Source organism: Streptomyces sp. NPDC002588, assembly GCF_040295925.1.
Classification (GTDB): domain Bacteria; phylum Actinomycetota; class Actinomycetes; order Streptomycetales; family Streptomycetaceae; genus Streptomyces.
The window spans coordinates 171757-227840 of record NZ_JBEOWF010000002.1 but is presented as its reverse complement, the minus strand read 5'-3'; the positions used below and the strand labels follow the sequence as shown (position 1 = coordinate 227840).

General features: G+C 72.3%; 52 protein-coding genes and 2 pseudogenes (2 of these 54 only partly in view). 23 read left to right on the top strand and 31 right to left on the bottom strand.

The genetic code is table 11. The features are described 5' to 3' along the window. The 3 genes in view from ABT057_RS03705 to ABT057_RS03695 are tightly spaced (at most 59 nt apart) and all read right to left on the bottom strand, a layout consistent with a single transcriptional unit that may run on beyond the window. On the bottom strand, nucleotides 1-819 hold the 5' portion of the coding sequence (locus ABT057_RS03705; protein WP_352340779.1) for an SDR family NAD(P)-dependent oxidoreductase. Its footprint begins 174 nt before the window's first position; only the first 819 of its 993 coding nucleotides appear in the window; it begins with the start codon at nucleotides 817-819; its stop codon lies beyond the left edge, outside the window. A gap of 59 nt (nucleotides 820-878) precedes the next feature. Beyond that, nucleotides 879-1535, bottom strand: a complete 657-nt coding sequence (locus tag ABT057_RS03700; protein WP_352340778.1) for an HAD family hydrolase — start codon at nucleotides 1533-1535, stop codon at nucleotides 879-881. Nucleotides 1536-1571: 36 nt separating this feature from the next. Continuing rightward, nucleotides 1572-2585 carry a PHP domain-containing protein gene (locus tag ABT057_RS03695; RefSeq protein ID WP_352340777.1) on the bottom strand — a complete coding sequence of 338 codons (1014 nt, stop codon included), beginning with the start codon at nucleotides 2583-2585 and terminating at the stop codon, nucleotides 1572-1574. A gap of 104 nt (nucleotides 2586-2689) precedes the next feature. Here ABT057_RS03695 and ABT057_RS03690 point away from each other — a divergent pair, with 104 nt between their 5' ends. After that, nucleotides 2690-2926 (top strand): hypothetical protein, encoded by a 237-nt coding sequence (locus ABT057_RS03690; RefSeq protein WP_352340776.1) that lies wholly within the window; start codon nucleotides 2690-2692, stop codon nucleotides 2924-2926. Here ABT057_RS03690 and ABT057_RS03685 read toward each other — a convergent pair. Further along, nucleotides 2923-3573, bottom strand: coding sequence for a VanZ family protein (locus ABT057_RS03685; RefSeq protein ID WP_352340775.1), 651 nt, complete (start codon nucleotides 3571-3573; stop codon nucleotides 2923-2925). The two genes, ABT057_RS03690 and ABT057_RS03685, sit on opposite strands and share 4 nt — an antisense overlap. 70 nt (nucleotides 3574-3643) lie before the next feature. Next, entirely contained in the window at nucleotides 3644-4306 is a 663-nt protein-coding gene (locus tag ABT057_RS03680) for a DUF4230 domain-containing protein (protein WP_352340774.1), read from the bottom strand. A gap of 252 nt (nucleotides 4307-4558) precedes the next feature. On the opposite strand from ABT057_RS03680, the gene ABT057_RS03675 reads away from it, so the two are divergent. Together ABT057_RS03675 and tuf are read left to right on the top strand one after the other, a co-directional pair. Then, nucleotides 4559-5512 carry a ribose-phosphate diphosphokinase gene (locus ABT057_RS03675; RefSeq protein ID WP_352340773.1) on the top strand — a complete coding sequence of 318 codons (954 nt, stop codon included), beginning with the start codon at nucleotides 4559-4561 and terminating at the stop codon, nucleotides 5510-5512. Between the two features lie 55 nt (nucleotides 5513-5567). Beyond that, nucleotides 5568-6761: an elongation factor Tu gene (gene tuf, locus ABT057_RS03670; protein WP_352340772.1), complete on the top strand. Its 1194-nt coding sequence runs from the start codon at nucleotides 5568-5570 to the stop codon at nucleotides 6759-6761. 54 nt (nucleotides 6762-6815) lie between these two features. Here tuf and ABT057_RS03665 read toward each other — a convergent pair whose 3' ends face one another. Beyond that, nucleotides 6816-7196 (bottom strand): anti-sigma factor antagonist, encoded by a 381-nt coding sequence (locus tag ABT057_RS03665; RefSeq protein WP_352340771.1) that lies wholly within the window; start codon nucleotides 7194-7196, stop codon nucleotides 6816-6818. Between the two features lie 225 nt (nucleotides 7197-7421). Continuing rightward, entirely contained in the window at nucleotides 7422-7898 is a 477-nt protein-coding gene (locus ABT057_RS03660; RefSeq protein ID WP_502973765.1) for a MarR family winged helix-turn-helix transcriptional regulator, read from the bottom strand. 104 nt (nucleotides 7899-8002) lie between these two features. Between ABT057_RS03660 and ABT057_RS03655 the strand changes: the two genes are divergently transcribed. The 3 genes from ABT057_RS03655 to ABT057_RS03645 all read left to right on the top strand — a co-directional run bounded on the left by ABT057_RS03655 (nucleotide 8003) and on the right by ABT057_RS03645 (nucleotide 11630). Further along, on the top strand, nucleotides 8003-9457 hold the full coding sequence (locus tag ABT057_RS03655) for an aldehyde dehydrogenase family protein (protein WP_352340770.1): 1455 nt from the start codon (nucleotides 8003-8005) through the stop codon (nucleotides 9455-9457). Between the two features lie 30 nt (nucleotides 9458-9487). Next, nucleotides 9488-10594, top strand: a complete 1107-nt coding sequence (locus ABT057_RS03650) for an NAD(P)-dependent alcohol dehydrogenase (RefSeq protein ID WP_352340769.1) — start codon at nucleotides 9488-9490, stop codon at nucleotides 10592-10594. A 184-nt stretch (nucleotides 10595-10778) separates the two neighbouring features. Further along, nucleotides 10779-11630, top strand: coding sequence for a hypothetical protein (locus ABT057_RS03645; protein WP_352340768.1), 852 nt, complete (start codon nucleotides 10779-10781; stop codon nucleotides 11628-11630). Nucleotides 11631-11633: 3 nt separating this feature from the next. On the opposite strand, the gene ABT057_RS03640 is transcribed toward ABT057_RS03645, so the two are convergent. Next, nucleotides 11634-12197, bottom strand: a complete 564-nt coding sequence (locus ABT057_RS03640; RefSeq protein ID WP_352340767.1) for a TetR/AcrR family transcriptional regulator — start codon at nucleotides 12195-12197, stop codon at nucleotides 11634-11636. Beyond that, complete coding sequence (locus ABT057_RS03635) at nucleotides 12194-12556, bottom strand: DUF1304 domain-containing protein (protein WP_352340974.1); 363 nt, start codon at nucleotides 12554-12556, stop codon at nucleotides 12194-12196. The genes ABT057_RS03640 and ABT057_RS03635 overlap by 4 nt, the downstream gene beginning before the upstream one ends. A 158-nt stretch (nucleotides 12557-12714) precedes the next feature. Between ABT057_RS03635 and ABT057_RS03630 the strand changes: the two genes are divergently transcribed. After that, nucleotides 12715-13107, top strand: a complete 393-nt coding sequence (locus ABT057_RS03630) for a VOC family protein (RefSeq protein ID WP_352340766.1) — start codon at nucleotides 12715-12717, stop codon at nucleotides 13105-13107. Nucleotides 13108-13143: 36 nt separating this feature from the next. Here the strand turns inward: ABT057_RS03630 and ABT057_RS03625 are convergent, their stop codons facing one another. Together ABT057_RS03625 and ABT057_RS03620 are read right to left on the bottom strand one after the other, a co-directional pair. Continuing rightward, on the bottom strand, nucleotides 13144-13449 hold the full coding sequence (locus ABT057_RS03625) for a DUF4235 domain-containing protein (RefSeq protein WP_352340765.1): 306 nt from the start codon (nucleotides 13447-13449) through the stop codon (nucleotides 13144-13146). Between the two features lie 37 nt (nucleotides 13450-13486). Then, nucleotides 13487-14500, bottom strand: a complete 1014-nt coding sequence (locus ABT057_RS03620; RefSeq protein ID WP_352340764.1) for a glutathione S-transferase family protein — start codon at nucleotides 14498-14500, stop codon at nucleotides 13487-13489. Between the two features lie 163 nt (nucleotides 14501-14663). Here ABT057_RS03620 and ABT057_RS03615 point away from each other — a divergent pair, with 163 nt between their 5' ends. Next, on the top strand, nucleotides 14664-15683 hold the full coding sequence (locus ABT057_RS03615; protein ID WP_502973764.1) for a cation diffusion facilitator family transporter: 1020 nt from the start codon (nucleotides 14664-14666) through the stop codon (nucleotides 15681-15683). Between the two features lie 95 nt (nucleotides 15684-15778). Here ABT057_RS03615 and ABT057_RS03610 read toward each other — a convergent pair whose 3' ends face one another. Together ABT057_RS03610 and ABT057_RS03605 are read right to left on the bottom strand one after the other, a co-directional pair. After that, on the bottom strand, nucleotides 15779-16225 hold the full coding sequence (locus tag ABT057_RS03610) for a nitroreductase family deazaflavin-dependent oxidoreductase (protein WP_352340763.1): 447 nt from the start codon (nucleotides 16223-16225) through the stop codon (nucleotides 15779-15781). A gap of 147 nt (nucleotides 16226-16372) precedes the next feature. Beyond that, on the bottom strand, nucleotides 16373-16996 hold the full coding sequence (locus tag ABT057_RS03605) for a LysE family transporter (protein ID WP_352340762.1): 624 nt from the start codon (nucleotides 16994-16996) through the stop codon (nucleotides 16373-16375). A gap of 336 nt (nucleotides 16997-17332) precedes the next feature. On the opposite strand from ABT057_RS03605, the gene ABT057_RS03600 reads away from it, so the two are divergent. Both ABT057_RS03600 and ABT057_RS03595 read left to right on the top strand, forming a co-directional pair. Then, nucleotides 17333-18550, top strand: coding sequence for a cytochrome P450 (locus tag ABT057_RS03600; RefSeq protein ID WP_352340761.1), 1218 nt, complete (start codon nucleotides 17333-17335; stop codon nucleotides 18548-18550). Nucleotides 18551-18561: 11 nt separating this feature from the next. Further along, nucleotides 18562-18798, top strand: coding sequence for a ferredoxin (locus tag ABT057_RS03595; protein ID WP_352340760.1), 237 nt, complete (start codon nucleotides 18562-18564; stop codon nucleotides 18796-18798). A gap of 18 nt (nucleotides 18799-18816) precedes the next feature. Here the strand turns inward: ABT057_RS03595 and ABT057_RS03590 are convergent. From ABT057_RS03590 to ABT057_RS03580, 3 genes and pseudogenes are all read right to left on the bottom strand, one after another. Further along, nucleotides 18817-18948: pseudogene (locus ABT057_RS03590) on the bottom strand (IS481 family transposase); the annotation flags it as partial. After that, nucleotides 18946-19080 (bottom strand): annotated as a pseudogene (locus tag ABT057_RS03585) (serine hydrolase); the annotation flags it as partial. The pseudogenes ABT057_RS03585 and ABT057_RS03590, both read right to left, overlap by 3 nt. Nucleotides 19081-19173: 93 nt before the next feature. Beyond that, nucleotides 19174-19719, bottom strand: a complete 546-nt coding sequence (locus tag ABT057_RS03580) for a TetR/AcrR family transcriptional regulator (RefSeq protein ID WP_352340759.1) — start codon at nucleotides 19717-19719, stop codon at nucleotides 19174-19176. Nucleotides 19720-19824: 105 nt separating this feature from the next. Here ABT057_RS03580 and ABT057_RS03575 point away from each other — a divergent pair, with 105 nt between their 5' ends. The 4 genes from ABT057_RS03575 to ABT057_RS03560 all read left to right on the top strand — a co-directional run bounded on the left by ABT057_RS03575 (nucleotide 19825) and on the right by ABT057_RS03560 (nucleotide 24252). Beyond that, nucleotides 19825-20286 (top strand): nuclear transport factor 2 family protein, encoded by a 462-nt coding sequence (locus tag ABT057_RS03575; RefSeq protein ID WP_352340758.1) that lies wholly within the window; start codon nucleotides 19825-19827, stop codon nucleotides 20284-20286. A gap of 9 nt (nucleotides 20287-20295) precedes the next feature. Further along, nucleotides 20296-20802 (top strand): flavoprotein, encoded by a 507-nt coding sequence (locus ABT057_RS03570; RefSeq protein ID WP_352340757.1) that lies wholly within the window; start codon nucleotides 20296-20298, stop codon nucleotides 20800-20802. A 93-nt stretch (nucleotides 20803-20895) separates the two neighbouring features. Further along, entirely contained in the window at nucleotides 20896-21864 is a 969-nt protein-coding gene (locus ABT057_RS03565; protein ID WP_352340756.1) for an aldo/keto reductase, read from the top strand. Between the two features lie 471 nt (nucleotides 21865-22335). Then, nucleotides 22336-24252: a ricin-type beta-trefoil lectin domain protein gene (locus ABT057_RS03560; RefSeq protein WP_352340755.1), complete on the top strand. Its 1917-nt coding sequence runs from the start codon at nucleotides 22336-22338 to the stop codon at nucleotides 24250-24252. A 29-nt stretch (nucleotides 24253-24281) separates the two neighbouring features. On the opposite strand, the gene ABT057_RS03555 is transcribed toward ABT057_RS03560, so the two are convergent. Then, nucleotides 24282-25595 (bottom strand): SLC13 family permease, encoded by a 1314-nt coding sequence (locus tag ABT057_RS03555; protein ID WP_352340754.1) that lies wholly within the window; start codon nucleotides 25593-25595, stop codon nucleotides 24282-24284. A 62-nt stretch (nucleotides 25596-25657) separates the two neighbouring features. Continuing rightward, on the bottom strand, nucleotides 25658-28015 hold the full coding sequence (locus ABT057_RS03550) for a SpoIIE family protein phosphatase (protein ID WP_352340753.1): 2358 nt from the start codon (nucleotides 28013-28015) through the stop codon (nucleotides 25658-25660). A gap of 311 nt (nucleotides 28016-28326) precedes the next feature. On the opposite strand from ABT057_RS03550, the gene ABT057_RS03545 reads away from it, so the two are divergent. From ABT057_RS03545 to ABT057_RS03525, 5 genes are all read left to right on the top strand, one after another. After that, nucleotides 28327-31410: a glycoside hydrolase family 2 TIM barrel-domain containing protein gene (locus ABT057_RS03545; RefSeq protein WP_352340752.1), complete on the top strand. Its 3084-nt coding sequence runs from the start codon at nucleotides 28327-28329 to the stop codon at nucleotides 31408-31410. A 122-nt stretch (nucleotides 31411-31532) separates the two neighbouring features. After that, entirely contained in the window at nucleotides 31533-33779 is a 2247-nt protein-coding gene (locus ABT057_RS03540) for a glycoside hydrolase family 9 protein (RefSeq protein ID WP_352340751.1), read from the top strand. A 79-nt stretch (nucleotides 33780-33858) separates the two neighbouring features. Beyond that, nucleotides 33859-34104, top strand: coding sequence for a hypothetical protein (locus ABT057_RS03535; RefSeq protein ID WP_352340750.1), 246 nt, complete (start codon nucleotides 33859-33861; stop codon nucleotides 34102-34104). 3 nt (nucleotides 34105-34107) lie between these two features. Further along, the gene (locus tag ABT057_RS03530) at nucleotides 34108-34485 is read left to right on the top strand and encodes a hypothetical protein (protein ID WP_055631619.1); all 378 of its coding nucleotides are present in this window, start codon (nucleotides 34108-34110) and stop codon (nucleotides 34483-34485) included. Between the two features lie 408 nt (nucleotides 34486-34893). Beyond that, a complete protein-coding gene (locus tag ABT057_RS03525; protein ID WP_352340749.1) occupies nucleotides 34894-36519 on the top strand; it encodes an RICIN domain-containing protein in 1626 nt (541 codons plus the stop codon). A gap of 6 nt (nucleotides 36520-36525) precedes the next feature. Here the strand turns inward: ABT057_RS03525 and ABT057_RS03520 are convergent, their stop codons facing one another. Next, nucleotides 36526-37695 (bottom strand): lactate 2-monooxygenase, encoded by a 1170-nt coding sequence (locus ABT057_RS03520; protein WP_352340748.1) that lies wholly within the window; start codon nucleotides 37693-37695, stop codon nucleotides 36526-36528. Nucleotides 37696-37759: 64 nt separating this feature from the next. After that, on the bottom strand, nucleotides 37760-38287 hold the full coding sequence (gene abmR / locus ABT057_RS03515) for an ATP-binding transcription factor AbmR (protein WP_352340747.1): 528 nt from the start codon (nucleotides 38285-38287) through the stop codon (nucleotides 37760-37762). Nucleotides 38288-38606: 319 nt separating this feature from the next. On the opposite strand from abmR, the gene ABT057_RS03510 reads away from it, so the two are divergent. Further along, nucleotides 38607-39050, top strand: a complete 444-nt coding sequence (locus tag ABT057_RS03510) for a subtilase-type protease inhibitor (RefSeq protein WP_352340746.1) — start codon at nucleotides 38607-38609, stop codon at nucleotides 39048-39050. Nucleotides 39051-39205: 155 nt separating this feature from the next. Here the strand turns inward: ABT057_RS03510 and ABT057_RS03505 are convergent, their stop codons facing one another. The 6 genes from ABT057_RS03505 to ABT057_RS03480 form a co-directional block, all read right to left on the bottom strand. Further along, nucleotides 39206-39568, bottom strand: a complete 363-nt coding sequence (locus ABT057_RS03505) for an STAS domain-containing protein (RefSeq protein WP_352340745.1) — start codon at nucleotides 39566-39568, stop codon at nucleotides 39206-39208. Between the two features lie 91 nt (nucleotides 39569-39659). After that, nucleotides 39660-39914: a CDGSH iron-sulfur domain-containing protein gene (locus ABT057_RS03500; RefSeq protein ID WP_352340744.1), complete on the bottom strand. Its 255-nt coding sequence runs from the start codon at nucleotides 39912-39914 to the stop codon at nucleotides 39660-39662. Further along, nucleotides 39895-40563, bottom strand: coding sequence for a HemK2/MTQ2 family protein methyltransferase (locus ABT057_RS03495; protein ID WP_352340972.1), 669 nt, complete (start codon nucleotides 40561-40563; stop codon nucleotides 39895-39897). The genes ABT057_RS03500 and ABT057_RS03495 overlap by 20 nt, the downstream gene beginning before the upstream one ends. A gap of 12 nt (nucleotides 40564-40575) precedes the next feature. Next, entirely contained in the window at nucleotides 40576-41607 is a 1032-nt protein-coding gene (locus ABT057_RS03490; RefSeq protein ID WP_352340743.1) for an iron-containing redox enzyme family protein, read from the bottom strand. 49 nt (nucleotides 41608-41656) lie between these two features. Continuing rightward, the gene (locus ABT057_RS03485; protein WP_352340742.1) at nucleotides 41657-41830 is read right to left on the bottom strand and encodes a hypothetical protein; all 174 of its coding nucleotides are present in this window, start codon (nucleotides 41828-41830) and stop codon (nucleotides 41657-41659) included. Nucleotides 41831-42027: 197 nt separating this feature from the next. Beyond that, nucleotides 42028-43530: an MFS transporter gene (locus tag ABT057_RS03480; protein WP_352340741.1), complete on the bottom strand. Its 1503-nt coding sequence runs from the start codon at nucleotides 43528-43530 to the stop codon at nucleotides 42028-42030. A 188-nt stretch (nucleotides 43531-43718) separates the two neighbouring features. Between ABT057_RS03480 and ABT057_RS03475 the strand changes: the two genes are divergently transcribed. Continuing rightward, nucleotides 43719-44231, top strand: coding sequence for an SRPBCC family protein (locus ABT057_RS03475; protein ID WP_352340740.1), 513 nt, complete (start codon nucleotides 43719-43721; stop codon nucleotides 44229-44231). A gap of 4 nt (nucleotides 44232-44235) precedes the next feature. Here ABT057_RS03475 and ABT057_RS03470 read toward each other — a convergent pair whose 3' ends face one another. The 4 genes from ABT057_RS03470 to ABT057_RS03455 form a co-directional block, all read right to left on the bottom strand. Further along, on the bottom strand, nucleotides 44236-47088 hold the full coding sequence (locus tag ABT057_RS03470; protein ID WP_352340739.1) for an NHLP bacteriocin export ABC transporter permease/ATPase subunit: 2853 nt from the start codon (nucleotides 47086-47088) through the stop codon (nucleotides 44236-44238). A gap of 1 nt (nucleotide 47089) precedes the next feature. Then, entirely contained in the window at nucleotides 47090-49312 is a 2223-nt protein-coding gene (locus ABT057_RS03465; protein WP_352340738.1) for an NHLP family bacteriocin export ABC transporter peptidase/permease/ATPase subunit, read from the bottom strand. Beyond that, nucleotides 49309-50115 carry an HlyD family efflux transporter periplasmic adaptor subunit gene (locus ABT057_RS03460; RefSeq protein ID WP_352340737.1) on the bottom strand — a complete coding sequence of 269 codons (807 nt, stop codon included), beginning with the start codon at nucleotides 50113-50115 and terminating at the stop codon, nucleotides 49309-49311. Before ABT057_RS03460 ends, ABT057_RS03465 begins: the two co-directional genes overlap by 4 nt. An 86-nt stretch (nucleotides 50116-50201) precedes the next feature. Further along, nucleotides 50202-50417 carry a type A2 lantipeptide gene (locus tag ABT057_RS03455; protein ID WP_352340736.1) on the bottom strand — a complete coding sequence of 72 codons (216 nt, stop codon included), beginning with the start codon at nucleotides 50415-50417 and terminating at the stop codon, nucleotides 50202-50204. 755 nt (nucleotides 50418-51172) lie between these two features. On the opposite strand from ABT057_RS03455, the gene ABT057_RS03450 reads away from it, so the two are divergent. After that, nucleotides 51173-52720 carry a S1 family peptidase gene (locus ABT057_RS03450; protein ID WP_352340735.1) on the top strand — a complete coding sequence of 516 codons (1548 nt, stop codon included), beginning with the start codon at nucleotides 51173-51175 and terminating at the stop codon, nucleotides 52718-52720. An 87-nt stretch (nucleotides 52721-52807) separates the two neighbouring features. On the opposite strand, the gene ABT057_RS03445 is transcribed toward ABT057_RS03450, so the two are convergent. After that, entirely contained in the window at nucleotides 52808-54955 is a 2148-nt protein-coding gene (locus tag ABT057_RS03445; RefSeq protein ID WP_352340971.1) for a SpoIIE family protein phosphatase, read from the bottom strand. Nucleotides 54956-55202: 247 nt separating this feature from the next. On the opposite strand from ABT057_RS03445, the gene ABT057_RS03440 reads away from it, so the two are divergent. After that, nucleotides 55203-56084, top strand: the 5' end (the start) of a protein-coding gene (locus tag ABT057_RS03440; protein WP_502973762.1) for a SpoIIE family protein phosphatase. Its footprint extends 1566 nt past the window's final position; 882 of the gene's 2448 nt are visible here — the first part of the coding sequence; its start codon is at nucleotides 55203-55205; its stop codon lies beyond the right edge, outside the window.

Sequence of the window (56084 nt, the reverse complement as noted above, 5' to 3'; positions counted from 1 at the left end):
CTGCGGGGAGGTCGCCGCCCACACCTGGGTGGCCGCGCCCTGCTCCGGGGTCTTGAGGCCCGGCTGCGGGATCGGGACGCCGTCCTCGTCGATCCAGCCGCTCGCGATCATCTCCTCCTTCGGCAGATGCCGCTGGAGGGGCGTGAGGATGCCGCCCGGGTGGAGCGCGAAGGCCCGTACACCGCGGTCCCGGGCGAGGGCGTCCAGGTGCACCGCGAACAGCACGTTCGCCGTCTTCGCCTGGCCGTACGCCTGCCACTTGTCGTAGCTCCGCCGCCAGTGCACGTCGTCCCAGCGGATGCCGGAGAAGTGGTGGCCGCGCGAGGACACGGACACCACCCGCGCCCCGCCGGGCTCGATCGCCGGCCACAGCCGGTTGACGAGGGCGAAGTGGCCGAGGTGGTTCGTGGCGAACTGCGCCTCCCAGCCGGGCCCGACCCGCGTCTCGGGGCAGGCCATGATCCCGGCGTTGTCGATGACGAGGTCGACCGTCCGGCCGGTGGCGAGGAACCGGTCGGCGAAGCCGCGCACGCTCTCCAGGTCGCCGAGGTCCAGCGCGTCCACCTCGACTCCGACCAGGCCCTCCAGCGCCTTCAGCGCCGTGTCGGGGCGGCGGGCGGGGACGACGACCCGGGCGCCGGCCCCGACGAGCGCGCGGGTCGTCTCCAGGCCGATCCCGGAGTAGCCGCCCGTGACGATCGCCAGCTTCCCGGTCAGGTCGATGCCCCGCAGGACGTCGTCGGCGGTGCTCGTGGCGCCGAAGCCCGAGCCGATCTTGTGCTGTGCGGTGCGGCTGTTGCTCATGTCCGGATTGCTCATGTGGGGAACGCTACGGATTGGAGTGCGCTCGAAGTCAAGTGCCGCCCCGTACCGGAGGCTCAGGCGAGCGGGCTCTTCGCCAGCGACGCCAGCAGATCGGCCGGATCGTCGTAGACCGCCTCCGCGCCCGCCTCCACCAGGTCGGCGCGCGGGATGCCGCCGCACAGCAGGCCCACGCAGCGCACCCCGGCCCGGCGGCCCGCCCGCATGTCCCACACGGTGTCGCCGACGAACACGGCCTGTCCGGCGGGCACCCCGGCCAGGCCGAGAGCGTGCTCCACGGGTTCGGGGGCCGGCTTGCCCTCCGTCACGTCGTCCGCGCTCGCCGTCGCCTCGATGGCGTCGTCGGCGTCGAGGGCGCGGCGCAGCGCCGCCAGTTCGGACCCGCTCGCCGAGGTGGCGAGCACGACCCGCCAGCCCTCGCCGTGCAGGTGCTTCAGCAGCCGGCCGGCGTCCCGCAGCGCGGGCAGCCGGTCGAAGTACTGCCCGTAGAGCGCCTTGTGCGCGGCGCTGAGCGCGGCGTCCTCCTCCGGGTCGCGGTCCTCGCCCAGCAGATGGGCGATCAGATCGCCGGAACCGAGCCCGACGGCCCGGTGCACGGCATGCGTCGGCACCCGGTGACCCGCCTGTCGGAAGGCCTCCCACCAGGTGATCACATGCAGGTGGTTGGTGTCGACGAGGGTGCCGTCGACGTCGAACACGGCGGCGCGTTCCATCAGGGGTGTCCTCTCTCTCGCCGCACGGGTACCACCTCACGCGCCGGTCCACGCCAGCAGCCGGTCCATCGGCCAGGTGTTGACCACCCGCTCCGCCGGCACCCCGCACTCCTCGGCCCGCGCGCAGCCGAGGACCTGCCAGTCCAGCTGACCGGGGGCGTGCGCGTCGGTGTCGACGGAGAACAGCACACCCGCCCCGACGGCCTGCCGCAGCAGCCGTCGCGGCGGGTCGAGCCGTTCGGGCCTGCTGTTGATCTCGACGGCCGTTCCGGCCTCGGCGCACGCCGCGAACACCTCGTCCGCGTCGAACTCCGACTCCGGCCGCCCCCGCCCCTGGACGAGCCGTCCGGTGCAGTGCCCGAGGACGTCCGCGTGCGGATCGCGCACGGCCCGCACCATGCGCCGGGTCATCGCGCGGGCCTCCATGCGCAGCTTGGAGTGCACGGAGACGACCACCAGATCGAGCCGGTCGAGCAGCTCGGGCTCCTGGTCGAGGGACCCGTCCTCGAGGATGTCGCACTCGATCCCGGTCAGCAGCCGGAACGGCGCCCAGGACGCGTTCAGCTCCTCGACCACCTCCAGTTGGCGGCGCAGCCGCTCCGGCGACAGCCCGCGGGCCACCGTCAGCCGCGGGGAGTGGTCGGTCAGTACGGCCCACTCGTGGCCGAGGGCGGCCGCGGCCCGGCCCATCTCCTCGATCGGGCTGCCGCCGTCGGACCAGTCCGAGTGCAGATGGCAGTCACCGCGCAGCAGCGCCCGCAGCTCGGTGCCGGCCCCGTCGGTGAGCGGCCGCCCCTCCGCCCCCTCCTCGAGTCTCCGCAGGTAGGACGGCACCTCACCGGCAACCGCGGCATGCACCACCTCGGCCGTTCTCGGCCCCACCCCCTTGAGCGACTCCAGCGTCCCCGCCCGGGCCCGCTCCTCGGCCTCCCCCTCGGGCAGCGCCGCCACCACCCGGGCCGCCGTACGGAACGCCTTCACGCGATAGGCGGGCGCCAGGGACCGCTCCAGCAGGAACGCGATCCGGTCCAGGGCCTCGACGGGATCCATCGCCACCTCCTGCGTCCAGGGTTCCCCAGCCGCCCGCGTCCCGCACGGCGGCTGGGCGCGACGCAGCCCGCGCCCAGCCGCCACTCGCGCTCTACGCTCTATACATGACCGAAGTCGCGAGCCCCTACATCTCCCATCCACGGATCATGGTGCTCGGGGTGCAGCCGGGTACGCCCCCGTTCCGGATCGTGGAGATCGACGGCGAAGTGGTCGGTGAGGCGCATGCCGTCACCGACGTCCTGGAGACGGCAGCCGCGTTCGGCATCACCGTCCACGACCTCGACGACCCCGACGCGGTGCGATGGGTGGGCGGCGACCGGTACACCTGGAAGCCGCGCTAGCGGGCGGCGCCGCGGGAGCGCCTGGGGGCGTGTACCGCGCGGCTCACGCGGCGCCCGAGCAGCAGGTAGCCGATGAGCGCGCCGGTGGTGTTGAGGATGACGTCGTCGATGTCGAAGGCACGCCCGGTCACCAGCGCCCCCTGGGCGAACTCCACCAGCAGCATCACGGCCGCGGTCAGCAGCAGTACCCGCAGCAGCCCGCGGGTGGCGGGCGCGACCACCGGCACCAGGATGCCGAACGGCACCCCGAGCAGCAGGTTTCCGCCGATCTGCTTGACCGCGTCCCGCAGCGCGGGCTGATCCAGATAGGCGCGCAGCGACCGCCCCGGATGCAGGTTGGAGTGCACCAGCGCCTGCGAGGCGGGCGACGGCTCCAGCGTGAGCCGGGCCAGCACCACCGCGAACGCCACCATGAAGGCGAACGCGGACAGCATGGCCAGCAGGCGCAGCGGGAAGGGGAGCGGGCGGGCGGCGGGCTGATCCGGCTTCGCCCGCCCGGCCTTCTGGGACGCCTTCTTCTCGGGCGCCTTCTTCTGTTGCGCCCGCTCCGCCTTCTGTGCCTTCTCGCCCTTGGCCGGCGCGGGTTCCTTGCCCCTGCCCGTGCGCAGGCGGAACACGGTACGTGGACGTGAGACTGCTCCGGCCATGCGGTCCTCCAGTCTTCAACCTACCTGCTTGGTAAGGCGGTTACCCCGGTACGGCCGGAGGATGCGGGCCTCAGGTGCCGTAGGACACGGTCACCTCCTTGAAACCGAGGGAGTGCAGCAGCCCCTCCAGCATGTCGGTGGTGTTCTTCTCCGCGCGGGCGGTGAGTTCGCTGTCCTTCGCCGCCTCGCCGATGTGCTTGACCGCGAGCTTCTGCACGGCCTGCTCGCTGTTGGGGTTGTCCGAGAACAGGTCGCCCAGCCGGTCGAGCAGTCCGCGCTGCTTGGAGACGGCGTAGGAGCGGTCGGGATCGAGAGCCGGGGTGCCGAGCGCGGCATGGGGGAGCCTGAGGGTGGCCGTGGTGCGGTCGTCGTCGACCGTCACGTCCTTGTCGGCGACCTTGCCGAGGTCGACATAGGCGTCCACGGTGCCCGCCCCGACGTACAGCGTGCGGGTGCCGCGGATCGCGTCCGGGAGGAACTTCGCGTCCTTCTCCAGGTCCACGACGACCTGGAAGTTGCCGGACGCGGCGTCGTAGCGGCTCATGTCCTGGATGGACTTGAGCAGGGCGGGGCCCGTACGGTCCTGTGTCTCGGTGCCGAAGAAGTCGCGCAGCCCCGGCAGCAGACTCAGCCGGATCCCGGCGAACATCACGACGAGCACGACCACGACGGCGGTGAGCACCTTCGCCCACCCGGGCATACGTCGGTTCAGGCGCTTGACGGGAGTCGTCATGTCGACGGCCCTCCTTCCTACCTGACCGGATTCCCGCCAATCTCCCCGGCAGACCGCGCTGTTGACGACCTGTGACAGAACAGCGGCCCCGGAGTCACTCTTCTTTCGCCCGTACCAGCCCGTGGTCGAAGGCGGTGCGGCTACGCCGTCCGGCTTCCTTGACTCCTGAGGCCGCAACGCAGTGGGTGGGCCAAAGGGACGCGGTCCGTAGCATGAGAGCCCCGCCCGGACATGGTCAGCGAGGAGCCGATCGTGCGAGACATCTCCGTGTTCAGCGGCAGCGCCCATCCCGAGCTCGCCGCCGAGGTCTGCGCCCACCTCGGGGTCCCCCTGAGCCCGACCCGGGTCAGCCGGTTCGCCAACGACTGCCTGGAGGTCCAGCTCCAGGCGAACTGCCGGGAACGGGACGTCTTCCTGGTCCAGCCCCTGGTCAAGCCCGTTCAGGAGCATCTGGTCGAACTGCTGCTGATGTGCGACGCGGCCCGCGGCGCGTCCGCGGGCCGGATCACCGTCGTCATGCCGCACTACTCCTACGCCCGCTCCGACAAGAAGGACGCGCCCCGCATCTCCCTGGGCGGACGCCTGGTCGCCGACCTGATGGCGGCGGCCGGCGTGCACCGCGTCCTCGCCATGACCCTGCACTCGCCCCAGGTGCACGGGTTCTTCTCGATGCCCGTGGACCATCTGCACGCCCTCCGCGAGCTCTCCGCCCACTTCCGCCGCTACGACCTCACCTCCACCACCGTCGTCTCGCCCGATCTCGGCAACGCCAAGGAGGCCGCCGCCTTCGCCCGTATGATCGGCGCCCAGGTGGCGGCCGGCGCCAAACAGCGCTATGCCGACGACCGGGTCAGCATCAACACGGTGATCGGCGAGGTCTCCGGGCGGGACGTGATCGTCCTGGACGACGAGATCGCCAAGGGCAGCACCGTCCTCGAACTCCTTGATCGGCTGCGGGAGTTGGCGCCACGCTCGATACGGGTGGCGTGCACCCACGGCCTGTTCGCAGCCGGCGCGCTGAAACGGCTCAGCGAGCAGCCGGACGTCCTCGAGATCGTCTGCACCAACACCGTGCCGGTGCCCGCCGAGGAGCACACCGACAAGCTGCGGATCCTGTCCATCGCCCCCGCCCTCGCCGAGGCCGTGCGACGCATTCACAACGGTGAGTCCGTCAGCGCCCTGTTCGACGCCGCGCGCAGCGAATAGACAGGGAGGAGGGAAAAGCGCACGTCGTCACCCATGTGACCAGGGAGGGCTCGCAGTGGCGAAGGCGAAGTTCGAGCGGACCAAACCACACGTCAACATCGGCACCATCGGGCACATCGACCATGGCAAGACGACCCTCACGGCAGCCATCACCAAGGTGCTGCACGACAGGTTCCCCCAGCTCAACCCCTTCACCCCGTTCGACCAGATCGACAAGGCGCCCGAGGAACGGCAGCGCGGCATCACCATCTCCATCGCCCATGTGGAGTACCAGACGGAGCGCCGGCACTACGCGCACGTGGACTGCCCCGGCCACGCCGACTACATCAAGAACATGATCACCGGCGCGGCCCAGATGGACGGGGCGATCCTGGTCGTCGCCGGCACCGACGGGCCGATGCCGCAGACCAAGGAACACGTGCTGCTCGCCCGGCAGGTCGGAGTGCCGTACATCGTGGTCGCGCTGAACAAGACCGACATGGTCGACGACGAGGAGATCCTCGAGCTGGTCGAGCTGGAGGTGCGGGAGCTGCTCACCGAGTACGAGTTCCCCGGCGACGAGGTCCCCGTGGTGCGGGTCTCCGCGCTCCGGGCCCTGGAGGGCGACCCGCGGTGGACGCAGTCGGTGCTGGACCTGCTGGACGCGGTCGACGAGGCGGTGCCGGAACCGGAGCGGGACGTCGACCGGCCGTTCCTGATGCCGATCGAGGACGTCTTCACCATCACCGGGCGCGGGACCGTCGTCACCGGCCGCATCGAGCGCGGCACGCTCCGGGTGAACAGCGAGGTCGAGATCATCGGTATCCACGAGCAGAAGACGAAGACCACCGTCACGGGCGTGGAGATGTTCCGCAAACTGCTCGACGAGGGCCGGGCCGGGGAGAACGTCGGGCTGCTGCTGCGGGGGATCAAGCGGGAGGAGGTGGAGCGCGGCCAGGTGGTGATCAAGCCGGGCTCGGTCACCCCGCACACCCGGTTCGAGGCGCGGGCCTATGTCCTGTCCAAGGACGAGGGCGGCCGGCACACGCCGTTCTTCCAGAACTACCGACCGCAGTTCTACTTCCGTACGACGGACGTGACGGGTGTGGTGACCCTGCCGCGGGGCACCGAGATGGTCATGCCGGGTGACAACACCACGATGCTGGTGGAGCTGATCCAGCCGATCGCGATGGAGGAGGGGCTGAAGTTCGCCATCCGGGAGGGCGGGCGGACGGTCGGGGCCGGACAGGTCACGAAGATCATCGAATAGGGGACCGGCGGGTCATGGGGCACCGGTCATGAAGAGCCGGTCATGACGCGCCGGTCATAAGGTGCCGGACGTGGCCTCGGGCCTGCTCAGGGCCGCGTCCAGCGTCCGGGCGGGTGGCAGCAGCCGGTGCAGTCCGGTGACCCGCAGGACGCGCAGGGTCAAGGGGTGGTTGCAGACCAGGTGCATGTCCCCGCCCTGGTCGAGCACCCGGCCCCTGGCCCGGTACAGCAGCCGCAGCCCGGAGCAGTCGAAGAAGTCGATCGGCGTCAGGTCGATGACGACCCGCGGGGTGGGTCCGGTGGTCACCTCGTCGAGCAGCGGGGCGATCTCCGTGGCCGCGACGATGTCGATCTCGCCGCGGAACTCCAGCACCGTGTACCCGCGCTCCTGGCGTACGCGCAGGTGAGGGGTGTCCGCGGCGGGTTCCTGCTGCACGACGACATCGCCTCCAACCCGCTCCACCGGTCGGGAGCCTTCAACGGCGGGGCAGCGCGCAGCAGTTCCCCGCTCCAGCAAGGTACCCCCGATGGAGTGAATTTCAGCATGTTCGATTGACATATGTCTTCGAAACGGGGGCGTGTCTCGATCGAGTTTGTTCGCGTCGTGAACGAAGCGATGCGGAATGTGGCGCGAGAGGCGCCGCGCCGGGGCAGGGGGACGCTATGACAGGGCGTGCCAGGCCTTGGAGAGGGCGGTGCGCAGCTGCTCCGTCTGGTGTGCCGTGAGGTCCCCGACCATCCGCTGTTCCAGCTCCCGTACCGGCTGCGCGTGCTGCTCCAGCAGTCCGCGCCCCTCCTCGGTGAGCAGGATCAGCAGCTCGCGCCGGTTGCGCGGATTGCGCTCGCGACGGATCAGGCCCCGGTTCTCCAGGGAGCGCACCAGGTCGGCGATCGACTGGGCGGTGACGAAGGAGTCCCTGGCCAGCTGGGCGGCGGACAGACCGTCGTGCCGCTCCAGCACGGTCAGCGCCGTGTACTGCAGGGCGGTGATGCCGGACGCCTTGACGAGTTCGTCCAGACGGGATCGCACGATCAGCTCCACCTGCTTCACCATGTAGAGCAGGGACGGAGGCGCCTTGTGGTGCGAAGGTGCGCTCGCGGTGTTGCCCGTCTGAGTGTCTGTCTGGGTGCCGGCCATGAGTCCGAGCGTAGACCATTGACAGGAAACCTGTCTGTAAAGAGACTGCGCACCAACAGGAATCCTGTTGGTTGAAATCTTAGCGACGATGCTGAGGAGTGGTGATGACCACCTTCGAGATCGACCCCGGTCGACTGTTCATCGGGGGACAGTGGCGCGAGGCCGCGGACGGAGCGCGGACCGAGGTGGTCGACCCGTCCCGGGGCGCGGTCGTCACGACCGTCGCGGAGGCGGGCGCCGCCGACGTGGACGCGGCGGTGAGGGCCGCCCGCGAGGCCTTCGACTCCGGCAGATGGTCCGGACTCAGCGGTCGCGAGCGCGGCCGGATCCTGCTCCGCGTGGCGCAGCTGATCCGCGAGGAGGCCGACGAGATCGCCCGCCTGGAGAGCCTGGACGTCGGCAAGCCGATCACCCTGGCGCACGCGGTCGACGTGACGAACGCGGCGAACGACTACGAGTACTACGCCACCCTCGCCTTCTCCCTGGAGGGCGGCAACCGCGACACCCCGATGAACGCCCTCGCCTACACGAAGCGCGGGCCGATCGGTGTCGTCGCCGCGATCACCCCCTTCAACTTCCCGCTGATCCTGGCGGGTTCGAAGATCGCCCCGGCGCTCGCCACCGGCAACACGGTCGTGCACAAGCCCGCCGACGAGACCCCGCTCTCCGCGCTGTACATGGCGGGACTGCTCCAGCGGGCCGGCGTTCCCGACGGAGTCGTCAACGTCGTCACCGGCGCCGGCCCGGTCGCCGGTGAGGCACTGCTGCGCCACCCCGGCGTCGACAAGATCGCCTTCACCGGCTCCACCACGATCGGCCGGCACGCCGCGAGCGTGGCCGGCGAGAACCTCAAGCCGGTCACCATGGAGCTCGGCGGCAACGCCGCGCACATCGTCTTCGAGGACGCCGACCTGGAGAAGGCCGTCGGCGCGGTCATCAAGGGCTTCGTCTTCAACACCGGCCAGTTCTGCATGGGCGGCCCGCGGCTGCTGGTGGCCCGCTCGGTCTACACCACCCTGCTGGGCATCCTCGCCGAGGCCGTCCCCGGCGTGCCGATCGGCGACCCGCGCGCGGCGGAGACCGTCATCGGCCCGATGGCGGGGGAGAAGCACCTGCGCAAGGTCGAGGAGTACGTCGACCTCGCCCGCAAGGAGGGTGCCCGGATCGTCTGCGGCGGCGAGCGCCTCGACCTCGACGGCGGCTACTACTACAAGCCCACCGTCATCGCGGACCTCCCGAACGACTCCCGGGTCATCCAGGAGGAGATCTTCGGTCCGGTCCTCACCGTCCAGCCCTTCGACGACGAGGAGGAGGCGGTCGCCCTCGCCAACTCCACGCCGTACGGCCTGGCCTCGGGCGTCCAGACCGGCAACCTCGCCCGCGCCCACCGGGTCGCCGACCGTCTGCAGGCCGGCATCGTCTGGGTCAACGACTGGGCGATGCTCGACCCGGCCGTCCCCTTCGGCGGCGTGAAGGACTCCGGCTTCGGTCGCGAGTACGGCCCCGAGGCACTCGCCTCGTACACCAAGGTCAAGTCCGTCGTCGTCTCGCTCGACTGAACGCGCCGCAATCCAAGAGGAGTTCATCCGATGCCCATCACCACCCGCGCCGCCGTCGTCGAGTCCGGCGGAGCCCCCTTCACCCTCTCCGAGGTCGTCCTGGCGGATCCCGGTCCGCACGAGGCGGTCGTCCGGCTGGTGGCGGCCGGCCTGTGCCACACCGACCTCGGCGTGGCGAGCGGCGGACTGCCCTTCCCGCTGCCCGGAGTCCTCGGTCACGAGGGCGCGGGCGTCGTCGAAGCGGTCGGCTCGGCCGTCACCGGCGTGGCCGTCGGCGACCACGTCGTGCTGTCCTTCGCCTCCTGCGGCGAGTGCCGCAACTGCCACGGCGGGCACCCCGCCTACTGCGCCACCTGGCTCCCGCTGAACCTCATCGGCGGCCGCCGCGCCGACGGCACCAGCACCATCAGCCGGGACGGCGAACCCCTGGGCGGCCACTTCTTCGGCCAGTCCTCCTTCGCCGAGCGCGCCCTGGTCACCGAGCGGAGCCTGGTCAGGGTCGACCCCGACGTACCGCTGGAGTCGATCGCCCCGCTGGGCTGCGGCGTGCAGACCGGCGTCGGCGCCGTCTGGAACGTCCTGAAGCCGGTCGCCGGCGGCACGGTCGTCGTCCTCGGCGCCGGAGCCGTCGGACTCTCGGCGGTCATGGCGGCCGCCCTCTCCCCGGCCACCACCATCGTCGCCGTCGACCGGGTCGCCGAACGCCTCGAGCTGGCCAAGGAGTTGGGCGCCACCCACACCGTGGACGCGAGCCACACCGTGCTCGGCGAGGCGATCGCCGAGATCACCGGCGGTCAGGGCGCCGACGGCATCGTGGAGACCACGGGCGTCCCGGCCGTGCTGCGCCAGGGCGTGGACGCGCTCGCCGCCCGCGGCACCCTGGTCGTCGTGGGCGCCCCGCCGTTCGGCACCGAAGTCGCCCTGGACGTCAACGGAATGCTCGGCGGCAAGCAGGTGGTCGGTCTCACCCTCGGCGACAGCGAGACCCAGACCTTCATCCCGGCGCTCGTCAAGCTGGTGAAGGAGGGCCGGCTCCCGCTGGACCGTCTGATCGGCACCTACGCCTTCGCCGACATCGACCGGGCGGTGCAGGACATGACCTCGGGCAAGACCATCAAGCCCGTGCTCATGTTCTGAGCCCCCTCCACGGCCAGGACCGGCTTCCCCGTGGTCCGGCCGGTGCCGTCGAGTCTGTGCGCCTCGGCGGCACCGGCCGGCGGGAAGGTCCCGCGAGTCGCCCCCCGTCGCGGCCCGCTGAACGTTCGGGGCCGCCCCGGCGTCGGAGGAGTACGGTCCGACGGTCGAGGGAACGGGGGCGGACATGCGCGGAGGGATCGTCGTGGTGACGGCGGCACTGATGGCTGCCGTGGGATGCGGCGCGGACGACGACGGAGACGCGATCATCGACTACGGGCCCGCGGTGACCCCGTACAGCGGCTCGCTCCACATCCCCACCAAGGCGGTGGACGAGGACACCCCGCAGGCGCTGCTCCTCGCGTCGGGCGCGGCGGGCCGGGCGCTGGAGTGCGACGGGGAGATCTTCTCGGGCGGCGGGCCCGACGGCTGGGGCGAGGGTGAAGGCGGCGACACCCCCGAGGAGGGGCTGCGGCTCTTCTTCGACATGTTCGACCCGGAGGTGCCCCGCTCCGGATACCGCGTGGAGCGCGAGGAGACCGACCGTGTCCTGTACTCGTACGACGTCGACGGCCGGACCAAGGTCGCGGTGGTCGTCGCCAAGGACCAGAGGGACCGGCCGGGCTGGGGGCCGGAGACCCACGCCTCCTGCGACCCGTTCGAACTCCCCGCGAGCATCGCCGACTCGGGTGACGAGGAGATCTGGACCGACCGCAGCGGCGGAAGGGTCCCGACCACCACCCTCAGCAGTCATGCCGGGGCGGAGCACTGCGGCTGGCGGTCGGCGCACTTCCTGGGGACGGGCCGGGGCGAGGACTACCGGCAGTACGTCCGCGACCCCGGCGGAGTGATCGCGGGCGACCTGCTCACCTCCCCGTACGACGGCGACGTCAGGATGCCCGCCGACGCCCGCGACACCGGATACCGCTACAAGGACCGGCAGCTGTGGCTGACGGAGGACCGGTCCACCGCGTACGTCCGCACGTCCGAGGGCGTGGAGGCCTGGCCCCGGGCGAAGGAGCCGATCGCCTGCCTGTGACCGTCAGCGGCTCGCGTGCAGCGCGACCAGCAACTGCCACACCTGGTCGGCGATCTCGGCGGGCGTGCCGGCCAGATCGCCGTGCAGCCAGTCGGCCAGCACCCCCGCGAAGGTCGCCGCCACGGCGGAGGCCACCAGCGGGGCGTCCGCCGCGCCCGCCCGCTCCCGCTCCCGCAGACTGTAGGCCCGCAGGTCCCGGTGCAGCACCCGGCCGAGCGGTCCGCCGCCACCCGGTGCGAGCAGGGTGCGGTACAGGGCCGTGTGCGGGGTGAGGGAGGCGAAGAACCCCGCCAGCGCGGCCGGTGCCCGCACCGGGTCCGGCCGGCCCTGCCAGGCGTGCAGCGCCTCCACGGCCTCGCGTACGACGTCCGCGCAGGCGTCGACCGCGAGCGATTCCAGGTCGGCGTAGTGCACGTAGAAGGTGGCCCGTCCGACACCCGCCCGCCGCACCAGCGCGGCCACGCCGACCTCCTCCAGGGGGTGTTCGGCGCACTCCTCGAGCAGCGCGGCCCGCAGCCTCGCCCGGGTGCGGGCCGCCCGCGGGTCCTCGGGCTCGCCGCGGCTCACTGCGCGATCAGCACGGCGGCCAGGGCGAGCGCGCCGGGCAGTGCCTGGGCGACCAGGATCCGCCGGTTCGCGGTGGCGGCGCCGTAGACGCCCGCGACGATCACGCAGGACAGGAAGAACACCTGCGCCCGGAAGCCGGTCGGATCACCGGCGACGAGTCCCCACACCAGACCGGCCGCGAGAAACCCGTTGTAGAGGCCCTGGTTGGCGGCCATGGGGGCGGTCCGCCGGGCCAGGTCCGCGTCGAAACCGTGGAAGGACATCCCCGGCTTCCGCTGCCACAGGAACATCTCCATCACCAGGATGTACAGGTGCAGCGCGGCCACCAGCACGACGAGCACGTCCGCCAGGATTTCCATGGTCTCCCTCGACTTCACCGAACAAAACTTCTTGGACAGGTGTCCACTATACCGGGACACCTGTCCAAGAAGTGCGCGGGGGTCGGTGGCCGGCCGGAACGGGGGTATCCGCAAGGAGCCCTGGCGACAACCCTGACGACAACCTGCGGAGGACGGACATGGCACTGGTGAAAGCGGGCGTGGTGGTCCTGGACTGCGTCGAGCCCGAGCAGCTCGCCGAGTTCTACAAGGGGCTGCTCGAGGCCGAGGAGACCGACGCCACCGCCAACCGGGTCGAGATCAGGGGTGCCGACGGAGTCCGTCTCGCCTTCCGCCGCGACGCCAACGCGACGCCGCCGAGCTGGCCCCGTCCCGAGAACTCCCTCCAGGCCCACCTGGACTTCATGGTCGACGACCTCGACGCGACGGAACGCCTGGTCGTCGCCCTCGGCGGCCGCCCCGTGGAGACGAAGGGTCCCGCCGGCCCGCACGAGGAACGCGGCTACGCCGACCCGGCCGGCCACTCCTTCACCCTGCGCCGCGCCCCGTCCACCGCGCCCAAGCAGGGCTGACGGGCCGGTCTCGGAAACGGGCCGGGGCGCGGCACCTCAGTCACGGCCCCCCTTCTCCTTCGCCGGCCACACCCCCGTCGACCGCTCGATGGCCTTCGCCCCCGTGCGGTCGGCGGCGCTGCGCGCGGCGGCGAAGATCGCGCCCTGGAGCGCCGCGGCCAGAATGATCTCGGTCCAGCCGCGGTCGCGGTCCAGGGCGTCGGGTGCGTCGTCCTCGTGCCGGATCGCCTGCCAGGCCTTGCGGAACGCGAGACCCGCCAGCGCTCCGCTCGCCCAGCCGAAGAGGAAGCCGACGGGCTGGTAGACGAGGGGAAGCTTCCTCTTCTTCGTGCGACTGGCCATGGGGTCCTCCTTGTCGTCGACGTGCATGTCCGGTCGGTCAGGGCCGCCCCCGGGAGGGCACCTCCTCGCCCGCGCGCACCGGCCCGGGCGGGGTGCCGTCGCCGAACGGGCGGCCGCCGAGCCGCTCGCGGTGGTGCGGGGTGAGCCAGCCGGAGAGGTCCGGGCCCACGGGCACGATCCTCGTCGGGTTGATGCCGGTGTGCACCTGGTAGTAGTGCCGCTTGATGTGGTCGAAGTCGACCGTGTCACCGAATCCGGGCGTCTGGTAGAGGTCGCGGGCGTACGCCCACAGCACCTGGTTCTCCGTCAGCTTCCAGCGGTTGCACTTGAAGTGGCCGTGGTAGACCGCGTCGAACCGGACCAGCGTGGTGAACAGCCGGATGTCGGCCTCGGTGATCGTGTCCCCCACGAGGTAGCGCCGCCGTCCGAGCCGCGACGCGAGCAGCTCCAGTCGCCGGAAGACGGCCTCGCAGGCCTCCTCGTACTCCTCCTGCTCGCTCGCGAAGCCGGCCCGGTACACCCCGTTGTTGACGTCCTCGTACACCTCGGCCATCACCGCGTCGATCTCGTCGCGCAGCCCTGAGGGATAGAGGTCCGGCGCCCCGGGACGGTGCAGGGCCGTCCACTCGGTGGCGAGGTCCAGGGTGATGTGCTGGTAGTCGTTGGTCACCAGCTCGCCGCTCGGCACGTCCACGACGGCGGGCACGCTCACCCCGCCCGGGTGGTCGCGCTCCCGCTTCTCGTAGGCCTCCGCGAGGTAGCGGATCCCGAGCACCGGATCGCGGCCCCCGGGGTCGAGGGTGAACCGCCAGCTGCGGTCGTCCTGGACCGGGTCGGCGACCGCCATCGACAGCGCGTCCTCGAGACCGAGCAGCCGCCGTGAGATCACCGCCCGGCTCGCCCACGGGCAGGCACGGCTGACCACCAGCCGGTAGCGTCCCGCCTCCACCGGCCGGCCGCCCGAGCCGTCCGCGGTGATGCGGTCCACGAAGTGGCTCTTGGACCGCCGGAACCGCTCGTGCCCGTACGCGCTGTTGCCGCCGCCGTTCATGTGTTCCCGCTCCTTTCAGGTCCTCCTGCCGACCGGGTTCCCCGAGTTCTCCGGGTTTCCCCGGTTTCCCGGTTTCGCGGCTTCCCGGTTTCCGGGTGTCCCGGATTCCCGATTTCCGCCGGCCGCGCGGTGTGAGCCCGTCCGACCGGGGCAGTCGGCCCGCGTGAGTGGGACATCCTCGAAGACATCCGCGGAAACGTCCGCGCAGACCTCGGCGCGTGCGGCCTCCGACACCCGGGCCGACAGCAGGACGCGCCTGACCGTCCTGGTGGCGCTCGCCGCCAACCTCGTCATCGCCGTGGCCAAGGCCGTCGGCGGCCTGTTCGCGGGCTCGCCCGCACTGCTGTCGGAAGCCGCGCACTCCGTTGCCGACAGCCTCAACGAGGTGTTCCTCCTCGCCGCGCTGCGCCGAAGCCGGCGCCCGGCCGACCGGCGCCACCCCTTCGGCTACGGCAAGGAACGCTTCTTCTGGTCGCTCCTCGCCGCCGTGGGGATCTTCGTCATGGGCGGTTGCTTCTCCTTCTTCCAGGGCGTCGAGGCCCTCAGGAGCGGCGCCGAGGAGACGTTCGGCGGCTATGTGGCGGGCTTCATCGTCCTCGGTGTCGCCTTCCTCGCCGAGGGGGCCTCCCTCCTGCGCGCCCTGTTCCAGGTGCGCCGGCAGGGCGGCACGGCGACAGGGCTGCGCGACCCCGCCCTGCGCACGGTCGTCGCCGAGGACGGCACGGCCGTACTGGGGGTCACGCTGGCCGCGATCGGCATGGCCCTGCACATGGTCACCGGGAACGTGGTGTGGGAGGCGTCCGCCTCGCTCGCGATCGGCGCCCTGCTCGTCTACGTCGCCTACCGCCTCGGCCGGGACGCCCGCGACCAGCTCATCGGCGAGGCCGCCGACCCCGAGACCTCCGACCGCATCCGGTCCCTGCTGGACGCGCAGCCGGAGATCGACAGCGTGGAGGCCGTGTTCACGATGAAGATGGGCCTCGACGCGGTTCTCGTCGCCGTCCGTGTGGACCTGATGCCGGGCCTGGACAGCGAGCGGGTCGAGGAGGTCGCCGTACGGATCAAGCGCTCCGTCGCGGGCGCGATCCCGGAGGCCGGCGAGATCTTCCTCGACGTGACCGACCGCCCCGCGCGCGAGGCATGGGAAAGCCCCGCCGCGACGGGGGAGCGCGGCGGGGCCTGACTGTCGGGTGCCCGGTGCGGGTCCGTTCATGCCGGCCCGTGGCGGAGTTTTCCACGAGACCCGCCACATGCCCCGACGGTCCGCGTCCGCCCGGGTCAGCCCGCGGACGGCGCCACGACGAACACCGGGATCTCCCGGTCCGTCTTCTTCTGGTAGTCGGCGTACGGCGGGTACGCGGCGACGGCACGCTCCCACCACTCGGCCTTCTCCGCACCGGTGACCTCACGGGCCGTCATGTCCTGCTTCTCGGCCCCGTCCTGCAGCTCCACATGCGGGTCGGCCTGGATGTTGTGGTACCAGACCGGGTGCTTGGGCGCCCCGCCCTGGGAGGCGACCAGGGCGTACTCCCCCTCGTGCTCGACCCTCATCAGCGGCGTCTTGCGGATCTTCCCGCTGCGCGCGCCCCGCGTGGTCAGCAGGATCACCGGCAGCCCCGTGTCCCGCAGGGTCGTCCCCTTGGTTCCGCCCGAGCTCTCGTACAACTCCACCTGTTCGCGCACCCACTGGGTCGGGCTGGGCTCGTACTCGCCTTCGAGGGGCATGGCATCCGTCCTCTTCGTCACGTCGTCGGTCCGACTGGCACTCGGCTTCAACACCGGTACCCCCGGGATTCATCCGTACCGGATTCCCTCCCGGGTACGCCATGACGCCACAGGTGATCGCGTGGCCCACCCGCCGCCCGGACCCGCCTACGTCACCATGGCCGCCGCCAGCACGGTCATCACCCCGCTCGACACGAGCGCCGTCACCAGCCGCCCCCGGTGTCCGGTCAGTGCCCGGCCGAGCAGCGCGCCGCTCCCGGCGAGCAGCAGCTGCCAGCTCGCCGACGCGGCGAACGCCGCCAGCACGAACACGCCCTGGTCCAGGGGCCGTACGGCGTCCGTGGTGCCGGAGCCGAGCACCAGCGCGGCGAAGTACACGATGGTGGTCGGGTTGAGCAGGGTGATGCCGAGCAGGCCGAGGTAGGCCCGGGCGGGGTTCGGCGGGGGAGGCGCGGAACGGGTGGCGAGCCGGTGGGCCCGGTACCGGCGCACGGCCGTCAGCGCGCCGCGCGCCGCGAGGACCAGCAGGACCAGAGCGGAGACCCAGCGCAGCGGATCCAGAACCGGCCGCAGCGCGGCCGCGAGGGCGGAGCCCCCGACGGTGGCCAGCAGGGCGTAGAGCCCGTCGGCGGTGGCCACGCCGAGCGCGGCGCACGCACCGGTGCGCAGGGACGTACGGGCGGTGAGGGAGACGAGATAGGTGCCGACGGCGCCGACGGGCACGGCGATGCCGTAGCCCGCGACCAGGCCCGCGACGAGCGCGGCCGTCACGGGCGCGCGGGATCGGGCCTCCGGGGAGCGCCGGGCTGCTGCTGGAGCCGCGCCGGGCGGACGGCGTCGGACAGCGGCGGCAGGGGGCGGACGAGAGTGTGCATGGCCGGATCCTGCGGGGTGCCCGGCCCGGCGGCAAGCGAATTTCCCCGTGGGCCCGTCGCGGTCCACCTGAAACGACGGTCCGGAGCGGCCCGTTCCGGCCAATTCGCCCCTTTGGGTGATCTGGCCGAACTCTGCGTCGTCCTATAGATGCCCGGGGCATCTAATGAAGATCGGCACGACAGATCGGCACGACAGACCAGCACGCCGCACCCTTCGTCTGCGAGGTCTCCCATGACGGACGTGACGGACTCGACGCAACTCCTGGCCCCCGTCGCCTTCCCCCAGGACCGCACCTGCCCCTACCACCCGCCCACCGCCTACGACCCCCTGCGCGCCGCCCGGCCGCTGACCCGCGTCACCCTCTACGACGGCCGTACCGCCTGGCTGGTCTCCGGCCACGACACGGCCCGCGCCCTGCTCGCCGACCCCCGGCTGTCCACCGACCGCACCCGCGCCGGCTACCCGGCGACCTCACCGCGCTTCAAGGCGCTGCTCGACCGCCGGGCCGCGCTGCTGAACGTCGACGACCCCGAGCACCACGCCCAGCGCCGCATGCTGGTGTCGAGCTTCACCCTGAAACGCGCCACCGCGATGCGGCCGGCCATCCAGCGGATCGTCGACGAGCGGATCGACGCCATGCTCGCCCAGGGCCCGCCGGCCGAACTGGTCTCCGCCTTCGCGCTGCCCGTGCCCTCGACGGTGATCTGCGAACTGCTCGGCGTGCCGTACGCCGACCACGAGTTCTTCGAGGAGCAGTCCCGGCGGCTGCTGCGCAGCCGGGACGTGGCCGAGGTGCGCGACGCCCGAGACCGGCTCGACACCTACCTCGGGGCCCTGATCGACCGCAAACTGGACGGCCCGCCCGGCGACGGCGTCCTGGACGTCCTGGTCCACGAACGGCTCGGCGACGGCACGGTGGACCGCGAGGGCGCCATCGCCTTCGCCACCATCCTGCTGGTGGCAGGTCACGAGACGACCGCCAACATGATCTCCCTCGGCACGTACACCCTGCTCCAGCACCCCGAGCGGCTGGCGGAACTGCGCGCCGACCCCTCGCTGGTGCCGACCGCCGTCGAGGAGCTGATGCGGCTGCTGTCGATCGCCGACGGGCTGCTCCGGCTGGCCACCGAGGACATCGAGGTGGCCGGGACGACGATCCGGGCCGGGGACGGCGTGGTCTTCTCGACCTCGGTCATCAACCGCGACGAGAGCGCCTACCCCGATCCCGACACCCTCGACTGGCACCGCCCCGCCCGCCACCACGTGGCGTTCGGCTTCGGCATCCACCAGTGCCTCGGCCAGAACCTGGCCCGCGCGGAACTGGAGATCGCTCTGCGCACCCTCTTCGAACGGCTTCCCGGCCTCGCGCTCGCGATCCCGGCCGAGGAGGTCCGCTTCAAGCCGGGCGACACCATCCAGGGGATGCTGGAACTCCCCGTGACCTGGTGAGGGGCAGGCCCATGCCCGACGGCACCCAGCACGGGACACCCCGCGGCACGCGCATCGAGATCGACACGGGCGTCTGTATCGGCGCCGGTCAGTGCGCCCTCGCCGCCCCGGGTGTCTTCACCCAGGACGACGACGGTTTCAGCACGCTGCTGCCCGGCCGGGAGGACGGCGGCGGCGACCCGATGGTCCGGGAGGCCGCGCGGGCCTGCCCGGTCGGCGCCGTCAAGGTGTCGGACCCGGCCGGGTGACACCGGGCCCCAGGTGTCTTGACCCGCAGCGTTGTTGACACGGCTGATCGGTGGCCGGCCGCCGACTGCGGTGTGGCGGCGGTGGTGGTCGTGGGTGTGCAGGAAGTCCGCCAGGGCTTCGGTGCGTTCGGTGTTGCCGGCGCAGGGCCGCAGCCTGTGGCGGTCCACCAGGGGCAGCGCCACCGCCCCGCTGAACGCCTTCGCCGTGCTCGCGATCCGCATGCGGTCGGATGTGCGGGGCGGTCGGGTGGTCGCGAGTTCGGCGACCCCGGCCCGCACGACCAGCGGAACACGGGGATGAGGGCTCCGGGGAATTGAACGGTACGGAAGGCCGTGGCCCAGCGGGCAAGGAGTGGCCACGTGCGCCCGTGCACGTCACCCCAGCAGCCGCCGCGCCGCCTCCCGCGCCTCCGCCGCCGCCCCGGTGCCCCCGCCGATGCCCGCCGTCACCATGGCGCCCTCGGCCAGCAGGAACAGCGGCCCGGTCAGGGCGCCGGGCAGTCCCGCGTCGGCGACCAGTGTGCCGAGGTACTCCCGGAACGCCCCCTTGTGCGCGCGCACCTGACGCGCCACCCGCTCCGAGGTCGCGCCCAGCTCGCCGTACGCGTTGATCCAGGCGCACCCGCGGAAGTCCGGCTCGCCGAACCACTCCTCGAGCCAGTCGAACACGGCGAGGATCCGCTCCCGGGGATCCTCGCGCCGCTCGGCGAACTCCGCGAGCCGCTCCCGCCAGCGTCCGTCCCGCCGCTCGAGGTAGGCCTCCACGAGCAGTTCCTTCGCCGGGAAGAGCTGGTACAGCCGCTTGAGCGACACCCCCGAGGCGCTCCGGACGTCGTCCATCCCCACGGACTGCACGCCCCGCCCGTAGAACAGCCGCTCCGCGGCGTCGAGCGCCTGCTCACGCGCCGTCGCGCTGTCCATGACCGACCACCACTCCTCGGGTTTCCTTGACCGGAGAACGACCGTTCTCTACGGTGGCAGCATAGTCGGAGAACGAGCGTTCTCCCTTTCGTCGAGGAGCCCCCCGTGTCCGACCCCCGCCCGCCCCTGCCGCCTTTCACCCGGGAGACCGCCGCACAGAAGGTCCAGGCCGCCGAGGACGCCTGGAACACCCGCGACCCGCAGAAGGTCGCCCTCGCCTACTCCGAGAACTCCGTCTGGCGCAACCGCGACACCTTCCTCACCGGGCGCGCCGCGATCGTGGAGTTCCTCACCGCCAAGTGGGCCCGCGAGCGCGAGTACGCCCTGCGCAAGGACCTGTGGGCCTTCGACGGCAACCGCATCGCCGTCCGCTTCCAGTACGAGTCGCAGGACACCGACGGCCGGTGGTGGCGCTCCTACGGCAACGAGCTCTGGGAGTTCGACGAGCACGGGCTGATGACCCGGCGCGAGGCGAGCATCAACGACGTGCCGGTCGAGGAGGCCGACCTGCGCATCCACGGCCCGCGCCCCGCCTCCGAACACGGACTGCCGTTCCCCCTTCAGTAGGGTTCCCGGGTGACCGAACAGCCTGAGCAGCCGCCCTTCCTCTACGTCGTCGTCTGCGCCGCCGGCATCGCCTCGGGCGTCGGCCGGCTCATCGCCGCCGCTCAGGAACAGGGGTGGGACGTCGGCGTCATCGCCACACCGCACGCCATGAACGGCTTCTTCGACACCGCCGCCGTCGAGGAGCGGACCGGCCGCCCGATCCGCTCCGCCTGGCGGCGCCCCGGGGACCCGCGCCCGTTCCCCGACCCGGACGCGGTCGTCGTCGCCCCGGCCACCTTCAACACGATCAACAAATGGGCGGCCGGCATCGCCGACACCCTCGCGCTCGGCACCCTGTGCGAGGTGGCGGGGACAGGTGTCCCGATCGGCGTGCAGCCCTGCGTGTCCGCCGCGCTCGCCGCCCATCCCGCCTACCAGGACAGTCTGATACGACTGCGCGGGATGGGCGTCCGCTTCGGACTCCCGTACGACGGCGCGGACTTCGGCTGGGAGCGGGCACTGGACCTGGTGGAGTGAGCCGGACCGCGACGGGCGGGAGATCCGACGGCTCCGGCGTGCGGTGCGCATACGCTCCGGGTGTACCCCACACCGACGTCAGGAGCAGCGACGATGCAGTACGTGAAGCTCGGTTCGACGGGTCTGGACGTGTCGCGGATCTGTCTGGGCTGCATGACCTACGGCGTTCCCGACCGCGGCACACACGAGTGGACCCTCGACGAGGAGGCGTCCCGGCCGCTGATCCGGCAGGCGCTGGAGGCGGGCGTCAACTTCTTCGACACGGCGAACGTCTACTCCGACGGCACCAGCGAGGAGATCGTCGGCAGGGCGCTGCGCGATTTCGCCCGCCGCGACGAGATCGTGCTCGCGACGAAGGTGCACGGCCGGATGCGTCCCGGCCCCAACGGCGGCGGCCTCTCCCGCAAGGCCGTCCTGTCCGAGCTCGACCACAGCCTCGCCCGCCTCGGGACGGACCACATCGACCTCTACCAGATCCACCGCTTCGACCCGCACACCCCCGTCGAGGAGACGATGGAGGCGCTGCACGACGTGGTCAAGGCGGGCAAGGTCCGCTACATCGGGGCGAGTTCGATGTACGCCTGGCAGTTCTCCAAGATGCAGTACACCGCCGAACGGCACGGCTGGACGAAGTTCGTCTCCATGCAGAACCACTACAACCTCCTCTACCGCGAGGAGGAGCGCGAGATGCTGCCGCTCTGCGCCGACCAGGGCGTCGGCGTGCTGCCCTGGAGCCCGCTGGCCCGCGGCCGCCTCACCCGCGACTGGGGGACACGGACCGAGCGCAGCTCCACGGACGGTTTCGGCGACATGCTCTACCCGGAGGGCGACCGGGCGATCGTCGAGGCCGTCACCCGCATCGCCGAGACGCGGGGCGTCCCCCGCGCGCAGGTGGCCCTCGCCTGGCTCCTCCACCAGGACACGGTGACCGCCCCGATCGTCGGAGCGGCCAGGCCCGGGCATCTCGAGGACGCGGTGGCCGCTCTGGAACTGACCCTGACGGACAAGGAGTTGGAGGAACTGGAGCAGCCCTACGGCCCGCATCCCGTGGCCGGCCACTGAGCGGGCCGACGGGGCCCTGCGGCATGAACTCCCTGCCGCAGGGCCCCCGGCTCCTTAATCTTGAGCCGGACCCGAGCACCCGGGGGTGCCCATATTCCGGGTGCGGTACGGGAGGCCTCCCGGCGCGTACCGGGACGGAATGCGCGCCGAATTACCCTCCCGAAAGGGACACCAATACCGTGACCGTCCCGAAAAGGCGATCGTCCACTGACGAATCGTCAAAATCCTTGGGCGGGTGCACTGTGCACGAAACCGCGAGATCTCTTGTTCCTCCTGGTCCGGCTGTGCAAAGGTGGGCCGTGTCGGCGCACGGACTACGTTTTTTCTCCTCTGTGCGCACGAGGTTCCTGTGTTCCGCCACATCCCCCACGCTTCAGAAGAGCCGTCCCGTTGCGGGTCGCACAGGTACCGAACCCTGCCTATTGTCGCGTGTCCACGCCCCCCGGACATGCCCCCAGGAGGAATGCAGCCGTGAATGACGCAGGCCTGTCGAATTCCCCTTCGGCTCGCCGCCTCGACGCGACGGACGAACAGCTGAGCTCCGAACTGACGCAGTGGACGGGAGAGTCCCCCGCCCTGTATCCCGTCGGCGAACTGCTGGACCGGCACTGGGAGGCGGCCTTCGCCTACGCGCGGCTGTGCACCGACGGAGAGCGCGCGGCCGGCATGCTCACCACCGCGGCGTTCACCCGGCTGTTCGGCGCGACCCAGCGGCAGGACGGCCCGACGGCCGCCTGGCGCCCCCATCTGCTGGCCACCGTCCGCCGGATCGCCACCGAGTGGGACGCCGACGGCCCCCGCGACCTGCTCCACCCCGAGCTGCGGTCCGACGACGGCGACAGCGACCGCGCCGCGGCCCGGACGCTCCCGCCCGCCAACCGCCGCCTGCTGGCCCGCGCGTTCCAGCGGCTGCCCCAGTCGGCCCGCTGCCTGCTCTGGCACACCGAGGCCGAGGCCGAACCCCTGGCGATCCCGGCCGGCCTGCTCGGCCTCGACGAGGAGGGCGCCCGCGTCGAACTGCGCCGCTCCCGCGAGCGCTTGCGCGAGGAGGTCCTCCAGGTCCACCGCGAATTCGCCACCGACGACGAGTGCCACCGCTACCACCGGCTGCTGGACGTCACCTGCCGGCGCGGCGGCGTGGACGTCGACCCCGACCTGCACGCCCACACGGAGGCCTGCCGGCACTGCGCCCACACCGCCGACCAACTCCTGCAGTTCGAGGGCCTCTTGGGCATGGCCCTGGCCGAGGGCATCCTCGGCTGGGGGGCCGGCGCCTACCTCGAGATGCGGGCCACCGCGGACGGCCGTGAACGCACCCCCGCGCCGCGGACGGAGCGCGGCCCGGCCGATGTCGGCGAGGCCTTCGGCGACGAGCTGTTCGGGGCGACCGGGGTGCCCGGTACGGCGGTCGAGCGGGCGGTACGCGAGAGCGCCGTCGACGCCGGAGCGGGCCCCGCGGCCGACAGCCGTTCCGCGTCCCGGCGTTCGGACCGCAAGGCGGCCCGCCGCGTCCGTCGCCGCAACCTCGCCGCCGCCGTCCTCACGGTCAGCGGAATGGTGGTCCTGCCGCTCGCGGTGTGGGCGGCCATCGGCTCGGACGGCGGGTCGGGCGGGACCGCCGGAAAGGCCGCGGAGACCCCGTCCGCGGGCACCGACACCGCCACCGACACCCCGTCCTGGATCGCCGACGAGGAGACCCAGGGCACCCTGCACGGCCGGCTGCACAACGTCGCGTCCGGGCTGTGCATCGGTGTCGTCGGCGGCAAGGTCGTCAAGAACGCCGAGGCGGAGCTCGCCACCTGCTCGGCAGACGCCGGCCAGCAGTGGACGTACGAGACCGACGGGCTGCTGCGCAGCACCGCCGACCCCGGTCTGTGCCTCGACTCCCACCTGGGCTACGCGGTGCAGCTGGGCGCGTGCACGGACTCCTCCGACGCGGCCGCCAAGAACATCCGCTACGACTTCACCCTCCAGGGCACGCTGGTCCCGCGTTCCGACCAGAACCTGGCGCTCGCGCCCGCCGCCACCGACGGCTCGGGCGCCCTGGTCCTGAAGGCCCGCGCGGAGGGCACCGCACAGCGCTGGGTGATCGACACCTCGCAGCCCGACCCGCAGATGGAGTTCGTCAACTGGGGCGCCGACAGCAGCCCGTCGAGCACCCCGGCGCCGTCGCCCGGCACCAAGTCGGCGAAGACCGGGGTTCCCGGACCGACGCCGTCCACCACCCCCTCGTCGAGCCCGAAGCCGAAGAGCTCCTCCTCCGGCTCGTCGAGCGGCACCTCCTGCACGTACTACTGCAGCTGGGACGGCCGGTCGGGCTCGTCGGGCGGTTCCGGATGGGGCTACGGCGGCTACGGCGGGAGCGGCTACGGCGGCGGGCGCCGCTGAGCGACGGGGTGAGGCCGGGGCGCGGCGGGTCAGACCACCTGGAGCGAGGCCCACAGCGCCACGACCGCCCCCACCAGCGTGGCCGGCACGGTCAGCAGACCCAGCCGGGTGAACTCCCCGAGCCCGACGCGCTCCGCGCGCTCCCGCACCACCCGCCGCCACAGCAGCGTCGCCAGCGATCCGGCGTACGTCAGGTTCGGGCCGATGTTCACCCCGAGCAGCACCGCGAGGACGGGCCCGGCGCCGGCCGGGGCGGCGAGCGGGACGAGGACCAGGACCGCGGGCAGGTTGTTGATCAGGTTGGCGAGGACGGCGGCCGACGCGGCGACGCCCAGCAGGGCGAGCAGCCCCGAGCCGCCGGGCAGGGCGTGCCGCAGCGCGCCGGCGAGCCCGTTGTCGACGACCGCCCGTACCACGATCCCGAGCGCGAGCACGAACGCCAGGAACCCCGGGGCCGCCGACCGCACCACTGCCACCGGCGTCACCCGCCGCCGCGCCAGCGCCCGCCCGGCCATGACCAGCGCGCCTGCGAACGCGGCCCAGGCCGGTTCGATCCCGAGCGCCGAGGCCCCCACGAACCCGGCGAGCGTGCAGCCCACCGTGACCAGCGCGAACAGCGGCAGCTCGGGCGCCGGGCCGGCGCCCGGAGCAGGCCGCGCGGCGGGCAGGTCGGCGGCGAAGAAACGCCGGAAGACCGCGTACTCGACGCCCACCGCGACCAGCCAGGGCAGTGCCATGAGCGCCGCGAACCGGGTGAAGCTCAGCCCGCTCGCGGTGAACGCGAGCAGGTTCGTCAGGTTGGAGACCGGCAGCAGCAGCGAGGCCGTGTTCGACAGGTGGGCGCAGGCGTACACATGCGGTTTTGAACGCACCTCCATCCGGGCGGCGGTCGCGAACACCACCGGTGTCAGCAGCACCACGGTCGCGTCCAGGCTCAGTACGGCGGTGACGACCGAGGCCAGCACGAACACCGCGGTGAGCAGCCGCCGCGGCCGGCCCGCCGCCCGCCGGGCCATCCACGCTCCGCACGCCGTGAAGAGCCCCTCCACATCGCACAGGTGTGCGAGGACCAGGACGGCTGCGAGGAACCCGACGACCGGGCCGAGCCGCTCCGCCTCCGTGAGCGCGTGCTGAGGTGAGATCGCCCCCAGCGCGATCGCCGCGGCCGCGGCCGGGACGGCGACGAAGGCCTCCGACCGCCCGGCGGGGCGCAGCACGGCCCACACCAGCGAGGCGACGAGCAGAGATACGGACAGGGTCTCGGCGAGCGGGGTGTTCAGGGGGAACTCCGGGGCGGGGGGTGATCGGGCCCGCCCAACGAACTGGTTCGGGTGCCGGTCCATGAAAACACGCCCGGGTAAAGCGCCCCCAAAGGGTGACGGCCCCACACCTTCGCAGGCGCGCCTCACTCCTCCCCGGACAACTCCAGCTCCGCCCAGATCGTCTTGCCCTCGGTCGTGTGGCGGCTGCCCCAGCGCTGAGTGAGCTGGGCGACCAGCAGCAGCCCGCGGCCGCCCTCGTCCCAGGTCTTCGCCCGGCGCAGATGCGGCGCCGTGTGGCTGGTGTCGGACACCTCGCAGATCAGCGTCACCGCGTCATGGATCAGCCGCAGCCGGATCGGGTGCGCACCGTACCGGATGGCGTTGGTGACCAGCTCGCTCACCACCAGCTCGGTCGTGAACGACGCCTCGCTCAGCCCCCAGCGGGTGAGCTGCTCAACGACCTGCCTGCGCACCGGCCCGACGAGCGAAGGGTCGGCCGGGATGTCCCAGGTCGAGACCTGGGAGGCGGGCAGCCCCCGGGTGCGCGCGATCAGCAGCGCCACGTCGTCGGAGACCCCGCCGGCCGGCAGCGCGGCGTGCAGCACCCGGTCGCAGATCTCGTCGAGGGAGTCCGAGTACGCGGCGAGCGCCTCGCCCAGCAGCCGGTGGCCGGCCCGCCCCCGGGACTCGAGCAGACCGTCGGTGTAGAACGCCAGGACGCTTCCCTCGGGCAGGTCCAGCTCGGTCGACTCGAACGGCAGCCCTCCCACGCCCAGCGCGGGCCCCGCGGGCAGCTCGACCCGGTGCGCCACCCCGCCGGGCCGCAGCAGCACCGGCTGGGGATGCCCGGCCCGGGCGAGGACGCACCGCCGTGACACCGGGTCGTAGACCGCGTAGAGGCAGGTCGCGCCGACCTCGCCGGGGCTGCCCTCGCTCCCGGCCTCCTCGGAGAGCCGTACGACGAGGTCGTCGAGGTGGGTGAGCAGTTCGTCGGGGGCCAGGTCGATGTCGGCGAGGGTGCGTACGGCGGTGCGCAGCCGGCCCATCGTGGCCGAGGCCTGGATGCCGTGTCCGACCACGTCCCCGACGATCATGGCGACCCGCATCCCGGACAGCGGGATCACGTCGAACCAGTCGCCGCCCACCCCGGTGCGGGCGGCCGGCAGATAGCGGGAGGCGGCGTCGACGGCGGCAGTGCGCGGCAGGCTGCGCGGCAGGAGACTGCGCTGCAGAGCAAGGGCGGTGTCGCGCTCGCGGGAGTACCGGCGGGCGTTGTCGATGCAGACGGCGGCCCGGGCGGTGATCTCCTCCGCGAGCAGCACGTCGTCGGTGGTGAACGGGTCCGGCCGCCGAAACCGGGAGAAGACCGCGACCCCGAGGGTCGTGCCCCGCGCCCGGATCGGCACGGACATCGTGGAGTGGATGCCGAACTCGTGCACCCGCGCCGCACGCAGCGGGTCCCAGGACAGCCACGCCTCCAGGTCGGCCACGGACATCACGATGGTGCGGCCCGCGACCAGCGAGTCGGCCTGCGGCGACCCGGCGGGATACTGCTGGACCTCACCCGGTTTGGCCACCGCCATCGCGTTGCCGCGGCCGGCCTGGTGGTGGGCGGCGCGGCGCAGGCTCAGCGGGGTGGCGAACAGGGCGGGAGGCTCCTCGTTCTCCCGCGGGTCCAGCAGGTCGACGCTGACGAAGTCGGCGAGCGCGGGGACGCAGACCTCCGCCAGCTCCTGGGCCGTCCGGGTGACGTCGAGTGTGCTGCCGATGCGCACACTCGCCTCGTTGACCAGCTGGAGCCGTTCGCGGGCGAGGTAGTTCTCGGTGAAGTCGTGGAGGGCCACGCACACCCCCCGCACCCGGCCCTCGGCGTCGACGACCGGCGCGAACCGCGCCAGCCAGGCGTGCGCGTGGTCCTCGCCGCCGGTGCGGGCGTACGTCTGGACGTCCTGGGCCTGCCCGTCGGCGAGCACCCGGACCATGTGCTCCTCCATCTCCGCGCTCTGCGCCCAGCCGCTGATCTCGGAGAGTCTGAGCCCTCTGATGCGTTCCTCGGGCAGCCCCACGACCCGGGTCATCGCCTCGTTGATCCCGGCCAGCCGAAGCCGCTCGTCGTACACCGCGACGGCACAGGGCGACTGGACCAGCGCCGCCATGGCCAGCGGGTCGCCGGGGGAGCGGGGGCCATTGCCGGTGAGAGGGGTCACCACGAGCCAGGAGCCCGGCGCGGTGTCCTCGGGCGGTCGGTGGTGCGCGAGCAGCCAGACCCGTACGGCGGTGCCGTCCCGGTGGCGCAAAGTGAGCGTTCCGTCCCAGCGGGGACCGACCGGCACCGGAGTGGGTCCCTCGGCCACCAGCTCACGGGCGGGCCGGCCCAGGACCTCGGCCGGGGTCCAGCCCAGCAGGGCCCGTGCGCCCTCGTTCCACTCGACGAGCGTGCCGGTGCCGTCGACGACCACCCGGGCCGTCGCGGCCTCGTCGAACGGATATTCCGGACTCATGGTCGCCACTCCATCGCGGACACACACAGTGAACAGACGCGCCACACCCGCTTCAGAATAGTCCGTCCCGTTCTCGGGGGAGGGGGGACCGGGTGGTCGGAAGGGGGACGTGAACACGTCCACACCGTTCCCGGTCAAGGGGTGATTCCGGCCGAAGTGGGCCCGTTGGCGCCGCGCCTCACCCGTGGGACGGGAGGGCGTCTCCGGCCCCTTGACGGGCACGAGTGGCCCGTCGTCAGATTCTGTTTGATAACGATCAGTTGTCAGATCAGTTGTGAGTACTTCTGGGTCCTGATGAAGGAGAGCCGCCAGTGACAGTGACTCGCAGATCCGTCTTGATCGCCTCCGCGGCGGCGCCGGCCGCCGGAGCGCTCCCGGGCGGCCCGGCCGAGGCCGCGGAAGCGGCCGGGGCCGCCGGGGACCGCCGCACGGTCCCGCTGCGCGACGGCTGGCGCTTCGCGCTGGTCAACCCGGGCGGGATCACCGACCCGACCGGCCAGTACGCGGACGCGGCCGCCCCCGGCTACGACGACTCCGCCTGGCGCGAGGTGGCCGTCCCGCACGACTGGAGCATCGAACAGACCCCCACCACCGAGAACGGCACGACCAGCGGCACCGGCTTCTTCCCCGGCGGCCTCGGCTGGTACCGCCTCTCGTTCACCGTGCCCCCCGGCCGGGCCGGCCGGCGGATCTCGGTGGAGTTCGACGGCGTCTACATGGACTCCTCCGTCTACTGCAACGGCACCGAGGCCGGCCGCCACCCCTACGGCTACACCGGCTTCGCCTTCGATCTGACCGACCTGCTGCACACCGACGGCACCACCGAGAACGTGATCGCGGTCAAGGTCCAGAACCGCCTGCCCAGCAGCCGCTGGTACTCGGGCAGCGGCATCTACCGCGAGGCCCGGCTGGTGATCACGCAGCCGGTGCACGTCGCCCGCTGGGGCACGTACGTCACCACACCCGAGGTCACCGGGGACCGGGCGGTCGTCCGAGTGGCGACCACCGTGGTGAACGCCTCCGGCGCGAGCGCGGACGTGGAGGTCGTCTCCAGGATCGTCGCCCCGAACGGCCGCACGGTCGCCCGCCGGACCTCCACGGCCGCCGTCACCGACCAGGCCACCGAGACCCATGAACTCACCGTCCCCGACCCCGCGTTGTGGGACTTCGCCGCGCCCCGCCGCTACACCCTGGAGACCGAGCTGCGGGTCGGCGGCACACGCACCGACGCCTGCCGCACCCCCTTCGGCATCCGCACCTTCCGCTTCGACCCCGACGAGGGGTTCTTCCTCAACGGCAGGCACACCAAGATCAAGGGCGTCGACCTCCACCACGACCTGGGCGCCCTCGGCGCGGCGGTCAGCGCCGACGCGATCCGCCGGCAGATGACGATCATGAAGTCGATGGGTGTCAACGCCTTACGCACCTCGCACAACCCGCCCTCGCCGGAGATGATCCGGGTCTGCGAGGACCTGGGCATCGTGATGATGGTCGAGGCCTTCGACTGCTGGAAGACCGGCAAGACCCGCTACGACTACGGCCGGTTCTTCGACGAGTGGTGCGAGAAGGACGCCACCGAGATGGTCCTCGCGGCCCGCAACTCGCCCGCCGTCGTCCTGTGGTCCATCGGCAACGAGATCACCGACTCCACCCGGACCGCCGGCCTCGCCATGGCGGACCGGATCATCACCGCGATCAGGGCCGCCGACACCACCCGCCCCCTGGTCATCGGCTCCGACAAGTACCGCACGCCGCCCGCGAAGGGGTCCGCCGCCGATCTGATGCTGGGCAAGCTGGACGGCCTCGGCCTCAACTACAACACCGCGAAGTCGGTGGACGTCCTGCACGCCACGTACCCGCACCTGTTCCTCTTCGAGTCCGAGTCCTCCTCGGAGACGTCCACGCGCGGCACCTACCAGGAGCCCGAGCACCTCAACACCGGCGAGAACCACACGCCGGGCAGGCGGGCGGCCTCCTCCTACGACAACAACCTCGCCTCCTGGACGATGAGCGGCGAGTACGGCCACAAGAAGGACCGGGACCGGAAGTGGTTCGCCGGGCAGTTCCTGTGGTCCGGCATCGACTACATCGGCGAACCGACGCCCTACGACGTCTTCCCGGTGAAGGCCTCCTTCTTCGGCGCGGTCGACACGGCCGGCTTCCCGAAGGACATGTACCACCTGTTCCGGAGCCAGTGGGTCGACGAGCCGATGGTCCATCTGCTGCCGATGACCTGGAACCACGAGGAGGGCGACACGGTCGAGGTGTGGGCGTACTCCAACGTCGACACCGTCGAGCTGTTCCTCAACGGAAAGTCCCTGGGCACAAGGAAGTTCGACACCAAGACGACCGTCGACGGCCGCACCTACCTGGAGACCACGGAGGCCACCGGCGACGACAGGACCTTCACCGACGGCCCCTACCCCGGCAGTTACACCAGCCCCAACGGCAGCGCGGGCAAGCTGCACCTGACGTGGAAGGTCGCCTACGAGCCCGGGGTGTTGAAGGCGGTGGCCCGCCGCAAGGGCAGGGCCGTCGCCACCGACGTGCTGCGCACGGCCGGCGCCCCGCACGCGGTACGCCTCACTCCCGACCGCACGTCCCTGCCGGCGGACGGGCGTTCGCTGGTCTTCGTCACCGCCGACGTCGTCGACGCGCACGGGGTCGTCGTGCCGGACGCCGAGCACCTCATCTCCTTCGAGGTGCGCGGCGGCTCGCTCGCGGGGCTCGACAACGGACGGGAGGAGAGCGCCGAGCGGTACCAGGCGAGCACCCGGACCGCCTTCCGCGGCAAGGCGCTCGCCGTCGTGCGGTCGGGCACCGAGGCGGGCTCCCTGACGGTGACCGCGAGCGTGGCGGGGCTGCGCGCGGGCACCGCGGCCGTGCGCACCACCCAGGCCCGCTCGGTGGCGACGACCCCGGCGCCCGCCTTCGCCCCCGACCATCCGGCGCCTGCGAACCACCCTTACGCCGACGCCAGTTACTCCGGCCGCCCGGACACCCTGCCCGCCGCCGTGCTGGACGGCGACCCCGCCACCGGCTGGTCCAACGCCTTCGTCAAGGCCGCCACCGCGTTGCTGCCCGCCTTCAGCGGGGCCCGGGCCGAGGACTGGCTGTCGGTGGACTGGGGGCGCACCCGGGACTTCGACCGGGTCGCGGTCTCCTTCACGGTCGACGCCACGCACAGTCTGCCCGCGTCGCTCGAGATCGCCGTGTGGGACGGCGAGCGGTACACGCCGGTCCGGGGCGCGGCCGTCGACTGGGCCACCGCCTCGGACGCGCCGACCGTCGTCACCTTCGACCCGGTGCGCGGCTCCCGGCTGCGGCTGGCACTGACCAGTGGTGCGCCGGGCGAGATGCGAGGAGCGGTGCGGATCAGCAAGCTGGAGGCGTAGACGGGGAGCGGTCCGGGCGGGAAGCCGTGCCGTCCGGACCGTTGACGGGGTGTCATGACTGTGACAAGCATGTCCTTCGACCCCTTTGGGAGCGCTCCCATCAGCCGACCGAGGAGCCGGACGTGATACGACGCGGTACCGCGCTGCTGTCCCTCGCCGCCCTGCTCGGTGCGGCGCTCACCGCACTGCCCGGAGGGCGGGCCGCGGCCGACGAGGTCGAGCAGGTCAGGAACGGCGGCTTCGACACCACGGCCGACTCCTGGTGGACGAGCAACGTCACGGCCGGGCTGTCCGGCGGACGGCTCTGCGCGGACGTGCCCGGCGGCACCGTCAACCGATGGGACTCCGCGGTCGGCCAGGACGCGATCACCCTGGTGAAGGGCTCCACGTACCGGTTCTCCTTCGCCGCCTCCGGAGTGCCCGAGGGACACGCGGTGCGGGCGATCGTGGGCCTCGGGGTGACGCCGTACGACACCTGGTACGAGGCGGCTCCCGTGCTGGGCGAGCCGGGCGACGCGTACTCCTACACCTTCACCTCGCCGGTCGACTCCACCCAGGGCCAGGTCGCCTTCCAGGTCGGCGGCAGCGCGGATCCGTGGCGGTTCTGCCTGGACGACGTGTCCCTGCTGGGCGGGGTGCCGCCGGAGGTGTACGAGCCCGACACCGGGCCGCGCGTGCGCGTCAACCAGGTCGCCTATCTGCCCGCCGGGCCGAAGAACGCCACCCTCGTCACCGACGCCACCGCGAAACTGCCCTGGCGGCTGAGGGACGCCGCCGGGGCGACGGTCGCGCACGGCTGGAGCGTGCCGCGCGGCCTCGACGTCTCCTCGGGGCAGAACGTCCACTCGATCGACTTCGGCGCCTACCGGGGGCGGGGCACGGGCTTCACCCTGGTCGCCGACGGCGAGACCAGCCGCCCGTTCGACATCGGCACCGCCGCCTACGAACAGCTGCGCCTCGACGCGGTGAAGTACTACTACCCGCAGCGCAGCGGCATCGCGATCCGCGACGACCTGCGCCCCGGCTACGGCCGGGCGGCCGGCCACGTGGGCGCCGCCCCCAACCAGGGCGACACGGACGTGCCCTGTCAGCCGGGCGTGTGCGACTACCGCCTCGACGTCTCCGGCGGCTGGTACGACGCCGGCGACCACGGCAAGTACGTCGTCAACGGCGGCATCGCCACCTGGGAGCTGCTCAGCACCTACGAACGCTCCCTCGTGGCCCGCACCGGCAGCCCGGACAAGCTCGGCGACGGCACGCTCGCGCTGCCCGAGAGCGGCAACGGCGTGCCCGACATCCTCGACGAGGCCCGCTGGGAACTGGACTTCCTGCTGAAGATGCAGGTGCCCGACGGACAGCCGCTGGCCGGCATGGCCCACCACAAGGTCCACGACGAGCAGTGGACCGGGCTGCCCCTGCTGCCCGGCGACGATCCGCAGAAGCGCGAACTGCACGCGCCGACCACCACCGCCACCCTCAACCTGGCCGCGACGGCAGCCCAGGCGGCCCGCCTCTACCGGCCCTACGACAAGGCCTTCGCCGCGAAGGCGCTGACAGCGGCACGCAAGGCCTGGGCCGCCGCACTCGCACACCCCGGCGTGTACGCCGATCCCGACGACGGTGTCGGGGGCGGCACCTACGACGACGGCAACGCGACCGACGAGTTCTACTGGGCGGCCGCCGAGCTGTATCTCACCACGGGGGAGAAGCAGTTCAGCGACCATGTGCTCGACTCCCCGGTCCACACCGCCGACATCTTCGTCCCGTACGGCTTCGACTGGTCCCGCACCGCGGCCGCGGGCCGGCTCGACCTCGCCCTCGTCCCGAACCGGCTCCCCGGCCGCGACAAGGTGCGCGGTTCCGTGGTGCGCGGCGCCGACACCTATCTGGCCACGCTCACCGCCCAGCCGTACGGCATGCCCTACGCCCCCGACGGCAACCGCTACGACTGGGGCTCCACCCACCAGGTCCTCAACAACGCGGTGGTCATCGCCACCGCCTACGACCTCACGGGAGCCTCGAAGTACCGTGACGGGGCCGTGCAGAGCATGGACTACGTCCTCGGCCGCAACGCGCTGAACATCTCGTACGTCACCGGCTACGGCGAGGTGAACTCCCACCACCAGCACAGCCGCTGGTACGCCCACCAGCTCGACCCGAACCTCCCGGACCCGCCCGCGGGCACCCTCGCGGGAGGCGCGAACTCGAGCATCCAGGACCCCTACGCACAGAGCAGACTCCAGGGGTGCGTCGGCCAGTTCTGCTACATCGACGACATCCAGTCCTGGTCGACGAACGAGAACGCGGTCAACTGGAACGCGGCCCTGACCCGCATGGCGTCCTTCGTGGCCGACCAGGCGCAACCGTGATGACTGGCCCGGTACCGCACCGACGCTCGGTTGACCTGGGGATATTTACGAGTAAGTACCCGGGCGGTACCGTGAGGGCATGCCAGCCCTCAATGTGGAATTCAGCGATCGCGAGCTGGAGGACCTGCGGCAGATCGCCAAGGAACGCGGTACGTCGATGAAGGCACTCGTGCGCGAGGCGGCCGCCGCCGACATCGCGCGCCACCGGGCACTGCAGGAGGGCGCGGAGGCGTTCCGCAGGTTCTTCGCGTCACACGCCGACGAGTTCGCCGCCGCCTTCCCCGAGGACGAACCCTCCGTCAAGGGCGAGGGGCGGGTCGCCTGACCGATGACACCCGTCATCCACATCGACGTGCCCTGGCTGCTCCAGCGCCACGAAGAGGTCCTCCCGGACCAGCCCACCGTCAACGACTTCTCCGCGCTGGTCGCCGCCGTCGCCCGGCACCGGGTCGACCCGCCCCGGCTCGGCGTCGACTCCGACCCGGCCTGGCGGGCCGCCGCGCTGCTGCACACCCTCGCCCTGCTCAAGCCGCTGCCCTCGGCCAACGCCCGCTTCGCCTGCGCGACCGCGGTGGCGTACATGTTCGTCAGCGGCGTCGGGATCGACCCGCCCTACGGCGCGCTCGTCGACCTCGCCCGGGACCTGATCGACGGCAAGACCGACGTCTACGGCGCGGCCGACCGGCTGCGGTCCTGGCAGATATAGCCGTTCGCGGAGGTTGTGGGCCGCCGGCCGAGGGCGGGAGGAACAAGGCCGGCGGCCGATCAGGCGCAGGAGAGCCGCCTTCCTGCGCGGGGCCTCCGAGGAGGGGCCGGGTCCAGTCCACTACGCGGGGCACCCACCCGAAAGGTGCGCGGCGCCCCGGCGTGTGCGTCTGATTCACACGGGGCGCAAGAGGGGACGAAAGGCACCCCGCGGGCCATTCCTCCTGCCGTGTTGTCAACTTTCTTTCAACAACGCCCAGCTTGTCCTCGCGCCTTGTTGCGCACGACTTAGTTGTGCAATGGTGAACCTTCCGAGCGGGGGGTGACGGCCGGGTCCTGTGTTCGCCGGTGAAGGCGGACACCCGCTCCCCGCCGCACCACACCAGGTACGTACCGAAGGAACCGCTCAGTGCCCACCCCCCAGCCTCCTCGTTCTCCCTACCCGCCGCCCGGCGGTGGCCCCGGAGAATCCGACGAGTTCCTCGCCGCCGGCATACGCGGCGGCACGGACAGCGAGGTCGCCCAGCCCACCGCGCTGCTGATCGCCCGGCACTGGCGGCCCGTGCACGAGTACGCGGTGATCTGCCTGGCCTCCTCCGGCAGCGTCTCGAACATGCTCACCGCGGCCGCCGTCCACCAGGTCTTCGACCGGCTGAAGCTGGGCGAACCGGGGACGGCGCTGCGCCCCCGGCTGCTGGTCACCGTGCGGGACCTGGCCCGGCAGTGGTCCGCCGACGAGAGCATCGCCGGGGTGGTGCCGGTGGTGAAGAAGCCGGCCGGGGCGCGGGGGATGCGGACCGCGAAGTCCCTGATCCCGGAGAACCGGGTGCTGGCCGAACGGTCCTTCCAGGGCCTGTCCGCGGAGGCCCGGGGCGTCCTGTGGCACGCGGAGGTCGAGGCCGAGCCGGTCGGCGCGGTCGCCGGGCTGCTCGGCATGGACACCGACACCGTCGTCGCCGCCCACCAACAGGCCTGCGAAAAGCTCCGCGAGGGCCTGGTCCGCGCACACCGCGACCTCGCCCCGAGCAAGGACTGCCGCTTCTACAACCGCCTCCTCGACGTGCCCATCCGCCGGGGCGGCGAACTCCTGCCGGACGTGCGCAAGCACCTCGACGAGTGCCGTTACTGCCGCGCCGCGGCCGAGCAGCTCGGCCACTTCGAGGGCGGCCTCGGCATCCTGCTCGCCGAGGCGGTGCTCGGCTGGGGCGCCCGCCGCTACCACGACTCGCGCCCCGGCCGCGCCGAGCAGCCCGTACGGCTCAGGGGATCCGCCCGCCACCGGGGCGGACGCCCGCGCGGCGGCAGCCTGCTGTCCCGCATCCCGTCGCCGCGCCGGCGGGCCGCCGGGCAGCCGAGGTCGCCGCGGGCGCTGTTCACCGGTGTCGGTCTCGCCTCGGCCGGTGTGCTGACCACCCTGCTCGCGGCCGGCATGTGGATGGACGACGGCGGCGCCGACCCGGCCGCCTCCACCAGCGGCGCCGTTCCCGGCACCGACTCGCGGGCCGCCACCGCCTCTCCGACGAGCCCCGGCACCGCCCAGCTGCCCGCCGCACCCCAGCGGACCCAGTTGCGCAACGCGGCGGCCGACCTCTGCCTGGACGTCCGGGGCGAGGCGAAGGAGGGCGCCGCCCTCGAACTCGCCGACTGCGGCTCGGGCCTCACCCAGCAGTGGTCGTACGCCGACGACGGGCTGCTGCACAGCGCGGCCGACAGCGATCTGTGCGTGGACTCCCACGCGGACGCCGGGGTGGTCGTCCTCGGCGCCTGCGCGGACACCGGCCAGGCCCGCGCGGACGACGTCCGCTACGACTTCACCGTCCAGGGCGAACTGCTGCCCCGCTGGGACGACACCCTCGCCCTGGCCGCCGCCGGCGAGGAGGCGGGCGACGACGTCGTGGTCAAGGTCCGCGACCACTCCACCGCCCAGCGCTGGCTCCCCGACGCGGCCACCGCCACCTCCGGCTCCCTGGCGGTCACCGGTACCGACGCGCCGGTCCCGGCCCAGCCGGTGGAGCTGTGGGAGGGGACGGCCTGAGGAGCGCTACCCCGTCTCCCCGGCCAGGTCGCCGGGGCCGACCGTCTTCGGCGTGGCGTGGCCGGACAGGGCCAGGGTGAGGTCGAGTTCGGCCAGCAGACAGCGGATGACGTGCTCGACGCCCGGCCGGCCGTCGAGGCCGAGACCGTAGGCGTAGGGGCGGCCCAGCAGCACCGCCTCGGCGCCCAGGGCGAGGGCCTTGAAGACGTCGTCGCCGGTGCGGACACCGCTGTCGAACAGGACGGTGAGCCGCTCGCCCACCGCCCGCGCGACGCCGGGCAGCGCGTCGGCGGCCGCGATCGACCCGGCCACCTGGCGGCCGCCGTGGTTGGAGACCACCACGCCGTCCATCCCGGCCTCCGCGGCGAGGAGGGCGTCGTCCGGGTGCAGGACGCCCTTGAGCACGATCGGCCCGTCCCAGTTCTCCCGCAGGAACGCCAGGTCCGGCCAGGTCTTGCCGGGGTCCGCGAACAGGTCGACGAAGTGCAGGACGGCCGCGTCCGGATCCTCGTGCGGTGGTTTGGCCAGTCCCGCCTGGAAGGCCGGGTCGGAGAAGTAGTTGGCGGTGCCCACGCCGTGCAGGAACGGCAGATAGGCCTGGTCGAGATCGCGCGGCCGCCAGGCCAGCAGCGGGGTGTCCAGGGTGACGACGAGCACCGTGAAGCCGCTCGCCCGCGCCCGGCCGAGGAAACTCCGGGTCACCTCGCGGTCCTTGGACCAGTACAGCTGGAACCAGCGCTCCGCGTCCCCCATCGCCTCGGCGACCTGCTCGATCGGCGTGCTCGAGGCGGAGGAAAGGATGTACGGCACCCCGTGCGCGGCCGCCGCCCGGGCCGCCCCGGACTCGGCCTCCGGATGCATGATCGACAGCACGCCGATCGGGGCGAGCGCGACCGGGGCGGCCAGCGCGCGGCCCAGCACCTCGACCGACAGATCCCGCTCGTGCACGTCCCGCAGCATGCGCGGCACGATGCGCCGGCGCTCCAGGGCCGCCCGGTTCGCCCGCGCCGTACTGCCGTCGCCCGCGCTGCCGGCCACATAGCCGACCGGCCCGGGGCCGAGCCGCCGCTCCGTCAGCTCCTCGAGCCGCGTCAGGTCGGTGGGCAGCCGGGGAACCCTGCCCGTCATGCCGTTCAGGTAGATCTCGTACTGGAAGTCCGCCCAGTGCCTCGCCATCCGTACGTTCCGCCTCTCGTCGTCGAGCCCGCGTGCACGGCGACGATACCGACCGGTAGCCGGCTCACCGGGCCGCGTCCGGCCCCTGTTCCCGCACCCGCTGCACGTGCTCCAGTGACTCCCGCAGTTCGGCGAGCCAGTCGTCGGTGTGCCGCTGCACCAGCCGGACGCACCAGGCGAGCGCGTCACTGCGGCTGCGCGCCACGCCGCCGGCGATCAGGGTGTCCAGCACCTGGCGCTCGGGCTGCCGCAGCCGGGTCATGACCGGTGCGGCGACGTGGGTGAACAGGGCGCGCTCCGAGTCGCACACCACGCCCCACGACACCTTGCGGCGGAACTGGTGCTCGGCGTCCCGGGCCACCGCCATCCGGGTCTCCCGGGTGCGCTCGCGGAACTCCTGGATCCGGGCGGTCACGGCCGCCTCCCGTTCGGCGGCCGGGGCCTCCTCGGCCAGCCGGGGCGCCGGCACCCGGCCGATCACGGTGATCTCCTCGCGGTCGACCACGACCTCGACGAGTTCCTCGAACAGGTCGTCGGGCAGCCGCCCGGCGAACCAGCCCCTCAGCTTCTCTCTCTGCTCATCGGTAATCATGTAATGACGATTACTCCGCTGGTCCATGAACACAAGGGCGGGCGGAGGGGTCCGCCGAGAGCGGAATGTTTCAGGCCGATTGACGAACCCCTGGAAATCGGCCACCCGGCCGACGAGAAGGATCATGAAGCGCTTGCTTCCGGCGTTGAAACGTTCGAATTCCGTTACTTCGCGCCACTGATTCAATACGCAAGGTTACTGAATTTCATGGGGTCGATGTGAGTTCCGGCGGCGGACTCGGCAGACTCGCGCTCGCCGCGTCCGGCACCGATCGCGCCGGCTGCGGCACACCCTCGAATCGAGCGGAAGGATGCACACAATGCGGAACACCGCGCGCTGGGCAGCGACCCTCGGCCTCACGGCCGCCACCGTCTGCGGACCCCTCGCCCACTCTGCGCTCGCCGCACCGGAGACCCCGGCGGCGTCACCGGCCTCCCTCTACGCCCCGTCCGCCCTGGTGCTGACCATGGGCCACGGCGAGAGCGCCGCCTCCGCGGGCGCAGCCCGGGCCGTCACCCTCAGCTGCGCCCCCCGACCCTCCGGTACCCACCCGGCACCCGCCCTGGCCTGTGCCGAGCTGCGGGCCGTCGGCGGCGACCCGGACGCCCTGGCGGGCCCGGGCGACGCGCTGTGCACCAGGCAGTACGACCCGGTGGTCGTCACCGTGGACGGTGTGTGGCAGGGCAAGCGCGTCGCCTTCGAGCGCACCTTCGCCAACGAGTGCGTGAAGAACGCTGCCGAGAGCAGCCTCTTCACCTTCTGAGACCGGGATCGCGTGGCTCCCGTGGACGCCGCGACAGGCTCGTGACGTGGGGAGTACGGGCCACTGACACGGGACCACCGTGATCTCGCGACCCAGGGGCCGGACGGGCGGAGTGGGGCCGCCCGCCGGTCCCTGGGATCATTCGTTCCCCGGGATCACTCCGTCCCGGGGGCGCTCTCGCCGGGGATCGAGCCGAGCGGCGGAAAGCGGCCCAGCAGGCCCGTGGCCCGCAGCAGCCGGCGCAGCTCCGGCTGGTCGGCGACGACGCGCAGCCGTCCGCCGAGCCGCACCGCCCGCGTCTGGGCCCGGCACAGCACGCGCAGCCCCGAACAGTCGAAGAACTCCACGCTCCGGAGGTCGACCAGGACGTCCGGGCTCGCCGTCGCCGCCGAGGTGGCCGCGTCCAGATGCTCGGCGACCTGGGGGGCCGTCGCCAGGTCGATCTCGCCCCGCACCTCGACCACGAGGTGGGGGCCGCTGACACGAGTACGCGCATGCTGATTGGCCGGTGGCGCCATGTCGTTCCACCTCGGCAGGGGACCGTTCGAAGGCGGTAGCTACCCCGGTGGGGCGCACGCCATCCCTGCGACGCCGGGCACAAGATCTAGTTCACTCGACCTGGTGAATTTCAGGTAGATCCATTGACTTTCCGGCGGGAGTTTTCAGGTGGGAGCTCCGGTGGCTCGTGTCGCACCAGGGGTACCGGCGGCTGCGCCGGCAGGTGCACAGGGCGACCCGGAAACGGTCGGACGTCACCGTCGTCCCGTCCTCGAGTTCCACCTCCACCGGGCCCTCGACGAGCAGCGGGCCGCGGCGCTGGACGGTGATCCGGCGGCAGGGCCGGTCAGCGGGGGAGTTCGGCACGGACGACCACCAGCTCCTCGTTCTTCTCTTCGGCGGACAGCAGGCCCCGGGTGCGCAGCCAGTCCTCGCGGGCCCGCACCACCGGTCCGAAGGGGACGCGACGGCGCCGGGTCACCGAGGCCTTCAGGCCCGACGCGCGCAGGAAGGCGAGGGTGCTCGCGGGGTCGCTGAGCGCGGAGTGGACGAGCAGCAGCACTCCGCCGGGCCGTAGCAGCCCGGGCGCCTCGCGGCAGATCCGGTCGAGCAGCAGCCGCCCGTCCCGGCCCGCGTCCCAGGCCCGGGCCGGGCCGCGCGGCCCGGAGCAGCCGGGCGCGGACGCCACGGGCATGTAGGGCGGGTTGCTCAGAATGAGATCGAAGGACCGCCCGTGCACGGGGGTGAAGAGGTTGCCGCGCCGCACCCGCACCGGAAGCCGCTCCCGCCTCGCGTTGAGGCGGGCGGCGAACACCGCCCGCCACGACACGTCCACCGCGGTCACCCGGGTACCGCGCCGGGCCGCCTGGAGGGCCAGCGCGCCGGTGCCCGTCCCGACGTCCAGGACGTCGGAGCCGGGCGCGAGCGGTTCCTCGGCCAGTGCCCCGGCCAGCAGGGCGGTGTCGTCTTGCGGGGCGTACACGCCCGGGAGCACCAGTGGTTGCACCCGCACCAGGTACCCCGGACATCAGGAAATATCGGTCGTTTCCGGGGGCGAGGCAGAGGCCGGGGGGCCGGGCAGGGGCGTGCGCAGGGAGGATCGCCCCGCGCGCCAGGCGCCGAGCAGCTGCCCGGCCAGGCGGTCCTCCAGCAGGCCGGTGGCGTCGACGCCGAACGCGACGTCGGCCGCGAGCTGCGGCTCCTCGTCGAGCAGCCCGCCGATCACGTCGTGCCGTACGACCTGCTCGTGGACGGCGTCGGCCTCGACGTGCTCGTCGTAGAAGTACGCGGCGGCGGGCCCGGCGCCCGTGCGGCGCATGGCCTCGGCGAGCCGCCGGGAACCGGGGGAGGAGGTGATCTCCACGAACGCGAAGTGGCCCACCAGGGCGCCCCGCAGCGCGCGGTGCAGGCCGAACAGGGACATGAGGTTGACCGTGGCCAGCGTCTGCGCGCACGCGGCGTCGAGATGGCGGCCGTAGGAGGTGTCCAGGTCCAGGTCGGCCATCAGGTCGGCGTACAGGCGCGCGTGGACCCGGTCGGCGCGGCCGCCGCCGAACTCGTCGAACTCCACGGCCGCCATCGCCGCCTTGGCCCGCCCGCACAGGCGCGGCAGCACCCACGCGTGCGGATCCGCCTCCTTGAGGTGGTACAGGGAGCGCTGTGCCGCGTACTCGCGCACCTGCCACCGCTCGCCCTCGGCGGCCAGGAAATGACTGACGCCCGTGCCGTCGGCCGGCTCGACGAGGAGCTCCGCGAGCGCGTCGTCGACGGTGTCGTGGACGGGGGTGTCCTCGCGCAGCGCGGTCAGGAAGCGGTTCTCCAGCGCGGCGCGGACGCCCAGCAGGCCGGCGTCCCATTCGAGGTCCGGGGAGACCCCGGCGAAGCCGCGGTAGTGCAGCTCGTAGCAGAGGTAGAGCGCCAGTTGCAGGTCGTCGCCGTAGGGGTCCCCGGAGGCGGCCGCACCGGCGGGCGGCAGCGGGCCCGTGTCCAGCAGGTACGCCCGCACGGCCGTCGAGACCGGGCCGCGGGGCGGCGGCAGCGGTGGACCTTCGTGTGCCATGCGGGCCGGGTACCCCGAGGGCTCCGGGCAACCCGGCTCCACCGGCCGCTCAGTCGTCCTGGGACTCCTCCTCGGCACGTGTGTTCGGGGTGATGGCCTCGGCGGCCTCGCCCCGGTGGCCGCGCCGCCCGTCCGCGGGGTCGTCGGCCCGGCTCTCGGCGTCCTCGATCTCCCTGAGCACCTCTTCGAGCGCGGTCTCGGGAGGCTTGCGGTCGTCGGACATGCGCCACTCCTCTGTCGGGTGTTCCGGTGTGTGCCGTGCGTCGTCGGGGCCGTCCCGGAGGCGGGCCCCCGCCCGGCGGCACGGCGGGTACCCGCCTCCCGCGCCGTCCCACGCGGGTCCGCCCACGGAAGAGGCCGCCGTCCCTGGCGGACGGCGGCCTCTCGCTCCCGGTGCGGCTCCCTGGGCGGCCGGCGGCGTCACATGTGGACGACCGTCGCGGCGTCGGCGTCCTGCTGCGGCACCCCGCGGCGGAAGAGCAGGAACGCGATCACCGCGCCCGCCGCGAAGAAGCCCGCCGACCACCAGAAGGCGGTGGTGTAGCTCTCGATGGTGGCCTGCGCCTGGACCAGCTTGCTGGTGGCGTCCCGGCCGGACAGGTAGTCGGTCGCGGCGCTCGCGGCCAGCGTGTTCAGCAGGGCCGTACCGATCGAGCCGCCGACCTGCTGCATCGCGTTGACCGTCGCGGAGGCCACCCCCGCGTCCTCGGCGGCGACCCCGCCGGTGGCCATCTGCATGGCGGGCGGCATGACCAGGCCGAGGCCGACACCGGTGACGATCAGCTGCGGCAGCACCGCGCTCAGGTAGGAGGAGCCCACACCGATGCCGGTCAGCCAGGCCATGCCCACGCCGGCGATCGCGAAGCCCAGCGGGATGACCGCCTTCGGGCCGATCCGCGGCACCAGGACGGTCGTGCCGACCTGGGCCGTCACCATCAGCGCGCCGACCATCGGCAGGAACGCGACACCGGTCTTCGTGGGGCTGAAGCCCAGGTTGAGCTGGAGGTAGTAGGTGAGGAAGAGGAAGACGCCGAACATGCCCGCGCCGGAGATGAGGACGGCGAAGAAGGAGGCCGCGCGGTTGCGGTCGAGCAGGATGCGCAGCGGCAGCAGCGGGTGCGCGGCGCGCGTCTGCCACCAGGTGAACGCCACCAGCAGTACCCCGCCCGCGATCAGGAAGCCCCAGGTCTGCGCGGAGCCCCAGTCGTGGGTCTCGGCGTTGGAGAAGCCGTAGACGACGGCGAACAGTCCGGCGGCGACCAGAAGGGTACCGGGGACGTCCAGCCTGGAGTTCGCGGCGTCGCGGTGGTTGGCCAGCAGGATCCAGCCGCCGGCGAAGGCGAGCACGGCGATGGCCACGTTGACGTAGAGGGTCCAGCGCCAGTCGAGCGCGTCGGTCAGGAGGCCGCCGAGCAGCAGGCCCACCGCGCCGCCCGCGCCGGCGATGGCGCCGTAGACGCTGAACGCCTTGGCCCGTTCCTTGGCGTCGGTGAAGGTCGTGTTCAGCAGGGAGAGCGCGGCGGGCGCGAGCAGCGCGCCGAAGGCACCCTGGAGGGCGCGGGCGGTGACCAGCATCTCGAAGTTGGTGGCCGCGCCGCCGAGCGCGGAGACGGCGGCGAAGCCGACGACACCGATCAGGAAGGCCGTCTTGCGGCCGAAGAGGTCGGCTATCCGGCCTCCGAGCAGCAGCAGGGAGGCGAACGTGAGCGCGTACGCGGTGACGATCCACTGCCGGTTGCCGTCGGAGAAGCCGAGGTCGGCCTGGGCCGAGGGCAGGGCGATGTTCACGATGGTGGCGTCCAGGACCACCATCAGCTGGGCCAGGGCGACGACGGCGAGGATCCACCACTTCCTGCCGGAGGCGGCGGCCGGCGCCTGTTCGGCACCCGTGCGGGTGCCGTCCGTCAAGGTCTTCGCTGTCATGGGGAACGACTCCAGGGAGGTTGGTGCGGCAGGAGACGGGAAGGCAAAGAAGGCGTAAACGAAACTGTTTCGTACACATAGAGGCTAGACCACTTCCAGCGAAACGGCAAAGTTTCGTTAGCGGGAGGGCAGTGAGGGCCGGTCCATGCCCGTGGGCAGGCTCATGGACGAGAGAGGACTGATCCGCCATGCCGACCGATCCGACCGGTACGTATCTCACCCTGGACGACGGCCGCCCCGCCGTCCGCTTCAGCCGGACCTACGGCCATCCCGCCTACCGCGTCTGGCAGTTCGTCACCGACCCCGGGGAGCTGGCCCACTGGTTCCCGTCCCACGTCGAGATCGAGCTGCGCTCAGGGGGCACCATCCGGTTCACCGGCGACGCGAACATGCCGGAGTCGACCGGCCGGGTCCTCGCCGTGGACGCGCCCCGGCACCTGTCCTTCGCGTGGGGCGGCGACGAACTCCGCTTCGACCTGGAAGCCGTGACCGGCGACCGCACCCGCCTCACCCTGACGGACGTGCTCGAGAGCCCGGACACCGCCGCCCGCAACGCGGCCGGCTGGGAGGTGTGCCTGGCCGCCCTGGACGCGCGGGCCGACGGCGGCACCGGCGGCACCGGCCCCTGGAAGACGTACTACCGCGCCTACGTCGAGGCGGGCTTCCCCCACGGCGCACCCGTCCCCGGACAGCACACCTGAGTCCCTAGGCCAGCTGCCGTCGTACCAGTTCGTGCAGGCGGCCGGTCGGGTCCGCGAGGAGCTGGGCGGGCGGGCCCTGCTGGGCGATCCTGCCGTTCTCCATCACCACCACCCGGTCGGCGTCCATCACGGTGGACAGGCGGTGCGCGATGACGAGGCGGGTGGCGTTCAGCTTGCGGGTGCTCTCGATGACCGTGCGCTGGGTGTCGTTGTCGAGGGCGCTGGTCGCCTCGTCGAAGAAGAGGATGCGCGGCCGCCGGATCAGCGCCTGGGCGATCATCAGCCGCTGGCGCTGGCCGCCGGAGACCGAGCCGCTGCCGGCGACGATGGTGTGCAGCCCCATCGGCATCCGCCTGATGTCCTCCGCGAGCCCCGCCAGTTCGGCCGCCGCCATCGCCTCCTCCGGCGAGTACGACCCGGTGCCGCAGATGACGTCCAGGATCGAGCCGGTGAAGGGCTGGGCGTGCTGGAGGACGACCCCGCACTGCCGGCGCACCGCCGACTGGTCCAGCGCGGCCAGGTCCTGGCCGTCGTACAGGACGCTGCCCGAGAGAGGCTTGTCGAAGCCGATGAGCAGGCGCAGAAGGGTGGACTTGCCGCAGCCGCTGGGGCCGACGACCGCCACGAACTCGCCCGGCCGCACCTCGAAGGAGACGTCGTCGAGGACGAGCGGGCCGTCGTCGGAGTAGCGGAAGGAGAGACGGCGGGCCTCCAGGGCGCCGGAGAGCGGGCCGGGGCGGGTGCTCGCCGTGCGCACCTCCGGGGTCGCCTCCAGCACCGGGCGGATCTCCTCGAACAGCGGCAGCGCGGCCACCGCCGACACGAAGGCGCCGGTCAGCGAGGTGACCGAGGTCAGCAGCATCGTCATCGAGGTGTTGAAGGTGAGGAAGTCCGCCGCCGACAGCGCGCCCCGCGCCGGACCGGCCAGCAGCATGAACATCAGCAGCGAGCACAGCGGCAGATAGACCGCGCCCAGGACCGTGTTGAGGTTCTTGATCCGGCCGAGTCGCTGCTGCAGCTCCCGGCTGTGCGCGAACCGGTCCGCCCAGGCCGCGTAGGCGTAGTTCTCGGCGGCCGCCACCCGCAGCTTCGGCAGCCCCCGCAGGGTCTGGAACGCCTGGTTGTTCAGCTTGTTGGAGAGCACCACCAGCCGCCGCTGCCAGCGCACCTGCCACAGTCCGAGGCTGAGGAACACCCCGGCGATGACGACGAGCATCCCGATCGCGGCCAGCGCCATCGGGACGCTGTACCAGAGCAGCAGCCCCAGATTCATCGCGCCGACGGTCACCGACTGGGCGACCGAGGGGCCGAGGCCCGCCAGCAGCCGCCGGATCGCACTGATGCCCATGGCAGCGCTCGCGAGTTCGCCCGTCGACCGCTCCGCGAAGAACTTCGTCGGCAGGCGCAACAGCCTGTCCCACACGGCCGGCTGGAGGGTGGCCTCGATCCGGCCCTCCAGACGCAGGATGGTCAGGTTCTGCATCAGCATGAAGGCCGCCGCCACCACACTGCTCACCATCACCGCGAGACAGGTCTGGACGATCAGCCCCTGCTGGGCCCTGGGCACGTACTCGCCGAGCACCCTGCCCGTCGCGACCGGCACCAGCGCCCCGATCGCCACCGTCACCAGCCCGCTCAGCAGCAGGTTCGTCAGATCGCCGCGGGCTCCCCGCATGCTGAACCGCAGCAGCCGGAGCGGACCGGGCCCGCGCTCCGGCAGCGGACGGTAGAACATGACGGCCCGCGGCTCGAACTCCTCCGCGTTCGCCTTCTCGACCGGCGTCTCCCGCCCGGTCGAAGGATGGACGGCGACATAGCCGCCGCGCCGCCACAGCAGCGCGACCGGCGCCCCGGACAGCGCCCGGTGGCCCACCAGCGGGCCCACGTCGTCCCGCCACCAGCGCCCGTCGAGCCGTATGGCACGGGTGCGGACCCGGGAGGCGATCGCGACCTGTTCCACCGGGTCGAGGCGGTCGTCGCCGGGCCCCGACCGCGTGGGTTCGGTGAGCGTGATCCCGGCCGCCCGGGCGACCAGCCGGCACGCGGCGAACGTGGCGTCCGCGTCGGCGGACGTCGTGCGCTGCCCGGACTTCCGGCCGATCGACGCCAGGAGCGTGCGGTCGGCCTGGGCGCGGACCGCTTCACCGGCCCTGATACCGGCCGCGGTGCGGTCCTCGTGGGTGCGCTCCAGCTGTTCGATCCAGCGGTCCAGTGTGGTGAGCAGCCGGTACTGCTGGTCCACCATGGACTGCCACACCGCCGGGTCCATCAGCAGGTCGGCGGCCGCCTCCGCGCCGTACAGCGAGCCGTACCGGACACTGCCGGGCGGCACCTGCATCCAGAAGACGTCGTCGTCCTCCCCCGTGCTCGAATACGCCCCCACGGGGGCACCCCCGTCCTCCGCGGGTTTCTCCGTCGCCATCGGCGCCTGGAAGAGGACGGACAGGCCGCGGCCGACACCGAGAGCCAGCGCGTACTCCAGCGGACTCGAAGTCGGCGGCACGTACTGGGGGTTGCCGTACTCGTCGTAGGACCAGGTCTGGGTGTCCGCGGTCTGGTACAGCTCGCGCAGGCCGATGCGGTGGACGACACAGTCGCGCAACGGGCGGGCCACGAGGGTGTGCTGCGGCCCCGCGACCGGGCCCAGCAGGAGCGAGCCCGCCTTCAGCCGGCCCAAGTGGTGCCAGTGCCCCTGCTGTGCGGCGTCCACCGCGAACAGGTCCAGCGCCCCGGAGGCCACCAGCCACAGCACCTGCGGGCCCTCGAGGTCGAGCCGGCCGAAACCCGCGCAGTCGATGCGCGCACCCATCTGTCCCAGTGCGGCGAGGACGTGGTCCCCTTCTCGTACGGCCGTCATCTCACCGCTCCCTGACCAGTGCCGCGTACGTCCCGCCCCGTGCGACCAGGTCCGCGTGCCGCCCGCGCTCGACGATCGTGCCGTGCCGGAGGACCACGATCTCGTCGCTGTCGCGGACCGTGCTGAGCCGGTGGGCGATCACCACGCACGCGCAGCCACGGCGGCGCAGACTGTCCATCACGGCCAACTCGGTCTCCGCGTCCAGCGCGCTGGTCACCTCGTCCAGCACCAGGATGCTGGGGCGGCGCACCAACGCCCGTGCGATCTCCAGGCGTTGACGCTGGCCGCCGGAGAAGTTCCGGCCGTCCTGCTCGACCCTGCTGTGGATGCCGCCGGGCCGGCGCGTGACCACGTCGTACAGCGCCGCGTCCCGCAGCGCCTCCACCACCGCGTCGTCCGGGACGGACGGGTCCCACAGCGCCACGTTGTCGCGGACCGTCCCCTCGAAGAGGAACACCTCCTGGTCCACGAAGGAGACGGAGGAGGCGAGCGCCCCGCGCGGGATGTCCTCCAGGCGCTGTCCATCGATGCGGATCACGCCCTCCCAGGGCGCGTACAGACCCGAGATCAGCCTGGACACCGTCGACTTGCCACTGCCGGAGCCGCCCACCAGCGCCACCTGCTGTCCCGGGCCGACGGTCAGGTCGAACCCGGACAGCAGCGGCTTGTCCAGGGGGCTGTAGCCGAAGGTGATGTTCTCCAGCTCGACGTGCCCCTGGAGGCGGCGGGTCGAGTCGGCGCCGCCCGGGCGGTCGTAGAGCGGGTCGGTGCGGAAGTTCTCCACGTCCTTCAGCCGGGCCACGTCCGCCGCGAAGTCCTGGATCCGGCCCGCGACGCCGTTCAGCCGGGTCAGCGGGGCGGTGAAGCGGGTGACCAGCGCCTGGAAGGCGACCAGCAGGCCCACCGAGACATGGCCCTCGATCGCCCGCATCCCGCCGATCCACAGGATCAGCGCGCTGTTCAGGGAGGCGAGGGTCGGCGCGACCACGCCCAGCCAGGCGCTCGGCACGCCGAGCCGCTGCTGCTCCTCCAGGGTGGTGGCGTGCTGACCGGCCCACTTGCGGAAGTAGCCTTCCTCGCCGCCGGTCGCCTTCATCGTCTCGATCAACTGCAGCCCGGAGTAGGCCGTGTTGGTGAGCCGGGCGTTGTCCGCGCGCAGCTTCGCCGTGCGGGTCGCCCGCAGCCGGATCACGATCCGCATCGCCACGATGTTCAGCAGCGCCACGCCGATCCCGACGAACGTCAGCTGCGGGTCGTAGGTGTAGAGGAGGACGGCGTACAGGACGACGACCACCGCGTCCACGCCCGCCGAGGCGAGGTCGCGGGCCAGGGTCTCGGCGACGGCGTCGTTCGACTGCAGCCGCTGCACCAGGTCGGCCGGGCTGCGCTGGGAGAAGAACGTCACCGGCAGCCGCAGCAGATGGCGCAGGAAGCGGGCGCTGGAGAGGGTGGAGGAGACGATCCGGCCGTGGTGGAGGTTGGCCTGCTGGAGCCAGGTCAGGGCGACGGTGAGCGCCACGCAGGTCCCCATCGAGGCGAACAGCACCTCCAGCAGGGAGGTCTGACCGCCGATCAGGAACAGGTCGATGTAGGTCCGGCTCAGCGCCGGGACGGCGGCTCCGACCAGCACCAGGAGCAGGCTCGCCAGCACCGCCGCCGGCATGGTGCCCGCCGTGCCGCGCAACCGGGCGGGCATCGCACCCAGCACCCCCGGCCTGCGTCCGCCGCGCTCGAAGCCCTCGCCCGGCTCCAGCACCAGCACGACCCCGGTGAAGCTGCCGTCGAAGTCCTCCATCGGCACGAAACGCCTGCCCTTGCCGGGGTCGTTGATGAACACCCCGCGCCGGCCGAAGCGACGGCCCATGCCGTCGTAGACGACGTAGTGGTTGAACTCCCAGAAGAGGATCGCGGGCGCCTTCACCTCGGCGAGGGCGGCCAGGTCCATCTGCATGCCCTTGGCCGTCAGGCCGTAACCGCGGGCGGCTTTCAGCAGGTTGCTCGCGCGCGAGCCGTCCCGGGAGACACCGCACGCGATGCGCAGCTCCTCCAGCGGGACGTGCCGGCCGTAGTGGCCGAGGATCATCGCGAGGGAGGCGGCGCCGCACTCCACCGCCTCCATCTGGAGCACGGTCGGTGTACGGACCGTCTTCGTACGGCTCTTGGGGACAGTGCGCCCGGGCGGCGCGGTCCGGCGGCGGCTGCGGGTCCGCTCGGCGGTGGTCACGGCAGCAGCCAATCGACGGGACGCTGGTCGGCCAGCCGGATCGAGCCGGTGGCCATGGTCATGGAGGTGAGCCGGTACGGCGGCCCGTCCGCCGAGGACCACTTGTAGCCGCTCTTGGTGCCCGAGGCCTTGTCCAGCCTCACCAGCACCGCCACGGGACGGCCGTCCTCGGTGAACTGCTCGCCCAGCTGGCTGTCGCCGAGGAACGCCGCGATCTGCCGCGCCGACTGGGCGGCGCGGTCCACCGACTTCACATGGCCCCGCAGCACGCCGTACTCCTGGGACGGCACGGTCTGCACGGTCAGGTCCACGGCCGCGTCCTCGGGGATCGACGCGGCGTTCTCCGCCGGCACGTACACCGTCGCGTACAGCGGGTCGTCAGCGCCGGCGACCTTCTCGACGGCGGCGACGTTCGCGCCGGTGGAGATGATCTGCCCGATGGTGGCGGCGAGCGCGGTGATCCGCCCCGCGGCGACCGTCCGCACCACGGCCTCGCCCTCGGCCGTGCGCACCTTCAGCACGGGGGAGCCGGCGGGCAGCCGCTGGCCCTCCTTCGCGAGGACGGCGGTGACCTGGCCGGCGGCGGGGCTCTGCAGGATGTAGCTGCCCTCTCCATGGGTGAGGACGGCCGGGGCGCTCACCGTGGACGCGACCGAACCGGTCACCGCCCACACGGACGCGGCCGCCATGACCAGCACGGTCACGGACAGCACCAGCCAGCCCTGCGGGCGCGCGAAACGGACCGGGAGGTCGAGTTCCTCCGGCGACTGGAGCTTGGCGAGGGCCTGTTGGCGGAACTGCACGGGCTTCTCTCGGGGAGTTCTTCGGACACCGACAAGTCCCGGAGCCGCGGTACGGCTCCGGGACTCGGAAGGTCACACAGGTGCGATCAGAGACCGGCGACCAGGTTGGTGACCGGGGCGGTGCTCAGACCGGTGACACCCTCGACGGTGCCGACGGCCGTGTCGACCAGGCCGGAGACCGGGGCGATGCCGTCCACCAGGCCGGTGACGGTGCCGAGGGCGTTCACGGACAGACCGCCGGAGACGTTGTCGAGGTCGGCGTCGGAGATCTCGACGGTCTCAACCTGGGGGGTGGAGTTCATGATGGAACTTCCCTTCACATGGATATCTCATAAGGGGGGAGCGGCCCCCTCTGGGGACAGATGACGGCCGCGAACCGCGAGTGCCCGCCACCCGTTTCCGGGGCCGTGCGGTCCTTGCGGTGCGATGGATCAAAGCAGGTCCGGCAGCGGCGGATCCAATCAACCACCCCTCTCACCTGGGCACTTGCGTCACAGGAGCGTTGAACCGTGCAGAGGTGGGCACGACTTGTCGCCGACTCCTTCACGACTAGGACCCGGTTCGCTCGGATGAGCGGCCGGCGCTGTCGCGGCGAATGCGACACTCCGGTCCCAAAGGCGCGGACGGTCCCGCGGAGTTGTGCAGAATCCCCGCCTCAGGTGACCCGCTTGGGCAATCGGTGTGCAGATTTCCGGACCGCGGCGGACCGTGACGAAGCGATCACTTCCGGTGCGCGTAGCGGATCGGCCAGACCGTCGAGAACAAGCCATCCGTGGGAATCGCGCGATGTCGCGGAGGCCTTGAGCCTTCGCGGTGCCCAGGGCCGCGGCCAGGAAGGATCTTGTCGGCTTCGACGGTGGTCATCGGCATATGGGCGGTTGTCTCCCCATGGCTCGGTCAGTCCGGGGTCATGGCCGATTCCGCATTGCGCAAAGGAAGTTGGCAAACGCGATTGAACGCAGCCCGCGTCACCCGCGTACTCATGGCCAACCAGGCGCCGCTGTACGGAGCTGCCGGACACCGGCAGCAGACCCCGTCCCCCAGGAGGTCGAGTTTTTTGAGTCACAAGCGAGTTACGAAGCGTAAGGCCATCATCGCGGTCGGCGGTGTGGCGGCGCTCGGAGCGGCGGCCATCCTGCTTCCCCAGGCCAACGCCTCCCAGGACGGCGGGTCCAACGACGCCGCCTCGGTGAAGACCCTTGCGGCGGGCGACGCCTCGGACCTCGCCGCGCAGCTCGAGAAGCTGCTCGGTGACGCATTCGCGGGCTCGTACTACGACTCCGACGACAAGCAGCTCGTGATCAACGTCGTGAACGTCTCCGGCGACAACAACAACGTCGTCGTCCAGGCCGAGAAGGCCGGCGCCAAGGTCCGCGAGGTCGAGAACAGCACGGCCGAACTCGCGGCCGCCGCCAAGACGCTGAAGGCCGAGGCGACCATCCCCGGCACCGCGTGGGCCGTCGACCCGAAGACGGACAAGATCCTCGTCACCGCCGACTCCACGGTCACCGGCAGCAAGTGGGACAAGGTCGAGTCCACCGTCGCGAAGCTCGGCTCGGGCATGGCGACCCTCAAGAAGTCGGCCGGCACCTTCAAGACCTTCGTGTCGGGCGGTGACGCCATCTTCGCCCAGGCGGACGGCGGCACGGTCCGCTGCTCGCTCGGCTTCAACGTCACCGCCAGCGACGGCAGCCCGGCCTTCCTGACCGCCGGCCACTGTGGTGTGGCCGCCAAGGAGTGGTCCGACTCCGAGACCGGACAGCCGATCGCCACGGTCGACCAGGCGACCTTCCCCGGCGACGGCGACTTCGCACTCGTGAAGTACGACGACCCGAACACCGAGGCGCCGAGCGAGGTCAACACGGGCGACCAGACCGTCGCCATCTCCGGCGCCGCCGACGCCACAGTGGGCACCCAGGTCTTCCGGATGGGCAGCACCACCAGTCTGAACGACGGCAACGTGCTCGCCCTCGACGCCACGGTCAACTTCCAGAGCGAGACCGACCCCAACGGCGTCGACACCGTCAACGGCCTCATCCAGACGGACGTCTGCGCCGAGCCCGGCGACAGCGGCGGCCCCCTGTTCACCCAGGACGGCCAGGCGATAGGCCTGACCTCGGGCGGCAGCGGCGACTGCACCGCCGGCGGCGAGACCTTCTTCCAGCCGGTGACCACCGCCCTGCAGGCGACCGGCGCGACCCTCGGTGACGGCGGCGGCGTCGGTGCGGGCGACGGCGTCGGCGACGACAACGCGGGCGCGGGTGCCGTGGACGAGAACGGTGACGGCATCGACGACAACACTGGTGAGGCCATCCAGGGCGGCGGCGACGCGGGTGCCGGTGCCGTGGACGAGAACGGTGACGGCATCGACGACAACACCGGTGAGGCCATCCAGGGCGGCGGCGACGCGGGCGCGGGTGCCGTGGACGAGAACGGTGACGGCATCGACGACAACACCGGCGAGGCCATCCAGGGCGCCGACGACAACGCCGGGAACGGCGCCGACGACAACGCCGGCAACGGCGCGGACGACAACGCGGGCAACGGCGCCGACGACAGCGGCAACGGCCAGGACGTCGGCTCGGGTATCTCCCAGTCGCAGTGACGCAGCATCATCCGGCACTGACCAGCATCGTCTGAACCGTCACGGCATCATCTGAACGGTCCGGCCCTCCGGCGGGGGCCGGACCGTTCATGTCTGCGCCCGCAGCAACAGCAGCGCCACGTCGTCGATCCGCTCCCCGGCCGTCGCGTACGGCCCCACCAGATCGTCGGCCAGCTCCTCGAGCGGACGGTCCCCCCGCTCCCCGAGCCGCCGCCCCAGACCGGCGACCGCCTCCTCGATGTCCACGCCCGGCGCCTCGATCAGCCCGTCCGTGTAGAGCGCCAGCACACAGCCGGGGGTGAGTTCGACCTCCGTCGTCGGATACGTCGCCGAGCCGTCGATGCCCAGCAGCGGACCACCCGCGAGGTCGAGGACCCGCACCTGTCCGTCCGCCCGGCGCAGCAGCGGCGGGGGATGCCCGGCCCGCGCCATCACCGCCCGCCCGCTCGCCGGGTCCAGCCGCAGGTACAGACAGCTGGCGAACAGCTCCGACCCCAGGTCGATCAGCAGCCGGTTGGTGCTGCGCATGACCTCCGCGGGCTCCTGTCCCACGGTCGTGTAGGCGCGTACCGCGGTACGGATCTGCCCCATCAGACCCGCCGCGGTGACGTTGTGCCCCTGAACGTCCCCGATCACCGCCGCCGGCAGCGGCCGGGACGGCACCAGGTCGTAGAAGTCGCCGCCGATCTCCATGCCCCGGGTGGCGGGCAGATAGCGGGCGGTCGCCCCGATACCGGGCAGCGCCGGCAGGGAGTGCGGCAGCAGCGCCGCCTGCAGCCCGTGCGCCAGCTGGTGCTTGGCGTCGTACAGCTGGGCCCGGTCCAGCGCCTGCGCGATCAGCCCGGCCAGACTGGTCAGCACCGCCCGCTCGTGCGTGGAGAAGCGGTGCGGCTCCGCGTACGCCAGCACGCAGGCGCCCACCGGACGGCCGGAGGCGATCAGCGGCAGGTACGCCCAGGCCGCGAAACCGTCGGGCGTGAGGTGCCGGGCCGGGTACAGATGCTCCAGCTGCTGCCGGGACTCGAAGAACGCCGGCACCCCGTGGGCGACGGTGCGCGCGCCCGGCAGGGGCGCCGACAGCGGTATCCGGTCGAAGCGCTCCACGGCGTGCGGATCGCTGTACCCGTGATGGCCCACCACGTGCAGCCGCCCCGCCCGCGCCCCGAGCAGAGCCAGGGCCTTGCTGCCCACGGCCGGCGCGATCTCGTCCGCGACCAGTTTCACCACGTCGTGCACGCTCACCGTCTCGGTGAGCGCCCCCGCCATGCTCAGCGCCTGGGACATCGACACCAGCCGGGTCGGCGCGTCCCCCGACCGCGCATCGGACGGGCTGCTCTCCGACACCGCCCGCGCCCGGCTGATCCGGACACTGAGCCCGGTGGTGCTCGGATACAGCCGGAACGACAGCCAGTCCGAGGGCGGCCGCAGCGCCACGAACGAGACGGGGTCCTGGCTGATCAGCGCGGCCCGGTAGCGCTCCTCGTAGACCGGGTCGTTGAGATAGGCCACCGACGCCCACAGCTGGGTGCCCAGCAGCCGGCTCACCGGCACCCCGAGCAGCTCGCCCGCGGCGCCGTTGGCGAACCCCACCCGTCCGCTCAGGTCCAGCGAGCACAACCCGTACGGCAGCCGGGCCACCATCCGCGCGGCCTCCACCGTGCCCAGCGTGTCCGAGACACCGGCCAGCGGGCCCGCGTCCAGCAGATCGTGCTCCGCCCGCACGGTACGGTTCTCCGCCGCCGCCCGCTCCAGCCGTGCCGCCAGCCGGTCGCAGGCCGAGGTCAGGGCCTCCCGCTCCCGTTCCGACAGCTCCGGCGGATGCGAGCCCGGCCAGGTCACGTACACGGCGCCGTACACCCGCGACCCGCTCGCCACGGGCAGCGCGGCGAGCGCGAAGGGATACGGCAGGACGACGGCGATGCGGGGATAGCGGCGGGCCATGTCCTCCTCGCCGCCCACCCAGATCAGCCGTCGCTCGCGGACCGCCTCCGCGACCGGGATCGGCGCGCTCAGGCCCACCCGCTCCCAGGGCGCCGCGAACGACCGGGGCAGCCCCGCCGTCACCGCCATCTGCAGCATCTGCTCGCCGACGGGCAGCAGGTACACGGCACCGGAGTGCGCGCCGACGGCATCCATCATCGAGGTGAGCGCCAACGACAGCAGCGGTCGGCCGACCGGCGCCCGGACGGCGGCCGAGGGCGGACCGGACTCCTGCCCGTCGGACACGGCGACCACCTCCTCGCCCCACCGGCCGCGCCGGGTTCCCAAGGACCCAATCTGCCCCCTGGCGGCCGGACGCGCACGATGAACGGGCCCCGCGACCACGGGTCGCACCGCGTACCCACCCGCCCCGCGTCCATGCCTCCGCCCGTGCCTCTTCCTTGTTCTCCGTGCCCGCGGGAGGACCGCCCCTTTCCCGGCCGCCCCCGGAGTGCGGCCGCAGGGGCTGCGCGGGCGTCCCATTAGCGCTGTAATTGCGGACGTGGTCAGAGAGGGTGCGGAGGGGCGCAGAGCGGGGCCCGTGCGTGCCGAGATCGCCCTCAAGACGATCACGGCCGACGCCGCCTCGCCCGACCGGGTGCGACGCATCCTCGAACAGGCGCTCGTCTTCACGGGCGCATCCCTCGCCGCCCTGTACTCACCCGGCCGCGACTCCGGGGACGTCCTCGGCCTGACCGAGTCCGTCGGCGTGCCCAGGACGCTCTACGGGCTGCGCGAGACCTACTCCGCGGGCGGAGGCTCCCCGGCCGCCGAGGCCCACCGCACCGGACGCCCGGTGTGGCTGGGCCCGCAGCAGCTCGCCGCGGGCACCGAGGAACGGCGGCTGTCCGTCCGCGACGTCCACCTGGCCGTGCTGCCGACGGACGGGGCGGGCGGCTGTCTGCTCGCCGTCACCGAGCGCCCGGACGGCTTCGACGCCGACGACCGCACCTGTCTCGGACTCGTCGCGGAGGCCCTCACCGCCCCCGCCCCCACCGCCCCCGCGGCCGGTGAGGAACTGCCCGCCGACTCCTTCGGCCTGGCCATGGACACCGGCCGCGTCGAGGTCGGCGACACGATCCTGGAGCTGTTCGGGACGGCCCGGGAGGACTTCGACGGCCGGGTGGAGACGCTGCTCGGCCTTACGGTTCCCGAGGACCTGCCCTCGCTGATGTCCGTCGTCGAGGCCGACCACATGTCGATCGGGGAACGCGAACTGGAGTTCCGGGTGCTCCAGCCCGGCGGCCCGCCCCGCTGGCTGCGGCTGCGCGGCCGCCTGCTGCCCGGCGGCGAAGACGGCCCGGCCCGCCTCGTCGGCACCGTCACCGACGCCTCCACGCTGCGCACCGAGGTCACCGACGTGGCCCGGGTCCAGCGCCTGGCC

Coding starts and splice junctions, on each gene's coding strand:
- ABT057_RS03700 (WP_352340778.1), bottom strand. CDS start 1,535: ATGGAACGCGCCGCCGTGTTCGACGTCGACGGCACCCTCGTCGACACC.
- ABT057_RS03695 (WP_352340777.1), bottom strand. CDS start 2,585: ATGGATCCCGTCGAGGCCCTGGACCGGATCGCGTTCCTGCTGGAGCGG.
- ABT057_RS03690 (WP_352340776.1), top strand. CDS start 2,690: ATGACCGAAGTCGCGAGCCCCTACATCTCCCATCCACGGATCATGGTG.
- ABT057_RS03685 (WP_352340775.1), bottom strand. CDS start 3,573: ATGGCCGGAGCAGTCTCACGTCCACGTACCGTGTTCCGCCTGCGCACG.
- ABT057_RS03680 (WP_352340774.1), bottom strand. CDS start 4,306: ATGACGACTCCCGTCAAGCGCCTGAACCGACGTATGCCCGGGTGGGCG.
- ABT057_RS03660 (WP_502973765.1), bottom strand. CDS start 7,898: ATGGCCGGCACCCAGACAGACACTCAGACGGGCAACACCGCGAGCGCA.
- ABT057_RS03655 (WP_352340770.1), top strand. CDS start 8,003: ATGACCACCTTCGAGATCGACCCCGGTCGACTGTTCATCGGGGGACAG.
- ABT057_RS03650 (WP_352340769.1), top strand. CDS start 9,488: ATGCCCATCACCACCCGCGCCGCCGTCGTCGAGTCCGGCGGAGCCCCC.
- ABT057_RS03645 (WP_352340768.1), top strand. CDS start 10,779: ATGCGCGGAGGGATCGTCGTGGTGACGGCGGCACTGATGGCTGCCGTG.
- ABT057_RS03635 (WP_352340974.1), bottom strand. CDS start 12,556: ATGGAAATCCTGGCGGACGTGCTCGTCGTGCTGGTGGCCGCGCTGCAC.
- ABT057_RS03630 (WP_352340766.1), top strand. CDS start 12,715: ATGGCACTGGTGAAAGCGGGCGTGGTGGTCCTGGACTGCGTCGAGCCC.
- ABT057_RS03625 (WP_352340765.1), bottom strand. CDS start 13,449: ATGGCCAGTCGCACGAAGAAGAGGAAGCTTCCCCTCGTCTACCAGCCC.
- ABT057_RS03620 (WP_352340764.1), bottom strand. CDS start 14,500: ATGAACGGCGGCGGCAACAGCGCGTACGGGCACGAGCGGTTCCGGCGG.
- ABT057_RS03610 (WP_352340763.1), bottom strand. CDS start 16,225: ATGCCCCTCGAAGGCGAGTACGAGCCCAGCCCGACCCAGTGGGTGCGC.
- ABT057_RS03600 (WP_352340761.1), top strand. CDS start 17,333: ATGACGGACGTGACGGACTCGACGCAACTCCTGGCCCCCGTCGCCTTC.
- ABT057_RS03595 (WP_352340760.1), top strand. CDS start 18,562: ATGCCCGACGGCACCCAGCACGGGACACCCCGCGGCACGCGCATCGAG.
- ABT057_RS03580 (WP_352340759.1), bottom strand. CDS start 19,719: ATGGACAGCGCGACGGCGCGTGAGCAGGCGCTCGACGCCGCGGAGCGG.
- ABT057_RS03565 (WP_352340756.1), top strand. CDS start 20,896: ATGCAGTACGTGAAGCTCGGTTCGACGGGTCTGGACGTGTCGCGGATC.
- ABT057_RS03555 (WP_352340754.1), bottom strand. CDS start 25,595: ATGGACCGGCACCCGAACCAGTTCGTTGGGCGGGCCCGATCACCCCCC.
- ABT057_RS03550 (WP_352340753.1), bottom strand. CDS start 28,015: ATGAGTCCGGAATATCCGTTCGACGAGGCCGCGACGGCCCGGGTGGTC.
- ABT057_RS03535 (WP_352340750.1), top strand. CDS start 33,859: ATGCCAGCCCTCAATGTGGAATTCAGCGATCGCGAGCTGGAGGACCTG.
- ABT057_RS03530 (WP_055631619.1), top strand. CDS start 34,108: ATGACACCCGTCATCCACATCGACGTGCCCTGGCTGCTCCAGCGCCAC.
- ABT057_RS03520 (WP_352340748.1), bottom strand. CDS start 37,695: ATGGCGAGGCACTGGGCGGACTTCCAGTACGAGATCTACCTGAACGGC.
- abmR (WP_352340747.1), bottom strand. CDS start 38,287: ATGATTACCGATGAGCAGAGAGAGAAGCTGAGGGGCTGGTTCGCCGGG.
- ABT057_RS03510 (WP_352340746.1), top strand. CDS start 38,607: ATGCGGAACACCGCGCGCTGGGCAGCGACCCTCGGCCTCACGGCCGCC.
- ABT057_RS03505 (WP_352340745.1), bottom strand. CDS start 39,568: ATGGCGCCACCGGCCAATCAGCATGCGCGTACTCGTGTCAGCGGCCCC.
- ABT057_RS03490 (WP_352340743.1), bottom strand. CDS start 41,607: ATGGCACACGAAGGTCCACCGCTGCCGCCGCCCCGCGGCCCGGTCTCG.
- ABT057_RS03485 (WP_352340742.1), bottom strand. CDS start 41,830: ATGTCCGACGACCGCAAGCCTCCCGAGACCGCGCTCGAAGAGGTGCTC.
- ABT057_RS03480 (WP_352340741.1), bottom strand. CDS start 43,530: ATGACAGCGAAGACCTTGACGGACGGCACCCGCACGGGTGCCGAACAG.
- ABT057_RS03475 (WP_352340740.1), top strand. CDS start 43,719: ATGCCGACCGATCCGACCGGTACGTATCTCACCCTGGACGACGGCCGC.
- ABT057_RS03470 (WP_352340739.1), bottom strand. CDS start 47,088: ATGACGGCCGTACGAGAAGGGGACCACGTCCTCGCCGCACTGGGACAG.
- ABT057_RS03455 (WP_352340736.1), bottom strand. CDS start 50,417: ATGAACTCCACCCCCCAGGTTGAGACCGTCGAGATCTCCGACGCCGAC.